Raw genomic sequence first — 57,671 nt, 5'->3', positions numbered from 1 at the left:
CTCCTTCGGCGGCATCAACGCGGCCATGATCGACGCGCTGCCCAATCTCGAAATCATCGCCAATTTCGGCGTCGGCTATGATTCGGTCGATGCCAGCCATGCCGCCAAGYGCGGCGTGATGGTCACCAACACGCCGGACGTGCTGACCGAGGAGGTCGCCGACACCACGATCGGCCTGCTGATCAACACCGTGCGCGAAATGTACGCGGCCGAGAAATGGCTGCGCGACGGCGAGTGGGTAAAGAAGGGCAATTATCCCTTGAGCCGGCTCACCTTGCGTGGCCRCCACGTCGGCATCTTCGGCATGGGCCGCATCGGTCTTGCCGTCGCCCGTCGCCTGGAGGCTTTCGGCCTGCCGATCGCCTATCACAACCGCCGCAAGGTGGAAGGCCTGTCCTACGAATATCACGCCACGCTGAAGGGCCTTGCGGAAGCGGTCGACACGCTGATCTGTATCGCGCCGGGCGGTGCGGCCACGGAAAAGGCCATCAATGCCGAAATCCTCTCGGCGCTTGGCCCAAATGGCGTCTTCGTCAATATCGGCCGCGGCAGCACGGTGGACGAGGCGGCCCTTGCTGCGGCACTCTCCAATGGCACAATCGCTGCTGCCGGGCTGGATGTCTTCGCCGACGAACCGAACGTGCCCAAGGCGCTGCTCGATGCGCCCAACACTTCGCTGCTGCCACATGTCGGATCGGCGTCGGACCACAMCCGCCGCGCCATGGCCGACCTCTGCGTCGACAATCTGGTTTCCTGGTTCGGCGAGCGCAGGCCGCTGACCCCGGTGCCGGAGACGGCCAACGTCAGGCCTCGCGCTTGATCGTCGGCCGCCGCCATATTTGTTAACGCCCGCTTAACACTTTGAAACCATTCTGCATACTTCGTTAAGCATGTTGATCGAAAACCAGGCCGCGGCTTGGAACAACATGTCTGAACCAAAAAGACCAAGAGCGCGATGCGCTTGAGTACGGAGAGGCAAAATGAAGCTGTTAGCAGGATTGGTTGCGTCGGCTGCATTGTTCGGTGGCGCTCAGTTCCTTCACGGCGGCGATGGCCAGAGCGCGGCCACCGAACCCGCCGCCTCAAGCATCTACCGGTTGACGGCCAATGGCGACGAAGCGGCTTGYGCCATCCGGCGCGGCGCCGAAGTGTCCGAGGGCCTGTCGCGGCTCACCGTCGCCGCGGATTGCCGAAAGCTGATGCCCGGCATCGAGCGCGTGAAATTCTGGCGCGAGCTGGCGGACGGCACGGTCGCCTTCAGCGAGAACGRCACTGATCCGATCGTCACTTTCAGCGTGGCCGATGGCGACGGCTACGAATCCTACGCGCCGGCTTCGCCGCTGCTGGCGCTGAACACGGCAACCGACGACTGAAATCCCAGGTTGGGCTATTCCGCCGCCGCGCGTGCGCCGGCTTTCGCCGCCGCGTGCAGGCGCACGGCATCGCCGAACGCCCGGAATATCTTTGCCGAGTTGCTGTCTGACTTCACCCAATATTCGGGGTGCCACTGGACGCCGACCGCGAAGGCGCGGGCATCCTTGACCGAGACGGCCTCGATCGTGCCGTCGGTGGCTACAGCCTCGACCTGCAGTTTCGACCCGAGCCGGTCGATCGCCTGGCGGTGCAGCGAATTGACCTTGATGTCACCGGCGCCGAACACGCCGGCAAGGCAGGTCCCGGGCTTGATCGAAATCGTCTGGTGGATGCCGAAGCGCTCGTCCTGGTTGTCGCTTACCGGCGCGCGGTGATCGAGCGAACCCTCGCGCTCCTGGATCTCTGTGCCCAGCGTCCCGCCCAGCGCCACGTTCAGCTCCTGTATGCCGCGGCAGATGGCAAGCAGCGGCACGCCGCGCTCGATCGCCTTGCGGATCAGCGGCAGTGTGGTGGCGTCGCGCGCCGGATCGTAAGGGCCGTTCGCCTCGCTGGCATCGCCGCCGTAAAGCGAGGGATGCACGTTAGACTTAGATCCCGTGACCATGACGCCGTCGACCGAGGACAGCAGTTCGTCGAGATCGAGCCGGTCGCCGAAGGATGGCACCAGCACCGGGAATACGACGGCGCCTGCGATCGCCGCCTCGATGTATTGCTGCTGCACGGCATGCCAGGTGTAGTTGTCGAACTGGCGGACATCGGTCGAGACGGCGACGARCGGCTGCTGCATTTTGGCTAYGGGTTCCATCGAGAGCTAACGGATTATTCTGCCTGGAAAATAGGCGATCCCAAGCCACTTTGCCATGGCAAGTTTCGCCGCCTCGCATGGGCCAGCACCATCTGCGTTAGACTATAGTTGCAGGCTGCGCCGGAATGGGCGGAACCTCGGTCGCAATGCTGGACTCGACCTGCTGCCTGTGTATGTTTCGTCTTCAACCGATCCGGGCAGCGAGGATGTCCGAATGTCGGCCTGTTGATCCACAAGGGAGGAAACTGCATGGATCGTCGTTCATTCATCYGCAAGGCCGGTGCGTCCGGTGTCGGCGCTGCGGCGGCGGCCGCGGCGCTTGCCACGCCGGCGATAGCTCAATCCAATCCGAAAGTGACGTGGCGGCTGGCATCGTCCTTCCCGAAATCGCTCGACACGATCTATGGCGGTGCGGAGGTCTTCTCAAAAATGCTGTCGGAAGCGACCGACGGCAATTTCCAGGTCCAGGTCTTTGCGTCGGGCGAACTGGTGCCCGGCCTGCAGGCGGCGGACGCCGCCGCTGCCGGTACTGTCGAAGCGGCCCACACGGTGACCTATTACTACTGGGGCAAGGACCCGGCCTGGGCGCTGGGCGCCGCAGTGCCGTTCTCGCTCAACGCGCGCGGCATGAATGCCTGGCACTACCATGGCGGCGGTATCGACCTGTTCAACGAATTCCTGGCCACGCAGGGGCTTTTCGGTCTGCCGGGCGGCAACACGGGCGTGCAGATGGGCGGCTGGTTCCRCAAGGAAATCAACACCGTCGCCGACCTGTCCGGCCTCAAGATGCGCATCGGCGGCTTTGCCGGCAAGGTAATCCAGAAGCTCGGCGTGGTGCCGCAACAGATCGCCGGCGGCGACATCTATCCGGCGCTGGAAAAGGGCACGATCGATGCCRCTGAATGGGTCGGCCCTTATGACGACGAGAAGCTCGGCTTCTACAAGGTCGCGCCCTACTACTACTATCCCGGCTGGTGGGAAGGCGGTCCGACCGTTCACCTGCTCTTCAACAAGGCAAAGTACGAAGAGCTGTCGCCGACCTACAAGTCGCTGGTGCGCACCGCGGCCCAGGCGGCCGACGCCAACATGCTGCAGAAGTACGACTACGTTAATCCGGCCGCGGTGAGGCGGCTGGTGGCGGGTGGCGCCAAGCTGGCGCCTTTCAGCCAGGAAATCATGGCGGCATGCTTCGAAAAGGCCAACGAAGTCTATGCCGAAATGGAAGCCAACAACGCACCGTTCAAGAAGATCTGGGAATCGATCAAGGGCTTCCGCAAGGAGCACTATCTCTGGGCCCAGGTGGCGGAATACAACTACGACACCTTCATGATGGTGCAGCAGCGCAACGGCAAGCTGTAGGAAGCGATTGGCCCCTTCTCCCCGTCACTATACGGGGAGAAGGTCCCGGCAGGGGGATGAGGGGCAACGCCGCCTTCGGTGATTAGCAGTTCACCTGGCTCGAGTGAGAGAGCCGAAGCCTCGGTCTCGCCTTCTCTGTCCCKCGCTGGCGCCGCCCCTCACCTGTTATCGATGGCTTTGCCAATCGCCAACGTTGCAAGGTGAAGGGCTGTACTTCAGCCTCGCCCCGGCACCACCAGCACCTTGACCTCTCCAGGCGCGGGCGGGCTGGCGATCACCTGCGGCGCCTCCTCGAGRCTCACTTCTTTCGAGATCAGCCTGTCGATCCCGATGGCACCCGAGGCAATGAGCTGGGCAGCGCGGCCGTGGGTGTAGGGATTGAGGAAGGAGCCCAGCACCTTCAGTTCGCGGAACAAAAGGTCGAAAGRCTCGACGGCCACCTTCATCCCTTGCGGCACCACGCCGACGATGACGACCGTTCCGCCGGCCCTTGCAATCCGCACCGACTGCTCGACCGTGTCGCGAACCCCGGCGCATTCGAGCACCACGTCGACGCCGCCCGGCACCAGGCCAGCCGGTCCGGCGATGGCCTCGACAGGATCGACGGCGCACGGGTCGACCGTTGCCGTTGCGCCGAGCTCCTCAGCAAGCGCCCGGCGCGAGGCCTGTCTGGTCGAAAGCACGATGGTCGCGGCTCCGGCGAGCTTGGCCAATTGCACCGTAAGCAGGCCGATGACACCGCCGCCGAGCACCACCACCGAAGCGCCGGGCCTGATGCCGGCGAGGTCGACGCCGTGCAGGCAGCAGGCCAGCGGCTCRCAGAAGGCGCCGTGCGTCGGCTTGAGATCGGCGGGAAGCAGGAAGGCTTGCTTCTGCGGCATCACGACATAGTCGGCAAAGCCGCCGTCGCGATGGATGCCTATGGCGCGAAGATTACTGCACAGGTTGACGCGCCCGGCATGGCAATGGCTGCAGCGCCCGCAAGCGATGTTGGGGTCGCCGGTGACGCGGTCGCCGACGGCGACGCCGGACACGGCGTCGCCGACGGCTTCGACGATGCCGCAAAATTCGTGGCCGAGCGTGACCGGCGGCGTGCAGGGAAACTCGCCGTGGAAAAGATGCCGGTCGGTGYCGCAGACGCCGCAGGCCTCGATCCGCACCAGAACATCTTCCGGTCCCGGTGAAGGTTTGTCGACATTGCGAAGGGCGATGCTGCCGATTGCTTCCAGCCGTAGGGCTCTCATGACGCGGTCACCTCAATTGAAACTCGGCGGCTTCGAAAGGTCCGGCGCCGGTGCTGGCGGCTTGGCCGGCGGCGTGCCGCCGAAATTCGGCGGCTGCGACAGATCGGGCGTGCCGGGCGCCGCTGGCGCCGCGCCGCCATTGGCGGGCGCCGAGCCGTTATTGGCCGGCGGCGTGCCGAGCGGCGCCAATCCGGGCATCTGAGGCAGCTTCAGCTCTATCGTGCCGGGTTCGACGACGGCGCCCTTATAGCGCATCACCATCTGCGGGAAGGCGATGGTGAGCCCGATCATGATCACCTGGATGCAGACGAAGGGCACGGCACCCCAGTAGATCTGTCCGGTGGTGACCGGCGCGACCTGCTTGCCGGTGATGCGGTCGAGATAGGGCACGCGCGCCGCAACAGACCTCAGGTAGAACAGCGCGAAGCCGAAAGGTGGGTGCATGAAGCTGGTCTGCATGTTGACGCCGAGCARCACGCCGAACCAGATCAGGTCGATGCCGAGCTTGTCGGCGGCGGGCGCCAGCAGCGGCACGATGATGAAGGCGAGCTCGAAGAAGTCGAGGAAGAAGGCCAGCACAAAGACCAAAAGGTTGACGCCGATCAGGAAACCGGTCTCGCCGCCGGGCAGCGAAGTGAGCAAGTGCTCGACCCAGATGTGGCCGTTGACGCCGTAGAAGGTGAGCGAGAAGACGCGCGCGCCGATCAGGATGAACAGCACGAAGGAGGAGAGCCGCGTTGTCGAGGCCAGTGCCTGCCTGATGACGTCAAATGAAAGCCGCCCCTTCAGCCCTGCCATAATGAGCGCGCCGACGGCGCCCATGGCGCCGCCTTCGGTCGGCGTGGCGATGCCGAGAAAGATGGTGCCAAGCACCAGGAAGATCAGCGCCAGCGGCGGGATCAGCACGATCACCACCTGCTGCGCCAGCTTGGACATCATGTTGATGTGCAGGAACTGGTCGAGGATCGCCACGACGTAGATGACGATCACGCCGACGGCGGCGCCGAGGATGTCGGCATTGTCGCCGTGGGCCGGTTCGAGATAGCGGTAAGCGGCGTAGGAGACTGCGCCAGCGACCAGCAGCGCCACGATCAGCGAGATCACGCCGCGGCCGAGCGTGCGCGCCTCGGCCGGCAGCGCCGGCATCGAGTTCGGCCGGATGATCGACATGGCCAGGATGTAGAGCATGTAGATGCCGGTAAGCACGAGGCCGGGGATCATGGCGCCGGCATACATGTCGCCCACCGAGCGCCCGAGCTGGTCGGCTAGCACGATCAGCACGAGCGAAGGCGGGATGATCTGGGCAAGCGTGCCTGAGGCCGCGATCACGCCAGAGGCCAGCCGCYGGTCATAGCCGTAGCGCAGCATGATCGGCAGCGAAATCAGCCCCATGGCGATGACGGAGGCCGCCACCACRCCGGTCGTGGCGGCAAGCAGCGCGCCGACGAAGATCACCGCATAGGCAAGCCCGCCGCGGATCGGGCCGAACAGCTGGCCGACGGTGTCGAGCAGATCCTCGGCCATGCCCGATCGCTCAAGTACGATGCCCATGAAGGTGAAGAAGGGAATGGCCAGCAGCGTGTCGTTGGACATCACCCTCGTGCCGTAGAAATTGTCCGGCAGCGCATGCAGCAGCGGCCAGGCGAGGTTGATCGACCCGCCGGAATAAGGTGACAGCAGCACGCCGACGAAGAAGAAGAGGAGGCCGTTCGCGGCAAGCGAGAAGGCGACGGGGTAGCCTATCAGCAGGAAGATGATCAGCGAGGCGAACATGATCGGCGCCATSTTCTGCGCGATGAACTCGATCATGAGCGCACCTCGCCGGCCAGCGCCTTGGCTTCCTCGGCAAGTGCCTCGGCCTCGAGCTTGGCCTGGTCATGCGCAGATATGAACGGATTGGGATCGTCCATGTCGCCGCGCATGATGGCGATCTTCTTGATGATCTCGGAGACGCCCTGCAGCGCCAGCAGGAAGAAGCCGATGAGCAGGATGGCCTTGGCCGGCCAGACGATGAGGCCGCCGGCATTGGTCGACATCTCGCCGCTGTGGAACGACAGCGACACGTAAGGCACGAAATAGATCACCATCAGCACCACGAACGGCATCAGGAACAGCAGGTGGCCGAAGAGGTCGATCCAGTGCTGCACCCGGCGCGGGAACATGCCGTAGACGATGTCGATGYGGATATGGTCGTTCTGYTTCAGCGTGTAGGCGGACGCCAGCATGAAGGCGGCRCCGAACAGGTACCATTGCAATTCGAGCCAGGCGTYGGAGGAGGTGTCGAGGACCTTGCGGATGACGGCATTGCCGGCGCTCACCAGGATCGCAAGCAGGATCAGCCACGACACCCATCGGCCGATGAACTCATTGATGCGATCGATCGTCCTGGATAGAGCGAGCAGCCCTGCCATGCATTTTCCTCCCTCGCGCATCGGCCCCGAAAATCGCCGTCGATTTCCGGAAGGCACGATGCCTCTCCAAAGTGCCGGCTGCGCCCGATTCCCCCGTCCGGTRYCGCGCCGCTTGGCCCAACGATATGCAGTGCGTGGTCCGGCAGGTCAACCTGACAAAGCGGCGTTGCGCGCCGATACGTCGCGTCGGGCGGCGAGAAGCGCCGCCTCACCGAACGTCATGCAACCAAAGTCTGATGAAGGTTCAGGCGATCTTGGCCTGGTCGCGGCTTGCGCCGATCAGCACCAGCATGGCGACGAGGAAGAGGTATATCCAGCCTTCGCGCCATTCGATCGGGAAATAGCCGGCCCACAGCGATTCGGCCATGCCGAAGGCCGCGGCGCCGAGAGCCGCCTTGAGCGGCGACAAATAGCCGCCGACCGCTGTCACGAACAGGATCTTGAGGCCGTAGACAAGGCCGGTGCCGAAACTGATGTTGCCGTAATAGAGGCCGGCGAGCACACCGGCAAAAGCCGCGCAGAAGCCGCCATAGAGCACCGCGCGGCGGAACACGGCGCGCACGTCGATGCCGCACATCGCGGCAGCCTTCGGATCGTCGGACACGGCACGCCAGGCGCGGCCGAAGCGCGAATGCGAAAACGTCCAGGCGGCGAGCGCCACCACTGCGATCACCGCCGCGCAGTCCAGAAGCTGGATGACGGTGAGCGTCACCTTGAAGCCGGCATCCTGCGCGAAGACGACGGGCTGGGCGAGCATCGGCGGCAGCCAGAGATCGTGCGTGTCGGCGGCGATGCGGCTCGCCTCCGAGAGGAACAGCAATATGCCTAGCGTCGTCACGACGATGGCGTTGGGCGACCGGTCCGCCAGCCTCTCGAACACGCCCCGAGACAGCACCTGGCTGATCAGCACCGCATAAAGCAGAGCGGCAACGATGCCGAGCGCGACCGATGCGAACAGCGTCAGCCACAGCGCCTGGTAGCCGAAGGCGGCGGTCAGGATCATCGTGTGACCGCAAAAGGCAAACAGCGCGCCATAGGCAAGATTGGTGCGGTGCAGGATGCCGTTGGTCAGCACATAGCCGAAGGCAAGCAGCGCATAGAGCGCGCCCGAATGCAGCCCGTTCAGCACCTGCTGGTAGAAATAGAGCATCGAGCATCCCTGCAGCGCCGCGCGTCCTTTGGGACGCGCAAAGGACGCTGTAGCACTTTGATTTTGCGCATCATCCTTTCCGAACCGAGGTTGAGATYGGCCCCGATTTTCAGGGGCGTGCGCCGGGGCCGGCGATCGACCCCGATGGACAGGGTTGCATTCGCAATCTAACTTGTCAAATACGTTTTATCGGTTAGATTTCTGCCATGACGGTATCCTGGACCCCGCACCGCTTCACTGGCGGCATCCTTGCGCTCGACACGGCAAACACGGTCGTGCTGCGCAACGACCCGGATAAGACCTTCGACCGCTTCGATGATCTGGCCGAGATCGCCCGCTTTGCCGAGGCAGCGAGCGGCTTTCGCGCCGCCGAGCTCGGCGGCCGCCGGCTGGAGGCGCGGGAACCGGCCGAGATCGCCCCGGTCGTGCTTTCGATCCGTGAGGCGACCGACCGCCTGTTTCGCCATGCCATAGCGGAAGGCACCATCGCCACCGGCCATTTGCCGGATTTCCTGACGGCTTGTGCCAAAGGTCTCGCCGGCACTTCCACCGAGATCGGCGCGCCGGGCCAGCCGTTCGGCGATCCGGCGACGCCGATCGCCTTCGAGGCGGCCTTGGCCGTCTCGGCGCTGTCGCTRCTAAGAGACGAAACCGTTGCGAGGCTCAGGATCTGTCCAAACTGCAGCTGGCTCTTCGTCGACCGCAGCCGCAACTCCAGCCGCCTCTGGTGCGACATGGCCGTCTGCGGCAACCGCCAGAAAGCGAACCGCTATTATCGCCGCCGCACGGCGGCCAGGGAGGCCACCAATGCCTAGCAAGTTCCGTTCGATCGCTCTCGGCGCCGCCTTGATCGCTGCGACCGCGCTCGGCGCTTGCCGCGACACCGGCAAGGAGCAGCTCTTCGCCATCTCCGGCAAGCTGTTCGAGTTCAACTACAGGCTCGGCATCGCCACCTACGTCATCACGCTGAGGCCGCTGCGGCCGATGGGCGAGGGACAGGTAGCCGTCGTGAATTTCCAGAATCCGGCCGGCGGCGATCCGCTCGTCGTCAACCAGAAGATCTGGCCGAAGCTTCCGCACATCACCTTGACCAGCCCGCCGCTCACCTGCGTCGTCAAGGACAAGCCCTATTCCGTCAAGATACGCATCGAGGATTCCAGCGGCACGGTGCTCCAGAGCCTCGAGACCACGATGACCTCGACCGAGGACCAGACGATGCTGCCGGACCGGCCGCTGGTGATCGGGCCGAAATACGAGCTCAACCCGGACCTTGCCGGYCATCCCGACGGCAAGCTGCCCGACGCGCAGAAGCCGGACTGCTCGAAAGCTGCCTGACAGGCGGCCACCTCGAAATTTTCGTGCGCCGTGAGGCGTTTAGCGCGATCTTGAAATGCGCCGGCGGCCTCCGGTCGGACCGTTTGTTGCGTCCCGACTGGCCTCTGCGATTTCGTTTGACCTCTCCCGCAAGGGAAGAAAGACTGCGGCGACACACTCCGATGTTGGCCGCTTGATGCGAGCGCCTCTGCAGAGGAAACGCCTGATGACGCTGCATGACGTCGCGCTCGACGACAAGTTCGACCTTGGCAAGGAGCGTGTCTTCCTGTCCGGAGCGCAGGCCGTCATCCGCATGCTTTTGATGCAGCGCGAGCGCGACCGCCGCGCCGGCCTCAACACCGCGGGCTTCGTCTCCGGCTATCGCGGCTCGCCGCTCGGCGGCCTCGACATGCAGCTTTGGAAGGCGAAGAAGCAGCTTGCCCAGGCCGACATCGTCTTCCAGCCGGGCCTCAACGAAGAGCTTGCCGCAACCGCCTGCTGGGGCGCGYAACAGACCGAGCTGCTGGGCGAAGGCACGCATGATGGCGTCTTCGCGGTCTGGTACGGCAAGGGGCCGGGCGTCGACCGCTCCGGCGACGTGTTCCGCCACGCCAACCTCGCCGGTTCGTCGAGAAATGGCGGGGTCCTCGCCCTGATGGGCGACGACCACATGGCCGAATCCTCGACCAATGCGCATGCCACCGAATTCCTCTTCGTCGACACCATGGTGCCGATCCTCAACCCGGCCGGCGTCCAGGAGATCATCGACTACGGCCTTTACGGCTTTGCCATGTCGCGCTTCTCCGGCACCTGGGCGGYGATCAAATGCGTCAAGGACAACATCGAATCGACGGCCTCCGTCGACGCATCGATCGAGCGGCTGAACATCGTCATTCCCGAATTCGACATGCCGGCCGGTGGCCTCAACATCCGCCACGAGATCAACATGCTTGGCCAGGAAGAGCGGCTGCATGAGTACAAGCGCGCCGCGGCCGCCGCCTTCATCCAGGCCAATGGGCTGAACCGCATCGTCTATTCCGGCGGCCGCAATCCGAAGCTCGGCGTCATTACCATCGGCAAGAGTTATCTCGACGTCCGCCAGGCGCTCGAGGATATCGGCATCGACGAAAAGGCGGCCGATCGCATCGGCATCCGCCTGTTCAAGGTCGGCTGCCCCTGGCCGCTCGATTTTCARCACATCGCCGACTTCGCCCGCGGCCTCGACACCATCGTGGTCGTCGAGGAGAAGCGCTCGCTGATCGAGGTGCAGGTGCGCGAGAACCTCTACGGCACTGCCATCCAGCCGGTCATCGTCGGCAAGAAGGACGAGCGCGGCGACTGGCTGTTCCCGGCCAAGGGTGCGCTCGACCCGAACGAGATCGCCATCGCGCTCGGCGAAAGGATCCTGCGCACCATCGGCCCTTCCGAGGAGATCGCGGCGAGGGTGGCGAAGCTGCGCCAGTTCCAGGCGATGCTGGCCGGCACCGTCGACATCGGCTCGCGCACGCCCTTCTTCTGCTCGGGCTGCCCGCACAATTCCTCAACCAAGGTGCCCGAGGGTTCGCTTGCCGCCGCCGGCATCGGCTGCCACTTCATGGCGCTGTGGATGGACAGGAACACCGTCGGCTTCACCGCCATGGGCGGCGAGGGCGCGCAATGGGTCGGCCAGGCGCCTTTCTCCAGGCGCGRCCATATCTTCCAGAATCTCGGCGACGGCACCTATAACCATTCCGGCCTRCTGGCGATCCGCTTCGCGCTGTCGAGCGGCGCCAACATCACCTACAAGGTCCTCTACAACGACGCGGTCGCCATGACCGGCGGCCAGCCGCATGAGGGCGGCCTGACCGTCGACATGATTGCCAGGCAGGTGCGCGCCGAAGGCGTCGACCGCATCGCCGTCGTCACCGACGAGCCGGAAAAATATGCCGGCAAGGCCGATTTTCCGGCCGGCGCCACCATCCATCACCGCGACGACCTTGACCTCGTCCAGCGCGATTTGCGCGAGGTGAAAGGCGTCTCGGTGCTTCTCTACGACCAGACCTGCGCCGCCGAGAAGCGCCGCCGCCGCAAGCGCGGCACTTTCCCCGACCCCGACAGGCGCGTCTTTATCAACGAGCTGGTCTGCGAAGGCTGCGGCGATTGCGGCGTGCAGTCGAACTGCGTTTCGATCCAGCCGGTAGAGACCGAATTCGGGCGCAAGCGCCGGATCGACCAGTCGAGCTGCAACAAGGATTTCTCCTGCCTCAACGGCTTCTGCCCTTCCTTTGTGACGGTGCACGGGGCCAGGGTCAGGAAGGCCGAAGGCATTGCCGGCAAGACCGATCCGCTCGATGGCGTTCCGACGCCCGCCGAATTCGCGCTCGGCGACCAGGGCTGGGCGGCGATCATCGACGGTGTCGGCGGCACCGGCGTCGTCACCATCGGCGCGGTGCTCGGCATGGCCGCCCATCTCGAAGGCAAGGGCTGCGGCATGATCGACATGGCGGGCCTTGCCCAGAAGGGCGGCTCGGTCTTCACCCATGTCCGCATTGCCCCGACGCCAGGGGACATCCACGCCATCCGCGTGTCGGCCGGCAAGGCTGATCTCGTGCTTGGCTGCGACCTCGTCGTCTCCGGCGCCAAGAAAGTGCTCGCRGCGGTGCGCGAGGGGCACACGATGTTCCTCGCCAACACCGCCGAGATCATGCCTGGCGAATTCGCCCGGTCGGCCGACTTCTCGCTGCCGGTCGAACGGCTGAAGAAGGCGATCCGTGCCGCCGCGGGAGACGACAAGGCGCATTTYTTCGACGCCACCCGCACGGCGACCGCTCTGTTCGGCAATTCGCTCGGCGCCAACATGTTCATGCTGGGCTTCGCCTTCCAGCATGGCGGGCTGCCRCTGTCGGCCGAAGCAATTGAAAAGGCTATCGAATTGAATGGTGAGGCGGTGGCGATGAACATCGCGGCGTTCCGCTGGGGYCGTCGCGCAGCGCACCAGCCGGACTTCGTGCGCGGCCTTGTCGGCCAAACGGGCGCGCCGGCGGCCAAGCCCGCCGAATCGCTCGACGACATCGTCGCCCGACGCGTTGCCTTCCTTGCCGCCTACCAGAACGCGGCCTATGGCAAGCGCTATGCCGACAAGGTGGCCGCGCTGCGCGTCGCCGAGGCACACGCGGCCCCTGGTTCGACCGCAGTCGCCGAGGCGGCCGCCAGGAACCTGTTCAAGCTGATGGCGATCAAGGACGAGTATGAGGTGGCGCGGCTTTACACTGACGGCAGTTTCGCAGCCGACCTCGCAAGGCAGTTCCAGAGCTGGGAAAAGCTCGAATTCCATCTTGCGCCGCCGATCCTCGGGCGGCGCGGCAGTGACGGCAAGGCGAGGAAATCCAGCTTCGGCCCCTGGATGATGAAGGCATTTCGCCTGCTCGCCGCAATGAAGGGCCTTCGCGGCACGGCGTTCGACCTGTTCGGCCGGACCGCCGAACGGCGCGCCGAGCGGCAGCTGCTTGCGCAATACGAGGCGGATCTCGACCTGATCGCCGGCGCGCTGGCGCCGGGCAGGATCGAAGCCGCCGCCGCACTCGCCTCCGTGCCGGCTCTCATTCGCGGCTATGGCCATGTCCGGCAGGCCAGCGCCGCAAAGGCAGCGGAGGAGCGCTCCAGGCTGCTCCAGCGGCTGACTCAGGCCACCGCTGTGCCGGTTCTCAGCGCCGCTGAGTGACTGCCGCAGCCTTTGTCCGACGCCGCTCTGCCTGCGTCTCCGGCCTGGCCCGCGAGCCTGGGCCGCTTCTTAAGCCCCCGCTGTTCTAAGCCTTTCTTAAGGCGGTTGTGGCATGACAAGGCCTATCGTTGGGCCGACCATATGGGCAGAACAAAGACCGAAAGCATCCCTGCGGATGTTTACATCCAATTTGTGCGGTCGTTGTTCGACAACGCGCACATGTTGGTGATCGGTGGCGCGTGCTACTGGATCCTCGGGCTCATGATCTATCTGCGCACGCAGAACCTGTTGTTTCTGGCCTTTTCCTTTATTCTGCTGCCGATCAGCCTGCTCCGTTACTTCGCCATTCGCAGCTTCCTGAAGACCGGCGGCGTGATTGCCGATGTCGAGCACGCGCAGCGACTGGAGCGCAACTACATCCTCAAGGGCTGCCTGCAGGGCCTCGGGCTGGGTGYCCTGTGCTTCGTGTCGATCTATGTCTATCCCGACCCCTTTGCCGARCTGGCTGCGATGTCGCTGACCTTGGCAACCCTGGTTACGGTTGTCGCCCGCAACTACGGGTCTCYGCGCATGGTACGCATCTTCTCGGTGACCTTCATCGGTCCGGCGGCCCTGGCGCTGCTGCTGCGATTGGATGCCCCGTCCGTCGTCCTTGGCCTGATGATCTTCCCGATGACCTTCATCACCATCAACAGCGCCGACCATGTCCGCAACGTGCTTTTCTCGGCCGTCATCGGCCACAAGCAGGCAAAGAACGTCACGCGCAAGTTCGACCGCGCGCTCAACACCATGTCGCATGGCCTGGTCATGCTCGGCCCGGACGGTCGCGTCGCGGTCGCCAATGCCGAGGCCGCCCATCTGATGTCGCTGAAATCCGCCGACGCGTTGCTCGGCCGCTCGATCCACGGGCTTCTGATGCGCGGCGTCGCTGGCGGCATGCTGGCGCCGAAGGACTGCCRCTACATCGAGGCGCAACTGACGCGCGCGCTGCGCGAAGGCCGGGATCGTAAGGTTCTGGTTTCGCTCGCCAATGGCCAGCACTATGAATTCTCCGCGCGCGAAGGCAGCCAGGATCTCGGCGTCGTCACCTTCGAGGACGTGACGGCCCGCGTCGAGGCGGAGGAAAAGATCCGTTTCATGGCGCGTTACGACAACCTGACCGGCCTGCCGAACCGCGCCTACTTCCACGAACTGGCCGGCGAAGCCATGGCATCCGGCGACCGCGACAGGCTGTGCGGCTTGGCGGTGCTCGACCTCGATGACTTCAAGAGCGTCAACGACACGCTCGGACATCCGGTCGGCGACGGGTTGATCTATGCCGTGGCCGAGCGGCTGGCGGCGGTCGCCGGGCCGGGCATCAATGTCAGCCGCTTCGGCGGCGACGAGTTCATGATCTATTTCGACCGCATTGAGGACGAGAGCCATCTCGCGAACCTGCTCGACGAAATCTTCGCGGATTTGCAGGGCGAAGTCGACGTTGCCGGCCACGGCCTGCGCATCCAGGCAAGCGGCGGCGCGGTGCTGTCCATGGTCAGGGACACCGATGTCGACGCCATGATCGTCAAGGCCGACCTGGCGCTCTACAAGGCCAAGGAACTCGGCAAGAACAGCTGGCGGCTGTTCGAGGCATCGATGGATGCCGCCTTCCGCAACCGCCAGCTGATGAAGGCCGACCTGYGCAGCGCCGTGCAGGCCAAGGAATTGCGCGTCGTCTATCAGCCGATCGTGTCGATGAGCACCATGCGCATCGCCAGCTGCGAGGCGCTGTGCCGCTGGGATCATCCCGATCTCGGGCCGATTTCACCGAGCGTCTTCATTCCGCTGGCGGAGGAGATGGGCATCATCTCCGAGATCAGTACCTTCGTGCTGCAGGCGGCCTGTGCCGAATGCGCCAAATGGCCGGTGCAGACCAGCGTTTCGATCAACCTCTCAGCCAAGGATTTCCGCAACCGCGACGTCGTGCAGAAGGTGCGCGAGGCCCTGGCCGCATCAGGCCTTGCGCCGCATCGGCTCGAAATCGAGGTCACGGAGACCGCCTTGCTCGACGACAWATCGCTGACGCGCGAGTTGATCGAAGAGCTGAAGACCCTGGGCGTGCGCATCGCGCTGGACGACTTCGGCACCGGCTATTCGAGCCTGAGCTATCTGCACAAGCTGCCGCTCGACAAAATCARGATCGACCGCTCCTTCCTGATCGACGTGACCCAGAGTGCCCAGTCGCTAGACCTGCTGAAGGGCATTGTCGGCTTGACCCGCACATTGGGCCTGGTCGTCACCATCGAAGGGGTCGAGACTTTCGAGCAGCTGAAGATACTGGTGCGTTCGGTCAAACCGGACCTCGTCCAAGGCTTCCTCTTCGGGGCCGCGCTCAGCGCGTCCGGCATCGAGACGATGTCGAACGTCACCTGGCCGTTCGCCGCGGACCTGCGGCTCGCCRCCAAACGGACGGCCAGGTAGCCGCAACTGCGAATTTCGCCAATCGCGATTTGATCATGCGGGTTGTTTAAGCTGTGCATAAAAGAAGCAGCGTCGAAGTTCGCATAGCAAACTCCGTTTGAATATTTGCAGGGAAAGCGACCGGTGTCGTCCGTCAGAATCCGTGCAAGATCAAATATTTGCATTGGGCAGCGGATTCTACCGAAACCTGTGCGGCGCCAGTGTTTTCTCGCCTCTGAATTCGCAGCAACCTTCACAACGAAAGCGAGCTTGGATCAAGACAGCCGGCCTGCTTTCCCGGCTAAACTCTGTCGGCGGAAGCTACCCCGGATATTAAGGTTAACGAACAGTAAATCAGCAATATCGAATTTTCGCCTTGTGTCTCATTTCAACTCGAATAGCCTCATTCCCGAGCGGATACGGGGATTTGAGAATGGATGCTGCGGGGACAGTCGCGCAGGYTGGCGCAGGCGCAAACGCTGGTTCGGCGCTGAACAGGTCGATCATGCAATTGCTGGAGCATGTCGACTATCGTCTCATCACAGGTGGCGAGGACCTGGAGGCGATCTACCGCCTTCGCTATCACTCCTATCTGCGGTCAGGCATGTGCGGGCCGATCRCCAGCGGAATGTTCGAGGACCGCTGGGACAATCTGYCGAATTCCTACCGGTTCGGCGTCTATTTCGACGGCCACCTGGTCAGCACGCTGCGGCTCCATTACATTTCCCGCGAGCATCCCTACTCGCCCTCCGTCGACGCCTATCCGGAAATATTGTCCGAGCGGCTTGCGCGCGGAGAGACCTTCATCGACGGAACCCGTTTCGCAACCGATCCTGACAGCGCGCCGGCGCCGGGTGTCCTGCCTTTCCTGACGCTCAGGCTTGGCATGGTGGCCTCCTCTTACTTCGGCCAGACCGCTGTGCTCACGCCGGTCAAGGTGGAGCACTCCGCTTATTACGCCCGCATCTTCCATGCCGTGCAAAGGACCGAGGGCAAGGTGTTCCCGGGCGTTCTCGCTCCGATCGCCTTGTTCGAAATCCCCTGTGGCGAAAATCTGCGCCAGACGCTCGAACGTTTCCCGTTCTTCAAGTCGACGCCGATGGAACAGCGTCTGATGTTTGCCAATCCGGCCATCAACCGGCTGACGCCCCTGTCCATCATACCGACCGCCAAATACTATTGCGACGCGGCCTGAACGGGCGCGCCTCCGCGCTTTGTGGACCTTTCCAGCCGCTTCGCCGTTATGAAGGTGCGGCGCCGTCACCACCGGTGCTGTCGAAAATCCCGCCCGCAGGCGTTTCGCCCCGGGCTATGTCGGGTTGTGCRCGGGAAGGGTTATCATGAACATTCATGCGATTGCGCTCACGCCCCTGATCTCGCTGATCGCCGGCATACTGATCCTGGTGATGCCTCGCCTGCTCAACTTCATCGTCGCGCTCTACCTGATCGTCGTCGGCCTGATCGGCCTGTTTCCCCACCTTGCCAGCTGAAATCGACGAGCGGTTCCGCTGTCGCGGCGAAGTCGTCCGCCCAATTTCAACTTTCATTTGAGGCTGTTGTCGCGGYCCGTGCGGCAATAGCGCCATTGCTCTTGGTCCGGCTTTTCGCTATGTGCCTCGAAGGCATTTTCGAAGGGGTATTCCTATGGCTGATCACACGCCGACCGGTCCTGTCGAACTGGGCGCGCAGATGGACTATGCCGAGCACGATCGCACCTACAAGGCATTCCTGACGCTTGCCAAGTACGGCTCGCTCGTCTGCGCCGCGATCCTGGTGGCCATGGCATTCGGTTTCTTTGTCGGCGGCTTCTTTTCCGGGGTCATCTTGTTCATCGTGATCACGGCCCTCGGCGCTCTTATTCTGCGGTAGACCTTCCAAAGCCCATTTGCCCGTGACGCCGCCGGCGGGTCCGGCCGACGCCTGGGTGCATCAGGCTCCAGCCGAAAGGATCATGCGGTGGGACAGACGGTATTCATCCCTCGTGAGCTTGACGCCAACGAGCCGCGTGTCGCGGCTTCGCCTGAGACGGTGAAACGGCTGGTGGGCCTGGGCTTCGAGGTGATTATCGAAAAAGGCGCCGGCCTCGGTTCCCGCATCCCCGACCAGGATTTCGCCGCGGTTGGCGGCACGGTCGGAACGGCCGGCGATGCCAAGAAGGCCGATGTGGTGCTCAAAGTGCGCCGGCCGACCGATGCCGAGCTGAAGGGCTACAAGACGGGCGCTGCCGTCATCGCCATCATGGACCCCTACGGCAACGATGCGGCGCTTGCCGCGATGGCCAAGGCCGGCATCACCGCCTTCTCGATGGAATTCATGCCGCGCATCACCCGCGCGCAGGTGATGGACGTGCTCTCCTCGCAGGCCAATCTCGCCGGCTACCAGGCGGTGATTGACGCGGCGGCCGAATATGACCGCGCCCTGCCGATGATGATGACGGCCGCGGGCACCGTGCCGGCGGCCAAGGCCTTCGTTATGGGCGTCGGCGTCGCCGGCCTGCAGGCCATCGCCACCGCCCGGCGCCTGGGCGCCGTCGTCACCGCCACCGACGTGCGTCCGGCGGTGAAGGAGCAGGTGCAGTCGCTCGGCGCGAAATTCCTGGCGGTCGAGGACGAGGAGTTCAAGGCGGCCGAGACCGCCGGCGGCTACGCCAAGGAAATGTCCAAGGAATACCAGGCCAAGCAGGCGGCGCTGACGGCCGAGCACATCGCCAAGCAGGACATTGTCATCACCACGGCGCTGATCCCCGGTCGGCCGGCGCCGAAGCTGGTCTCGGCCGCCATGGTCGCCTCGATGCGGCCGGGTTCGGTGATCGTCGACCTCGCGGTCGAGCGCGGCGGCAATGTCGAAGGCGCGGTGCCCGGCAAGGTCGTGACCACGGAAAACGGCGTCAAGATCGTCGGCCATCTCAACGTGCCGGGCCGCGTCGCGGCGTCGGCCTCGCTGCTCTATGCCAAGAACCTCTACGCCTTCCTCGAGACGATGGTCGACAAGACGACGAAGCAGTTGGCCATCAAGCGCGACGACGARCTGGTCAAGGCAACGATGCTGACCGATGGCGGCCAAGTCGTGCATCCCAATTTCGCCAAGGCGGCCGAGGCGCCGCGCACCGAACCGGCGGYGATCCCGGCCACGACTATTGTCGCCGACGCCAACCCTGCTGCGAAGAAGACAACGGCGAAAAAACCTGCCGCAGCCAARCCGCCCTCATCCAAGCCGAAAGGGACCRCGTGATGGACGCCTTGCAGAAAGCCCTCGACCAGCTCGATCAGGCGACCGCCGCCGTTCGGCTCGCCGTGCAGGACCTGCCCAATGCGCCGGCTGCAGAGGCTGCCGGCAACGCGGCGCACGCGCTCTCAGGCGGCGCCATCGATCCCTTCGTCTTCCGCTTCGCCATCTTCGTGCTGGCGATCTTCGTCGGCTACTACGTCGTCTGGTCGGTGACGCCGGCGCTGCACACGCCGTTGATGGCCGTCACCAACGCCATCTCCTCGGTCATCGTTGTCGGYGCGCTGCTTGCCGTCGGCATCGCGGCTTCGGGTCTTGCCGCGGGCTTCGGCTTCGTCGCCCTGGTGTTGGTCTCGGTCAACATTTTCGGCGGCTTCCTCGTCACCCAGCGCATGCTCGCCATGTACAAGAAGAAGGACAAGTGACGTGACCGTCAATCTCGCTTCCTTCCTCTATCTGATCTCGGGCATCCTGTTCATCCTGGCGCTGCGCGGCCTTTCGCACCCGACCACGAGCCGGCAGGGCAACCTCTACGGCATGATCGGCATGGGCATCGCCATCGCCACCACGCTGGCGCTGGCGCTCCCATCCGCCGGCCGCTTTGGCCTGATCGTGCTGGGTCTCGCCATCGGCGGCGGCGTCGGCGCCTATGTGGCGCGCCGCATCGCCATGACCTCGATGCCGCAGCTGGTCGCCGCCTTCCACAGCCTGGTCGGCTTCGCCGCCGTCATGGTGGCGGCAGCGGCAATCTATGCGCCGGAAAGCTTCGGCATCGGCACGGCGGGCGACATCCACGCCCAGGCGCTCATCGAAATGAGCCTCGGCGTCGCCATCGGCGCCATCACCTTCACCGGCTCGGTCATCGCCTTCCTGAAGCTCGACRGCCGCATGTCCGGCAAGCCGATCATGATCGGCGGCCGCCATCTGATCAACATCGCGCTCGGCGCCGCGTTGGTCGCGCTGATCGTGCTGCTCGTCACCACCGAGTCCAAGCTTGTCTTCTGGCTGATTGTCGCCGCCTCGCTGGTGCTTGGCGTGCTGCTTATTATCCCGATCGGCGGCGCCGACATGCCGGTCGTGGTGTCGATGCTGAACTCCTATTCCGGCTGGGCGGCGGCAGCGCTCGGCTTCACCCTCGGCAACCTGGCGCTAATCATCACCGGCGCGCTGGTCGGCTCGTCTGGTGCGATCCTGTCCTACATCATGTGCAAGGGTATGAACCGGAGTTTTGTCTCCGTCATCCTTGGCGGTTTTGGTGGGGAAACGGCTGCGGCGGCGAGCGACGGCATCGAGCGCACGGTCAAGCAGGGCTCGGCCGACGACGCCGCCTATCTGATGATGAACGCCCAGAAAGTCATCATCGTGCCGGGCTACGGCATGGCGGTCGCCCAGGCGCAGCACGCGCTGCGCGAGATGGCCGACAAGCTCAAGGCCAACGGCGTCGAGGTCAAATACGCCATCCACCCGGTCGCCGGCCGCATGCCTGGCCACATGAACGTGCTCTTGGCCGAAGCCAACGTGCCGTATGACGAGGTATTCGAGCTGGAGGACATCAACTCCGAATTYGCGCAGGCCGACGTTGCCTATGTCATCGGCGCCAACGACGTCACTAACCCGTCCGCGCGCGACGACAAGTCCTCGCCCATCTTCGGCATGCCGATCCTCGACGTCGACAAGGCCCGCACCTGTCTGTTCGTCAAGCGCTCGCTCGGCTCCGGCTATGCCGGCATCGACAACACGCTGTTCTACAAGGACGGCACCATGATGCTGCTCGGCGACGCCAAGAAGATGACCGAGGAAATCGTCAAGGCCATGGACCACTGATCGGCCGCAGCTTCTGCAACAAAAGAGCCCGGCGTCCGCCGGGCTTTTTTGTTGCAGAATGCTGTCGGCCGGATCCCTCTCAGATGTCCAGATTGGCCACCGACAGCGCATTGTCCTGGATGAACTCGCGCCGCGGCTCAACCTCGTCGCCCATCAGCCGCGAGAAGAGCGAGTCGGCATCCGTCGCGTCGGCCACCTTGACCTGCAGCAGCGAGCGCACATTCGGGTCGAGCGTCGTCTCCCAGAGCTGTTCGGCATTCATCTCGCCGAGGCCCTTGTAGCGCTRCATGGTGAGCCCCTTGCGGCCGGCGGCGAACACCGCATTGAGYAGCGCCAGCGGGCCGGAAAGGATCTCCGCGGCGTCCTTGCGGCGCAGCGTCGGCTGCTCGCCATAAACTTCCGCAAGCCTCGGCGCATAGCGGTCGAGCTGGCGTGYGTCGGCCGAATTGATCAGCCCGGCATCGAGCTGGACCGCATCCTTGACGCCGCGCACCGTGCGCTCGAACACATAGCCGCCCGAGCCGTCATTGGAGGTCGAAAGATGCCCGGTCCAGCCGCGCTCCGTCTCCTCCGCGATCATGTCGAGGCGACTAGCGACACGCTCCGCCATGGCGTTGGCTCGGCCGAGATCGGCAAGCACATCGGCGTTGAGCGCGCCGGCGATCGCCGCCTGCTCGACGACGCTGCGGTTGTAGCGCGTGTRCAGCCCGTTGATCAGGTGCCGCACCGCCAGCGCGTCGTTGACGGCCGTGCGCAGATCCGGTCCGGTGCGCACCTCGCCGGAAGCGAGCTCCAGCGACGTCTCTTCCAGCCCGGAGTCGATCAGATATTCCTCATAGGCGTTTTCGTCCTTGAGATACTGGAAGCTCTTTCCGCGCGTCACTTTGTAGAGCGGCGGCTGGGCGATGTAGAGATGGCCGCGCTCGATCAGCTCCGGCATCTGCCGGAAGAAGAAGGTGAGCAGCAGCGTGCGGATGTGGGCGCCGTCGACGTCGGCGTCCGTCATCAGGATGATCTTGTGGTAGCGCAGCTTGTCGGCATTGAACTCGTCCTTGCCGATCGAGGTGCCGAGCGCGGTGATCAGCGTGCCGATCATGTCGGAGCTGAGCATGCGGTCGAAGCGGGCGCGCTCGACATTCAGGATCTTGCCGCGCAGCGRCAGGATCGCCTGGTTCTGGCGCGAGCGCCCGCCCTTGGCCGAGCCGCCGGCGGAGTCRCCCTCGACGATGAAGATTTCCGACTTCGCCGGATCGCGCTCCTGGCAGTCGGCGAGCTTGCCGGGCAGCGAGGTGACGCCGAGCGTGCTCTTGCGCGTGATGTCGCGCGCCTTGCGCGCGGCCTCGCGCGCCGCCGCCGCCTGGATCACCTTCTCGACCACCACCTTGCCTTCCGTCGGATGCTCTTCCAGCCAGATGCCGAGAGCCTCGTTGACCAGGCTTTCCACCACGGGGCGGACCTCGGACGAGACCAGCTTGTCCTTGGTCTGCGAGGAGAATTTCGGATCCGGAACCTTGACCGACAGCACCGCGGTCAGGCCTTCGCGGCAGTCGTCGCCGGTGAGCGTCACCTTTTCCTTCTTGGTCTGGCCGGAAGACTCGCCATAGCCGGTGATCTGCCGGGTCAGCGCCGCACGGAAGCCGGCCAGATGCGTGCCGCCGTCGCGCTGCGGGATGTTGTTGGTGAAGGCCAGCACATTCTCATGGTAGCTGTCGTTCCACCACATCGCCACTTCGACGGTGATGCCGTCGCGCTCGGCGCGGATGGCGACCGGCTTTTCGATCAGCGGCTTCTTCACCCGGTCGAGATATTTGACGAATTCCTCGAGCCCGCCGTCATAGTGCAGCTCGTGGCGCACGAGATCGGCATGGCGGGCATCGGTCAGCACKATGCGCACGCCGGAATTGAGGAAGGCAAGCTCGCGCAGCCGGTGCTCCAGCGTGTTGTAGTCGAACTCGATCATGCTGAAGGTTTCGGCCGACGGGAAGAAGGTTATCTCGCTGCCGCTGCGGCCCTCATAGGTGCCCGCAYGCTTCTCCTGCTCGTAGCTGCCCGTCACCTTCAGCGGCGCGTCGGGATTGCCGTGCGTGAAGCTCATCTCGAAGATTTGGCCGTTGCGCCGGATCTTGAGCTTCARCCATGCCGAAAGCGCGTTGACCACCGATACGCCGACGCCGTGCAGGCCACCGGAAACCTTGTAGGAATTCTGGTCGAATTTGCCGCCGGCATGGAGCTGCGTCATGATGACTTCGGYCGCCGAAACACCCTCGCTTGAGTGGATATCGGTCGGAATCCCGCGGCCATTGTCGATGACCGTCACCGAGCCGTCGGGGTTGAGTGTCACCGAGACGAGGTCGGCGTGCCCGGCCAGCGCCTCGTCGATGGCGTTGTCCACCACCTCATAGACCATGTGATGCAGGCCCGAGCCGTCATCGGTGTCGCCGATATACATGCCCGGCCGCTTGCGGACGGCATCCAACCCCTTCAAAACCTTGATGGAATCGGCGCCGTACTCGGCTTCCACGCCAATGGCGCTTTCGGTCTGGTCGCTCATAAAAACCTGTTTGATTGATGCTGCTGGTCCGGCAGGGGAAAATGGCCCCGAATCGCGCCGTTTTGATGTCCTAGATATAGGCGCAAATAGCGGTTTTTCCAAGGTTTACGGGCATTTTGCCGGCTTGGCGGCAGGGTCTTTCCGAGGCCTCGGCGCGCTGGCTCGGCAAGTGGGCTGGATGCTGATGCATGTTGCCCAAAACTGCGCAGCGGTTTTGGGAGAACGACATGCATCAAAACAAAGGCGCGTTGTCTTCAGCGCGACGCGCCTTTAGGACCAGGCGGTCGCGAAAGCTGCCTCAGAACGCTGCGACGCAGCCGGCCTGGTCGGCATCCGCCTTTACTCCGATGGCAGGCCTGCGCGCAGTGCCTTCAGCGCCTCGCTCCAGCGGAGCAGTTCGTCGAGCATAGTCCTGGCGCCCTGCTGCACATAGTCGCTCGCCTGGTACGCGCCATCCTTGTCGAGCAGCGTCCTGTAGGATGGCAGCGCCACGCCTTCCGGGATCGGCATGACGCCGACGGAGGTGAGCAGCGGCTTGAGCGCCTGCGCCGCGCGCAGGCCGCCCGAGACGCCGCCGTAGCTGAAGATCGCGGCGGGCTTGTATCGCCATTCCTTGAGCAAGTAGTCGACGGCGTTCACGATCGCCGGCGCAACGAAATAGTTGTATTCCGGCGCCACGAAGACGAAGGCATCGGCGGCGTCGACCGCCTTCGACCATGCCTTGGTGTGCTCGTTTTCGTATTTGCGGAGCCTCGGATGGTGCGGCTCGTCGAGCAGCGGCAGCTTGAACGCGGCAATGTCCGTTAAAACCGGTTCGAACCTGCCGTGCTCGCGCGCGAAGCCGTCRAGCCACTCGGCGAAAATCGGTCCGGCACGACCGGGCCTCGTGCTGCCGATGATGATGCTCAACTGATGCTTCACGGGTGGCTCCTCGATTGACGGTATCCGTTGGCGACTAAGGCAACCAATCCTCGGCAACAAGCATGCATTTGCCGGCTGCGTTCACATTCAGGCGAGGCCATTCGCGGTTCTGCCGTTCAGTCACATGGACGCCTGCTTTGCCGGGCGTTACATTTGGCAGCGCCAGCGGAGCATGCTCATGGACACCAAGCCCGCCCCCTTCGTGCCGCCCGCGCCGAAGCCGCGCACCCAGCCGYCCTCGACGCTGGAGATGATGCGCATCGTCTACCGTAACCCGCTCGAGCTGTGGGGCGAACATACCTATAACGAGCCCTGGATCTCGGTGACCGGCATCGGCGGGCCGCTGGTCGTCGCCAACGATCCCGGCCTGATCCGCCATGTACTGGTCGACAACRCCAAGAACTACAAGATGGCGACAGTGCGCCAGCTGATCCTGCGCCCGATCCTGCGCGACGGCCTGCTCACCGCCGAGGGCGAGGTGTGGAGGCGCTCGCGCAAGGCGATGGCGCCGGTGTTCACGCCGCGCCACATCTTCGGCTTCGCCGGACCGATGCTGAAGCGCACGCTGGAATTCGTCACCCGCTACGAGGCCGGCGGCACGACCGACGTCGCCCGTGACATGACGATGCTTACCTATGACATCCTGGCCGAGACGTTGTTTTCCGGCGAGATCGCGGGCGAGCAAGGCAGCTTCGCCAAGCAGGTCGACCACCTGTTCGAGACGATGGGCCGCGTCGATCCGCTCGACCTCTTGCRCGCGCCGGAATGGCTGCCGCGCCTCACCCGCATCCGCGGCCGCAAGACCATGGCCTATTTCCGCAACATCGTTGCCGGCACGGTGAAGATGCGCGAGGAGCGGTTGAAGCGCGACCCCGAAGGCGCGCCGCAGGATTTTCTGACGCTTCTCCTGAGAGCCGAGGGGCCGGACGGCCTCACGCGCGCCGAAGTCGAGGACAACATCATCACCTTCATCGGCGCCGRCCACGAGACGACGGCGCGCGCGCTGGGCTGGACGATCTATTGCCTCGCCGAGGCGCCGTGGGAGCGCGAGAGAATCGAAAAGGAGATCGACGCCGTGCTGGCGAGGGAGCCCGATCCGACGAAGTGGCTCGACGCCATGCCGCTCACCCGCGCCGCCTTCGAGGAGGCRCTGAGGCTCTATCCGCCGGCGCCGTCGATCAACCGCGAGCCGATCGAGCCGGAGACCTGGAACGGTCTCTACATTCCGAAATACGCCGCCGTCCTGGTCATGCCCTGGGTCGTGCACCGCCACCGCAGGCTTTGGGACAGGCCGGACGCCTTCATGCCCGAGCGCTTCCATCCGGGAAACCGCGACAGGATCGACCGCTTCCAGTACCTGCCTTTCGGGGCGGGCCCGCGCGTCTGCATCGGCGCCAGCTTCGCCATGCAGGAGGCGATCATCGCCCTGGCCATCCTGTTGTCGCGCTTCCGCTTCGACGTGACGGCCGAGACCAGGCCGTGGCCCGTGCAGAAGCTGACCACCCAGCCGCAGGGCGGGCTGCCGATGCAGGTTTCACATCGCAATTGAGGGAAATTCTCTCGAATCAGCGCGATTCCGAGTGAAAACCGCTAAACGCTCTTCCTGGAGTTGCTCTACCTGTCAGCGATCGGCCGGCGCTGCTGGAACTGGCCGGCGGCGCGGAACCGCCAGAGATAGCTGGGCAGGATGGTAGCGATCGCCTGCGGCCGGATGCCGAGACCGCCGAGCGTCCTGTCCGCTTTGGCCGCGGCTTCGGAGACGACATTGTGCGCGCGCAGCTGCAGCACCTGGTCCTTGGTCAGCATGGGGTTGGGCAGCAGGCCGAGGATCGAGGCCTGGATGTTCGCCATCCACCACGGCACCGGCACCAGAAGACGCCGGCGATCGATGACGGCGAGCAGTTCTTCCATGCATTCCTTGAAGGTCAGCACCTGCGGGCCGCCGAGCTCGTAGATCTGGCCGCCCTTGACGTTGCCGTCGACCGAGCGCGCCACCGCTTCGGCGACGTCGCCGACATAGACCGGCTGGAATTTCGTCTTTCCGCCGCCGATCAGCGGCAGGACGGGGGAGACGCGCGCCATGCTGGCGAAGCGGTTGAAGAAGCTGTCTTCCGGTCCGAAATTGATCGACGGCCGCAAGATGACGGCATCCGGGATCGTCTCGAACACCGCCTTCTCGCCGAGCGCCTTGGTGCGGGCGTAGTCGGAAGGCGAGTTCAAATCGGCGCCGAGCGCTGAGATGTGGGTGAGGYCGGCGCCGACCGAGCGGGCAGCCTCGGCGACGGCGCGCGCGCCGAACTCGTGCACGGAGCCGAATTTCTGCCGGCCTGTCTCATGCAGGATGGCGACGAGGTTGACGACGTGGTCGGCTCCCTGCACGGCGCGGTCGATCGACCAGCGCACGCGCACATTGGCCTGCACAGGCTGGATCTGGCCGACATTGCCGAGCGGTTGCACATGRCCGGCGAGGTCGGGCCGCCGGCAGGCGACGCGGATGYGGTAGCCGCGCTTGGYGAGCGCCCRCACGACATGACGGCCGACAAAGCCGGACCCGCCGAAGACGACGACGAGCTTGGGGGTCTGCAGGATTTCGGTCATGRCTGGCTCCGGCGCGCATGGTGCTTGGCTAGAGGCGTTCATAGTCGGTTTCGCGCCAAAGGCAAAGGGTGGTCGGAGCCAATCACGCCCTTGTTCGGTCTGCGGCTGCCAGCCCCGATTCATGCCAGAGGGCGCTGCGCCGGAGCGCCAATCGCCCCCCTTGTCGATCAGGCCGAATAGCGCTCGGCGAATTCGGAAATGCGCTGCACCACGTCCCTGGAGACCGTGATGCCGCGAGCTCTCGCCTTCTCCGCGGCCTCGGCCCGGGCGCGGCCGGGGATGTGCACGCCGTAGCGCCGCCGCAGCCGGTCGAGTTGGTCGCGCATGCGCTGTTCGAAATCCGGGTCGAGCAGCTTCGGCTCGACGGCGAGCACGAAGAGCCCGGTGCCCGGGCTGTCCGGCCCGCCGCTGAACCAGGGCGCGTCGAGCGACCAATTGGCGCCGGAAATGCCCGYGGCCAGCACCTCGACCATCAGCGCGATGTTGGCGCCGCGCTGGCCGCCGAAGGCGAGCATAGCGCCCTTCATCGCCGCCGCCRGATCGGTGGTCGGATTGCCGCTGGCATCCAGCGCCCAGCCTTCCGGGATCCTCTTGCCGTCCTCGGCCGCCTTGCGGATGTTGACGAAGGCGGTGGCGCTCGAGGACTGGTCGATCACCAGTTGCGGCCCGTCTGCGGCGGGCGCGGCAAAGGACATCGGATTGGTACAGTAGACCGRCTTGACCGAGCCTGAGCCTGCCAGCACCGCCGGCCCGTTGGTGGCGGCAAAGGAGACCAGGCCCTGTGCGGCCAGCCGTCCCGTGAAATAGCCGAGCGCGCCGCAGGTATAGGCGTTCTTTTGCGAGAAGATGGCGACGCCGAACAGTCTTGCCGCCTTGGCGAGATCATCGATGGTGCGATCAAAGCCAGTATGGGCGAGCCCGCCGCGCGCGTCGGAAAGATAGACGGCGAGCGCCGGGCGGGTGATCACAGGGTCGGCATGGCCGTCGATGCGCCCGGCTTCAATCGCCTCCAGATAGTCGATCAAATGCGACAGCCCGACCGCCGACAGGCYCTCCGCCTCCGCTGCAATGATCGAGGCGGTGAGCGACYGCGCCGCTTCCTCATTGGCGCYGGCCCCCAATGCCGCCATGCGGCAAAGTCCTGTTGCCTGCTCGAGGGTAAGTTGCATCGAAAATGCCTCTAAGCGAATAGCAAATAGGGAATAGCGAGTAGGAAATCCTGCGAATTGCCCGCTATTCGCTACTCCCTATTCGCTATTCGCTAGCCAATCTTGACCGGGATCCGCGCCTCGATCCGGCTGAAGATCAGGACGAGGATGCCGGTGATGGCCATATAGATCAAGGCGAGCAGCAGCAAGGGTTCGTAGGTCAGGTAGGTATCCTGCCGCACCTTGGAGGAGACGGCGAAGATGTCGATGACGCTGATCGTCGCCACCAGCGGCGTCGACTTCAGCTGCAGCACGGTTTCGCCGGTCAGCGTCGGCAGCGCCCGGTAGAAGGCCTGCGGCAGCCAGATGCGGCGGAAGATCTTGAAACGGCTCATGCCGAAGGCACGAGCAGCCTCGAGCTGCCCCTTAGGCACGCCGGCAAAGGCGCCGCGCATCACCTCGCCCTCATAGCCGGCGAAAGACAAGGTCAGCGCCAGCACGCCATAGGGCCAGGCTTGCCTGAGATATGTCCACATCCAGGACTCACGTATCCACGGATACTGCGGAAAAATCGATCCGAGCCCGTAATAGAGCAGCCAGAGCTGCAGGAGCAGCGGCGTTCCGCGGATGATGGTGCAGAAGACCTTTGCAGGCACGGCGAACCAGAACGGCCCGCCGGCCTGCGCCRGGCCGAGCGGCACGGCGAGCAGGAAGCCCAGCGCGCAGGTGACAATGAGAATCCAAAGCGCCCGCCAGATGCCGAGCAGCCCCATTTCCCAATATTGCGGCAGCCAGTCCCAGCGCATGAAGAAGGCCGCGCAGAGGACCAGCGCCAGTGCAACGAGGATCAGCGCGATGCGGTGCGGCTTCAGCCAGAGCGAGGCGCGCGCCGCCATGTTGATGGCAGTCGCATCGGCCGACATCAGCGTGCCTCCTTGACGGAAGGCGTGCCGCGCCGCGACCAGGCTTCGACGCGTCCGATGACTAGGTTGGAGAACAGCGTCAGCGCCAGGTAGAGCRCACCGGCGGCGAGGTAGAAGATCAGATAGGCCTTGGTGACGCCCGCCGCCTGCCGCGTCGCAAGTGTCAGCTCGAAGAAGCCGACGACGGCAAGCAGCGCGGTGTCCTTGGTGGCGATCAGCCAGAGATTGGCAAGGCCCGGAATGGCGAAAGGCAGCATCGCCGGCAGCGTGATGCGCCTCAGCATCAGAAGCGGCGGCATGCCGTAGGCGCGCGCGGCCTCGATCTGGCCTTGCGGGATGGAGAGGATGGCGCCGCGGATCACTTCCGTCGAATAGGCGCCCTGGACGACGCCCAGAACGAAGATGCCGGCCRCCAGCCCGCTGATGTCGACGCGCTGGTAGTCCATCGCCGTCAGCACCTGGTTGATGAGATCGGTGCCGGCATAATAGAGCAAGAGGATCAGCACCAGTTCCGGTACGGCGCGCACCACAGTTGTGTAGACCGCCAGCAGGTCGCGGATCACCGGCCCGCCATAAAGCTTGCCAAAGGCGCCGCCGGTGCCGATCAGCAGGCCAAGGCAGGTGGCGCCGATCGCGATCTCGATCGAATGCAGCAATCCGACGAGCAAGGTGYCGCCCCAGCCGGGCGGCACGGGCGAAAGGAGTTCAATGATGCCGGCCGCAGAGGCCGGAAGAAAGGCGTCGATCAGCTTCGCCCCCGAATTGCTGGCACACCGCTCAAGCAGCCTTCAGCGGCGGCGTGCGTGGCAAGGTCGGGGCATGGGCGCGCCATGCCCCGTGACTCTCATGTGGAAGCGTCAGTTCGACTGCGGTGCGCCGCCGTAGATGTCGAAGTCGAAGTATTTCTTCGAGATCTGGTCATACTTGCCGCTGGCGCGGATCGCCTTGATGCCGGCGTTGATCTTTTCCTTGAGCGCGGTGTCTTCCTTGCGCACGCCGGCGCCGACACCCGGTCCGAGCACTTCGTCGTCCGGTGCCACCATGCCCTTCAGGTCGCAGCAGGCCTTGCCCTGGTCGGTCTTGAGGAACTCGCCGAGCGCGATGGAATCGGCCTGCACCGCGTCGAGACGGCCGGCGGCAAGGTCATTGTTGGCTTCGTCCTGGGTCTGGTATTCCTTGATTTCCTGTGCGCCGGTGAAGTGCTTCTTGGCGTAGACGGCATGTACCGTCGACACCTGGACGCCGATCACCTTGCCCTTGAGGTCGTCCGGCGAGGCGCCGAACTTCTGGTCCTTCGGCCCGATGATCGCCGTCGGCGTGTTGTAATACTTGTCCGAGAAGTCGATGGTCTTCTTGCGTTCGTYGGTGATCGACATCGAGGAGACGATGAGGTCGATCTTCTTGGTGGTCAGCGCCGGAATGATGCCGTCCCAGGCAACCGGCGTGATGACGCAGTCGAGCTTCTCCTCGGCGCAGACGGCATCGATGAAGTCGATCTCCCAGCCGACCCACTTGCCGCTCGCATCCGGCGAGGTGAAGGGCGGATAAGGTTCGGYGGCGACGCCGATCTTGACCTGTTCGGCCTTGGCCACGCCCATCGCGGCGACGCCGAAGAGCAGCGCCGCGGCGAATGTCTTGAGAACAGTCTTCATGTCAGAACTCCCACTTTGTTGTTGTTCCCGGTTTTTTCGCCCCGCTTGACACCGRCCCTAGCCGACGTTGCGGAGGAATTGCTTGAGCCTTTCGGATTTGGGCGCGCCGAACAATTGTTCCGGCGGGCCTTCTTCCTCGACCAGCCCGTTGCAGAGGTAGACGACATGTGTCGCGACCTCGCGGGCGAACTTCATTTCATGCGTTACCAGCACCATGGTGCGCCCCTCGCGCGCCAGGTCGCCGATCACCTTCAACACCTCGCCGACCAGCTCCGGATCCAGCGCCGAGGTAGGCTCGTCGAACAGCATGACGCGCGGATTGATCGCGAGCGCCCGGGCTATTGCCGCGCGTTGCTGCTGGCCGCCCGACAGGTATGCCGGATAGACGTCGCGCTTTTCGGCGAGGCCGACGCGGGCAAGCAGCTTCTCGGCCTGGGCGATCGCCTCGTCGCGCTTTATGCCGAGCACATGCACCGGGACCTCGATGACGTTCTCGATCAGCGTCATGTGGCTCCACAGGTTGAAGTTCTGGAACACCATGCCGAGCCGGGAGCGGATGCGTTCGATCTGCTTGCGGTCGGCGGGAACGGTGTGGCCGAAGCTGTCGGCCTTCAGCTTGATCTCCTCGCCATTGACGCGGATGATGCCGCTCGTCGGGTTTTCCAGGCAGTTGATGCAGCGCAGTAGCGTCGATTTGCCGGAGCCGGAGCCGCCGATGATGGCGATCACCTCGCCGTCGCGCGCCGAAAGCGAAACGCCCTTCAGCACGTGCAGATGRCCGAACTTCTTGTGCAGGTTCTCGACATGGATGGCTTCGGCCGCGCCGCTTCGCGCCTCGCCGGACGGGACTGCGGCAGCTTCCACCGCGCTCACCGGGTGACCTCTAAATGGTCGACGGCAGTTCGTCGAACGTCTATCCGGCTCATCAACATACGCTGTACTGCTCGCTCCAGTCTTCAGCATGGACTCAACAGCGCGAGCCCGTCAATCCCGCTCATTACGGCACTTGCGGCCTTGTTGTGCAAGTGTATAAATAGCCATTCATGAAATTTTCTCGACTTTTTTCAGCTTAAAAGGGCATCGATGAGCGCTTTCGGGTCACAGTCCATGGCGGCGCCGCTGCGGCGCGTGCTGATGCGGTCGGCTGCCAACGCCATGCGCGACGCCGACAGAGYAGCCTGGCACTATGGGCCGGGCTTCAACCCGGCGAAAGCAGCGTTGCAGCACGCGGTCCTTGCCGAACTGGTGGCGGCTTCAGGCGCCGAAATCGAATGGATCGAGGACGAGGCCGACGGACTTTCGGATTCGGTGTTCACGCACGACCCATCGCTGATGACCGACCGCGGCGCGCTGATCCTGTCCATGGGCAAGCCATTGCGCGCCAGGGAACCTTCACTGCATGAGGAAACCTACAGAAGGCTGGGCATTCCGATCCTCGGCCGCATAGAGGCTCCTGGCCAGGTCGAAGGCGGTGATTGTGTATGGGTCGATGCCCGCACGCTGGCGATCGGGCGCGGTGTCCGCTCCAACCAGGAAGGCATCCAGCAGGTTTCCAACCTGCTGACGCCGCTGGGCATTTCCGTCTACGGCTTTGATCTGCCGCTGTGGCAGGGCGAAGAGGCATGCCTGCATCTGACGTCGGTGATCAGCCCGCTGGCCGACGACCTCGCACTGGTCTATTCACCGCTTTTGCCGGCCCCCTTCTACCAGATGCTGAAGGCGCGAGGCATCCGGCTGGTCGAAGGCGACGCCGGAGAGTTCGCCACTTCCAACGGACTCAGCCTGAACGTGCTGCCGACCAGCCCGCGCAACGTCATTGCCGTTGCAGGCTTTCCCAAGACCAAAGCCGCTATGGAAGCCGCCGGCTGCACCGTTGAAATTTTCGAGGCGGATGCGCTCTGYATTGCCTGCGAAGGCGGGCCGACATGCCTGACGCGGCCGATCCTGCGCCAATGAATGCGCCGTCCCGCCGCAAGTTCCGCCGCGAGGGTGAGGAGCGGCGGCGGCAGGATCTGATCGAAGCGACCCTGGACTGCGTGGCGGAACTTGGCCTCCAGGGCGCCACCTTGCGCACCATCGCATTGCGTGCCGGCGTCACCGCCGGGCTGATCCGGCACTATTTCCCCGGCAAGGAAGAATTGCTGCAGGAAGCCTATACAGCGCTGGTCGGCCGCATGACCGAGCAGGCGAAAGCAGCATTGGTCATGGAAGATGCCTCGCCGCGCGAGCGCCTTGCGGCTTTCATCACCGCCAACCTCAACCCGCCGATCATCGACGCGCGGGTGTTTTCGCTCTGGGCCACCTTCCTCGGCCGCGCCAGCGCGGATCCGACCCTGGCTCGTGCTCACCGCGAAGGCTACCTTGGCTTTCGCAACGAGGTGGAAGCGGTTGTGGCTGAAGTGCTCGCCGCCGAACAGCGCAAGCTGGACGCAGGTCAGCTGCGCCATCATGCCATTGCGATCAATGCCATCATCGACGGGCTCTGGATCGAAGGCTGCCTTGCCGGCGAGATGTTCTCGCCCGGCGAATTGGCGGCGATCGGCATCAAGGCTGTCGAGGCCGAACTCGGCCTCGCGCCACTAGAGCAATTCCAGGAAAAGTGAGAAGCGGTTTTCCGTCCGGGATTGCGTAAGAAACAAGGAGATAGGGCGGATCACTGTTTCCGTTAAACAGTGATCCGCTCCAAAGGGGAGAGAACCAATGACCACGCTCGGCGAAGCGCTCATCACCTTGCTCGAGGCACATGGCGTCGACACCGTCTTCGGCATTCCAGGCGTGCACACGGTCGAGCTCTATCGCGGGCTGGCGCGCTCGAAGATACGCCACGTCACGCCGCGCCACGAACAGGGCGCCGGCTTCATGGCCGACGGCTACGCGCGCGCCAGCGGCCGGCCGGGYGTCGCCTTCGTCATCACCGGTCCGGGCCTCACCAACACCATCACCGCCATGGGCCAGGCGCGCGCCGATTCGGTGCCGATGCTGGTGATCTCCGGCGTCAACGCCACCGATACGCTCGGGAAGGGGCTGGGCTTCCTGCATGAACTGCCCGACCAGCGCGGCATGATGGAGAAGGTGGCGCTGTTTTCTGAGCGCGTCACCGAGGCCGATGAATTGCCGGGCGCGCTTGCGCGTGCCTTCGCCCTTTTCGCCTCGTCGCGTCCGGGTCCGGTCCATATCGAGATCCCGACCGACGTCATGGTGAAGCCCGCCGACGCCATTGCCGCTGCCCTCAGCAATGCCGCACCGCCAACTCCGGACGCGGCAGCGATCGCCGAAGCAGCACGGCTTTGCCGGGCCGCCCGGCGCCCGCTGGTCCTCGCCGGCGGCGGCGCCAAGAAGGCCGACGCGGCGCTGAGGCGCTTCGCCGAGGCGCTCGGGGCGCCGGTCGTGGAGACCGCCAATGCGCGCGGCCTGCTGCATGCCCATCCGCTCTGCGTGCCGGCAAGTCCCAGCCTGAAGGCGGTGCGCGCGCTGATGGCCGACGCCGATCTGGTGATCGCCGCCGGCACCGAATTCGGCCCGACCGACTATGACGGCTATGGCGATGGCGGTTTCGTACTGCCGCCGAAGCTGATCCGCATCGACATCGGCGCCGACCAACTCGCTCGCCGGCCGGTGACGGTTGGGATCCAGGCCGACTGCGCCGAGGCGCTTCATGCCCTGCTGGCTGAGATCGGCCCCGCTCATGTCGCTGCGAAGGACGGCGAGGCCCATGCGGCCGCAGCGCGAGAGGCCGCTCGGGCGGAATTAAGGCCCGACTATCTGGCGCAGGTGCGTGCGCTGGAGGTGATCCGCGATGCGCTGCCCGGCGCGATCATCGTCGGCGACTCTACCCAGCCGATCTACGCCGCCAACCTCTATTACGACCATGACCGTCCGGGCGGCTGGTTCAACGCTGCGACGGGCTTCGGCGCGCTGGGCTACGGCCCGCCGGCGGCGATCGGCGCCGCACTTKCCATGCCCGAGGCGCCGGTCGTGTGCCTCACCGGCGACGGCGGCTTCCAGTTCACCTTGCCGGAGCTGGGCGCGGCGCTCGATGCCGAAGCGCCGGTGATCTTCGTCGTCTGGAACAATCGCGGCTATCGCGAGATCGAGACCTCGATGCTCGATGTCGGTGTCGAACCGGTCGGCGTGTCGCCGGCGCCGCCGGATTTCTGCAGGCTCGCCGAGGCCTATGGCATGGAGGCCGAGCGGCTGACCGGCATCGACGGCCTAGCCGAGGCGCTGAAGCGCGCGCGGGCGGCCGGCAAGCCGCGCGTCATCGAGATCAGCGTCGACTGAACGGCGTTCGGGCGGCTGGCATGTTGGCTTGGCCGCGCTGGCGATTTTCCGGGAAATGCTCCCGTTCCAAAGTGGACGAAGTGGCGCGAAGCCCATTCCGCGGCCTGACGCATGCAAATCAGGGACGCCTGCCATGTCGATATTTCAATTGAGTGACAGCGCGAAAGGCGCGACGTTCGATACTGGGGCGGCATAACTATAAAAAAATGACAGGAGCAGTCGAAATATGACGGAAACGCTTAACGGCAGGCATGTCGTGGTGACGGGCGGCACTGGGGCGCTCGGCGGCGCGGTTGTCGGCAGGTTGCTGGAGCAGGGCGCGATCTGCCATGTGCCCAATGCCCATGCCGCGGCTCCGCCGCACTTTCCCTACGCGGCCCACGCCAGCGTCCACCTGGCGCACAATGTAGATCTCTCCGACTCCGCCAAGGTCGAAGCCTTCTATCATCAGGTTCCGGAGCTTTGGGCTTCGATCCACCTCGCCGGCGGTTTCACCATGGCGCCGGTGGAAAAGATCGAATCGGCGGCCTTCGCCGAGATGATGGACACCAACGCCCGCACCGCCTTCCTCTGCAGCCGCGCGGCGGTGCGCTCGATGCTGGCCTCGGGCACGGCCGGCCGCGTCGTCAACGTCACCGCRCGCGCCGGGCTCGATCCCAGGCGCGGATCGGGCATGGTCGCCTATGCCGCCAGCAAGGCGGCGGTGGCCGCCATGACGCTGGCGATGGCCGAGGAGCTGAAGCACAAGGGCATCCTGGTCAACGCCGTGGCGCCGTCGACGCTCGACACGCCGGCAAACCGTGCCGACATGCCGGACGCCGATTTCACCAAATGGGTGAGTTTGGAAGCCGCCGCTGAGGCGATCGCCTATCTTGCTTCGCCCGCCAATCAGGCGATGAGCGGCACGCTGGTGCCTCTTTACGGCCGGGCCTGACACCAACGCAGCGGACAAAGAAAAACCCCGCCGGATCGCTCCGGCGGGGTTTTTTCTTCTGTTGAGCGAAGGGRCTTAAGCAATTCCGGACGGAAAACCGCGTAGCGGTTTTCCTGGAATGCTTTAGTTGCCCTGCTTCTTCAGCGCCGCGCCCAGGATGTCGCCCAGCGAGGCGCCGGAGTCGGTCGAGCCGTACTGGGCGACCGCCTCCTTCTCCTCGGCGATTTCCAGCGCCTTGATCGAGACCTGCAGCTTGCGGGTCTTCTTGTCGAAGGCGATGACGCGGGCGTCGACCTTCTGGCCGACGGTGAAGCGCTCGGGGCGCTGCTYGTCGCGGTCGCGGGAAAGGTCCGAACGCTTGATGAAGGTCTCGAGGCCGCTGTCAACCAGCCGCACTTCCAGACCGCCATCCTTCACCGCGATGACCTCGCAGGTGACAACGGCGTTCTTGCGCAGTTCACCGCTGCTCGCCGCCTCGCCGACCGTGTCACGCGCCAGCTGCTTGATGCCGAGCGAGATGCGCTCCTTCTCGATGTCGACGTCGAGCACCTGCGCCTTGACCATGTCGCCGCGATTGTACTCTTCGATCACCTGCTCGCCCGGACGGGTCCAGTCGAGGTCGGAGAGGTGCACCATGCCGTCCACGTCGCCTTCCAGGCCGATGAACAGGCCGAACTCGGTCTTGTTCTTGACCTCGCCCTCGACCTGGCTGCCGACCGGATGGTTGCGCGCGAAGGCTTCCCAGGGGTTCTCCAGCGTCTGCTTGAGACCGAGCGAGATGCGGCGCTTGGCCGGATCGACCTCGAGCACCACCACGTCGACTTCCTGCGTCGTCGACAGGATCTTGCCGGGGTGCACGTTCTTCTTCGTCCACGACATTTCCGAAACGTGGATGAGGCCCTCGATGYCCGGCTCCAGCTCGACGAACGCGCCRTAGTCGGTGATGTTGGTGACCRTACCCTTGATCTTCTTGCCGATCGGGAACTTGGTGCCGATATCAGACCACGGATCGCTCTCGAGCTGCTTCATGCCGAGCGAGATGCGGTGGGTTTCCTGGTTGATGCGGATGATCTGCACCTTGACCGTCTGCCCGATGTTGAGGATCTCGGTCGGATGGTTGACGCGGCGCCATGCCATGTCGGTGACGTGCAGCAGGCCGTCGATGCCGCCGAGGTCGACGAACGCACCGTAGTCGGTGATGTTCTTGACCACGCCTTCGACCACCTKGCCTTCCTCGAGGTTCTGCACGATCTCCGAACGCTGTTCGGCGCRGCTCTCCTCGAGCACGGTCCGGCGCGACACCACGATGTTGCCGCGGCGGCGATCCATCTTGAGGATCTCGAAAGGCTGCGGATTGTGCATCAGCGGGGTGACGTCGCGGATCGGACGGATGTCGACCTGGCTGCGCGGCAGGAATGCCACGGCGCCGTCGAGATCGACGGTGAAGCCGCCCTTGACCTGGTTGAAGATGACGCCTTCGACGCGCTCACCCTTGGTGAACTTCTCCTCGAGGCGCACCCAGCTCTCCTCGCGGCGGGCCTTCTCGCGCGACAGCATCGCCTCGCCAAGCGCGTTCTCGATGCGCTCGACATAGACCTCGACGGTGTCGCCGACCTTGAGGGAGGAGTCCTTGCCCTTGGCGCCGAATTCCTTCAGCGGCACGCGGCCTTCGACCTTGAGGCCGACGTCGATGATGGCCATGTCCTTTTCGATCGCGGTGATCGTGCCCCGGACAACCTGGCCCTCGCCGGAATGGCCGGCGGTGAAAGATTCTTCGAGCATGCTCGCGAAATCATCGCGAGTGGGATTAGCAGCTGACATTGTTTCTCCTGGAATGCCCCRCAATCATAGCGGAGCGGGCGCCGTGCGTTAGCGTTGCGTGAGCCTGCCGGCGTTCCGGGCTGAAGAGCCCTTGGCCGCCTGAGGCGGCAAAATCCGGCGCATAGAGAATGCTGGCAGGCTGGTTCGTGCCCGATATGGGTATTTTCTTCGCGTCGGACAACCGAAGCGCGAGGAAAAACCCAAGTCAGGGCTTGCTTCTCTTGGCCAGGACGTCGTCGACGATCGTCATGGCCGCCAGAAACGCGGCTTCTATAGCCATTTCGCTGGTATCAAGCAAGTGCGCGTCGGCGGCGGGCTTGAGCGGCGAGTCCGCCCGGCCCATGTCGCGCTCGTCGCGGCGCTCGATGTCGGCGAGGATGGCGGCGAAGTCGGCGCTGCCGCCCATGCTCTCGATCTCGGCCAGCCGGCGCTTGGCCCGCACTTCCGCGCTTGCCGTGACATAGAGTTTGATGTCGGCGTCCGGGCACACGACCGTGCCGATGTCGCGGCCGTCGAGCACCGCGCCCGGCGGGGCCTTGGCGAATTCCCGCTGCTTTTCGACCAGGATGCGCCGCACGGACGGAATGACCGCGACCTTCGAGGCGGCCTCGCCAACCGCATGGGCCGACAGCACTGTCCGGTCGAGATTGGAGAGGTCGACCTCGCGTGCCGCGGTCTCCGCCGCCGAGACATTGTCGAGCTGCAGGCCGAGTTCGATGAGCCTGTGGGCCACGGCGCGATAGGTGAGGCCGGTRTCGAGCAGGTTCAGGCGGTAGTGGTCGGAAAGCCGGCGGGCGAGGGTGCCCTTACCGGCGCCGGCGGGGCCGTCGATGGCGATGGTGAAGGGGCTGCTCATTGGCTCGCCTCGAATGAAAGGCGCAATGAACAAGACGTGCGCCGCGATCCTTCCCACCCCCCTCTGTCCTGCCGGACATCTCCCCCGCAAGGGGGGAGATCAGCCGTCATCGCGGCCTTCGCCAATTGTCCACGTTGCAGGATCGGACGGGGCGCGAAAGCCGCCAATCTCCCCCCTTGCGGGGGAGATGTCCGGCAGGACAGAGGGGGGTGCTGTCCCGCCAACGTCTCAGGCTGGCTCAATCTCATCCGCCCGTCACTCGATCTCCGCGCCCAACCCCCTCATCAGCCCCATGAATTCCGGGAAGCTTGTCGCGATCATGTTGGCGTCGTCGATGGTGACAGGCTTTTCCGTCGCCAGGCCCATCACCAGGAAACTCATGGCGATGCGATGGTCGAGATGGGTCTTGACCTTCGCGTCCTGGCCGTTGGGATGGCCGCCCAGACCCTTGCCCCCGGGCTTGCCGCGCACGGCAAGCGAGGCCTCGCCCTCGGTGCAGTCGACGCCGTTGAGCTTCAGCCCGTTGGCCACCGCCGACAGYCTGTCGGATTCCTTGACGCGCAGCTCTTCGAGGCCCTGCATCAGCGTCTCGCCCTCGGCGAARCTCGCGGCAACCGCCAGCACCGGATATTCGTCGATCATCGACGGCGCCCGTTCCGGCGGCACGGTAACACCTTTCATTTCGGAATATCGCACGCGCAGGTCCGCGACATCCTCGCCGCCGGCATTGCGCGGGTTGAGGATATCGATCCGGCCRCCCATCTCCTGCAAAGTCAAAAGCAGGCCGGTGCGGGTCGGGTTCATCARCACGTTTTCGATCACGATGTCCGAGCCCGGCACGATCAGCGCCGCCACCAGCGGGAACCCGRCCGAGGACGGGTCGCCGGGCACGGCGATCGTCTGTCCCGTGAGCTTGCYCTGGCCTTCGATGAAGATGTGGCGCACGCCCCGCTCGTCGGTCTCGACGCTCAGGTTAGCGCCAAAGCCTTTCAGCATCTTCTCCGTGTGGTCGCGCGTCATCACCGGCTCGATCACGGTAGTGATGCCCGGCGTGTTGAGYCCGGCAAGCAGTACTGCCGATTTCACCTGGGCCGAGGCCATCGGAACGCGATAGGTGATGGGTGCGGCATGCTTCGGGCCGCGCAGCGTGATCGGCATGYGGTCGCCGGGCGCTGCCTTCAGCACCTGCACCCCCATCTGCCGCAGCGGCTCCAGAACGCGGCCCATCGGCCGGCCGGAGAGCGAGGCATCGCCGATGAAGGTCGTCTCCATGTCGTAGGTGCCGACCAGGCCCATAGTGAGCCGCGAGCCGGTGCCGGCATTGCCGAAGTCGAGCGGGCCTTCCGGTTCAAGCAGCGCGCCGTTGCCGGTACCGCGGATYACCCATTCGGCGCCCTTCTTTTCTATATGCGCGCCCATCGCCTTCATCGCCGCGCCGGTGCGCATCACATCCTCGCCTTCGAGCAGGCCGGTGATGCGTGTCTCGCCGGAGGCAAGGCCGCCGAACATGAAGGAGCGGTGCGAGATCGACTTGTCGCCCGGCACCCGCGCCGCACCTGCAAGGGCTGGAGATTTACGGGCCRTGGCCGGCTTCGGGGCGGCAGTGTGAGACATATCGTCATTTCCAAGCAAGATGCCGGCGGACCGGGTCAGTTCGTCATGTTGCGGCGGTCTCGTAACACGGTGCGCCGCAATGGTCATCCCCTCGCACGGAGCTTAAAAAATCCGGCTTTCACGACGCGGCATTTGGCTTTGACAATGCCGTTAGCTGCGGTTAAGGGGACCATTCTTTTTTTGACGAGGCTTGCCGTGGCAAAACCTGAACTTGGCACAAAGCGTGTCGACCCCGAAACGGGTCGGAAATTCTACGACCTCAACAAGGACCCGATCGTCTCGCCCTATACCGGCAAGAGCTATCCGCGCTCCTATTTCGAGGAAGGCAAGATTTCCGCGCTCGAGGAAGACGAGGAAGTCGCCGACAAGGAATTGGACGCCGAGGACGAAGAGGGTGCCGAGCTCGTTTCGCTGGAAGATGCRGACGATGAGACCAAGGGCGGCAGCGACGATCTGCCCGATCTCGGTGACGACGATGATGTCGATCTCGGCGACGATGACGACGACAACACCTTCCTTGCCGACGAGGAGGAAGAGGATGACGACGTCTCCGACATGATCGGCGTCGGCGACGACGAGGACGAGGTCTGATTTTAAGCCTTGGCGCGATCGTTTGCCGGCCATTTTGGCCTGTGACGAAAAAGCGGCTTTTCAAGGCTTGATCTTGACCGAAGGCGGCGCTAGAAGCCGCCAGCACTAAACGACGGCGCGGTTCTCAGGCCGCGCCGGATCTCTTCGCCGGAAACGGCGCCGGCTGACTGCCGGGAGTGGGGCCATAGCTCAGTTGGGAGAGCGCTTGAATGGCATTCAAGAGGTCGTCGGTTCGATTCCGATTGGCTCCACCAAACAGTCCTTCTCTCATCCTCGGTTTCGCGGCGTTCGCGCTTATATCCTGTGAATCGGCTTCCGAGGCACCGCTTCCGCCTCCACCCCAGCCGACTTTGCCTGCGGTTGCGGCGCCTGCTGCCACGGATTCGGCAGTGTTGGACAGAACCGTGGCGCTCACTCCGCCGGGCAAGGGCGTTCCGGCSAGGTATGCCGCGTTTTYAGGCATATGGGCGGGGCGGCTAGATGRCTTGTATGAGGGCAAGCTGGCCGTGCTGACAGTTTCCCCGGGCGGGCAGGTGACTGTCAGCTATGCGTGGGGTGATGTGGCCGACAACAAGCCGGGCATCGCCGACGGCGCCGGCAGGATTGTCGGGAACACGTTGAAGCTCGGGCGCCTTCCGAACGGTGCGGACATCACATTCACGATGCAGTCCGACGGAACGCTGGCTGGTACCTACACGCTTGCTGGCCGCACCTACACCGGCTCGTTCGCCAGGCAATAGGCTGCGAACTCCTCCGAGAGCTGCCCACGATCGCGATGGCGCCACTGCCCCCGACGTGTCGGGCAGGCTCGAATCGGCTATGCCTGCGCCATGCAGGAAACGTCCCTCTATGCCCCGGTGAAGCGGTTCCTCGAGAGCCTCGATTTCACCGTCAAGGGCGAGGTCGGCGGCTGCGATATTGTCGGGCTGCGCGACGGCGAGCCGCCCGTGGTCGTCATCTGCGAGCTCAAGCTGCAGTTCAACCTCGAACTCCTCCTCCAGGGCGTCGATCGCGCGGCGGCTTGCGACGAGGTCTGGCTCGCCGCTCGGCAGTCGGCGCGCGGCAAGGGCCGCGAGCACGACCGCCGCTTCCGTGAGCTCTGCCGCAGGCTCGGCTTTGGTTTGCTGGCGGTCGACGGAAAGGGCAGGGTCGAGCTGCTGCTCAGCCCGGCCGCCGTGCCGCCGCGGCGCGACCCGAGGCGGCGCTCGCGCCTCGTCGAGGAACATCACCGCCGCAAGGGCGATCCCTCCATCGGCGGCARCACGCGACGAAAACCCATCATGACCGCCTATCGGCAGGAAGCTCTCGCCTGCGCCGCCGCCATGGCCGACGGCCCGAAGCGGCCGCGCGATTTGAAAACCCTTTCGCCGCGCGCGGCCGGCAACCTGCTGCACAATTATTACGGCTGGTTCGCCCGGGCCGAGCGCGGCGTTTACGCGCTGACCGAGGCCGGCCTGGCGGCTCTGCAATCACATGGGCTCCTCGACGTTCCGCAGCAGATCGCTCCGTTCCAGGCTGATCAGCTTGCAGTGACGGTTGGCACGTGAGCGGCCGCCTTAGGCGCATCCTTCGGCTCGTTCCAAATCGCTGAAGAAATTCCACCGTGGCGTGGTTGACTCACCTCTTCGTCCATGCAGAAATTGGTTGGACCATTGAACCACTTGGACAGCCGCCGGCGTGACCGATCTTCTCCCGCCCATCCAGAGCACGGCCCGCGACGACGCGGTGCTGAAGGCGTTGGCGGGTTTTGTGAGACAAGAGGCTCTGGGTCCGGGCGAAAAACTGCCGACCGAGCGCATCCTCGCCGAGCGCCTCAAGGTCAGCCGCAACACGGTGCGCGAGGCGTTGACGCGCTGGGAGGGCCTGGGTCTCGTCGAGCGGCGGCAGGGCAGCGGCACTTATCTCAAGGCGGCGGTCTCGCCCGACATGCTGCACATGCCGCTGACATTGGCTGGTGGCAATGATTTCGCCGGCCTGATGCGCACGCTGGAGATCCGCCGCGCGCTGGAGGCCGAGGCCGCCGCGCTCTGCGCCGTGCGCGCCGGCAAGGACGAGATCGCCGAGATCAAGCGCAAGCTCGACATCATGGAGGAAGCCTTCCACACCCGCGCCGGCATGTCGTCGGAGGAGGACTGGGAGTTCCACCAGTCGATCTACCGCGCCTCGGGCAATCCGCTGTTCGAGCAGATCATCAGCGCCATGCATGAGCTGTTCCATCGCTTCTGGGAGCATCCGCTCGGCGTGCGCGATTTCGGCCATGCCAGCTTTCCCTACCACCGCACCATCTTCGACTGCATCGCCGCGCACGACCCGGAGGGGGCCCGTGCTGAGGCGCTGAAGCTTATCGCCACCGTCGAGGACGACCTGAAGCGCGGTGCCGCCAACCTCAAACTTTCGGACCGCAGATGAACGAGCACCCGACCGCTTTCGACCCGGCCTCCCTGGCCAGCGACTATCTCGGCGAAGCGGCCACGCTTCTCGCGCATGACGATCCGTTCCCCGGCTGCGCGGTGGTGCCGCCGATCTACCAGACCTCGCTCTTCACCTTCGACAGCTATGCCGACATGGCCGACACCTTTGCCGGCCGCCGCCGCCAGCCGATCTATTCGYGCGGCGACAATCCGACGGTGATGGAGTTCGAGGCGCGCGTCGCGGCACTGGAAGGTGCCGAAGCCGCACGCGGCTTCTCCAGCGGCATGGCGGCGATCAGCGCCACGGTGCTCGCCTTCGTCGGCGCCGGCGAGCGCATCGTTGCGGTGCGCAACTGCTATGGCGATGCCTACCGGCTGTTCGAGCGCCTGTTTCCGCGCTTGCAAATCAAGGTCGACTATGTCGACGGCTCCGATCCCGATGCCGTGGCGGCGGCCTTGCCCGGCGCCAAGCTGCTCTACCTCGAAAGCCCGACCTCGATGATGTTCGAACTGCAGGACATCGCGCATCTGGCGCGGCTGGCGAAGGAGCAGGVCATCGTCACCACCATCGACAATTCCTGGGCCACGCCGGTGTTCCAGAAGCCGATCTCGCACGGCGTCGATCTCGTGCTGCATTCGGCCTCGAAATATCTCGGCGGCCACAGCGATACCGTCGCCGGCGTGGTGGCGGGCTCGACCGCGCATATCAAGCACATCAACGAGCAGACCTATTCCTCGCTGGGCGGCAAGCTGTCGCCCTTCGAGGGCTGGCTCTTGCTGCGCGGCCTGCGCACGCTGCCGCTGAGACTGCCGCATCACATGAAGAGCGGATTGACTCTTGCCGAGCGGCTCAAGGCGCACGGCAAGGTCGAGCGGGTCAACCACCCCGCCTATTCCAATCATCCCGGCAAGAAGACGCTTGCCGGCTATGCCGGGCTGTTCTCCTTCGAGGTCACTGAGGATGTCGACATCCCGGCTTTCGTCGATGCGCTGAAGCTCTTCCGCATCGGCGTCAGCTGGGGCGGCCATGAAAGCCTGGTCGTGCCGGCAAAGGCCTCGCTCGAACAGACGCCGGGTCTCAATTCGATGGCGCGCTTCGGCGTCAGCCCCCGAACCATCCGCTTCAATGTCGGATTGGAGAACGTCGAGGATCTCTGGGCCGACATCGCCCAGGCCTTCGACAGGTCAAAAAAATAAAGTGTTCAAAATGGGAGTCCTGAACATGAAAAGACTGACAATCATGCTTGYCGCCGCTGCCGGTCTGGCGATCTCAGCCGGAGCCGCGCTGGCAGACACCACCATCAAGATGGTGGAGGTCATCACCAGCCCGCCGCGCACCGAGTTCCTGAAGAAGCAGCTCGCCGAGTTCGAGCAGGCCAATCCCGGCGTCAAGGTCGAGCTCGTTTCGCTGCCCTGGGGCCAGGCCTTCGAGAAATTCCTCACCATGGTCCAGGCCGGCGACACGCCCGATGTCGTCGAGATGCCGGAGCGCTGGATGGGCCTTTATGCCAATAACGGCCAGCTCGAGGATCTTGGGCCATACATGGCCACCTGGCCCGACGCCAAGACGCTGGGCGACCGCGCCAAGCAGTTCGGCTCGACTGTCAACAACACGCAGTTCATGATCCCTTACGGCTACTATGTGAACGCGCTGTTCTGGAACAAGAAGCTGTTCAAGGAAGCCGGCCTCGATCGCCCGCCGGCAAMCCTCGATGAGTTCGTCGAGTTCTCCAAGAAGATCTCCGCCATCCCCGGCAAATATGGCTACTGCCTGCGCGGCGGTCCCGGTGCCTTCAACGGCATGCACATGTTCATGAACATCGCCGACGGAAAGGGCGGCTATTTCACCGACGACGGTGTCTCGACTATCAATGACGAAGGCTCGGTCAAGGGCCTGCAGATGCTGGCCGACATGTATAAGAACGGCCTTGCGYCGAAGGACGCCGTAAGCTGGGGCTTCAACGAAACGGTGACCGGCTTCTATTCCGGCACCTGCGCCATGCTCAACCAGGACCCGGACGCGCTGCTCGGCATCGCCGACAAGATGAGCGCCGACGACTTCGCCGTGGCGCCGCTGCCGGTCGRCCCGAGYGGCAAATCCTACCCGACGCTGGGCTATGCCGGCTGGGCGATGTTCGCCAATTCCCAGCACAAGGAAGAGGCCTGGAAGCTCATGGCGACGCTGCTCTCGCCCAAGGACAATCTGGAATGGGCCAAGGAAGTCGGCGTCATCCCGATCCATAACGGCGCCGACCAGGACGCCCATTTCAAGACCGAGCAGTTCAAGGGCTGGTTCATCGAGCTCAGCGACAGCTCCAAATATGAAATGGTGACGCCGCCGACCCACCTGGAGAACCTCGGCAATTTCGTCGATCAGGTGGCGATCAAGAACTTCCAGGAAGTGCTGCTCGGCCAGAAGCCGGCCAAGCAGGTGGCCGACGAATGGGCAGCGTTCCTGACCAAGGAGCAGCAGGCCTGGCTGGCCAAGAACAAGAAGTGACGCAGGCTTTTCCTTCTCCCCGTTCACGGGGAGAAGGTGTCACGAAGTGACGGATGAGGGGCAGCGCCGTACGTTCGGAAGTTAGCGCCGCCCCTCATCTGCCTGCCGGCATCTTCTCCCCGTTCAACGGGGAGAAGGAACCTGTTGCCGCGCCGGCATCCACCTTTCATCGCGAGCACCGTATGACCTACGCAGTGTCCGAAATCCGATCCGTTGCCCGGCCGAAAAGGAAGCGGCTGAGCAAGGCCGCGATCGAGCCGTGGCTCTATCTTTCGCCGGCTATCGTCCTGCTGGTCCTGGTGCTTCTGGTGCCGCTGATTATCGGCATCAGCTATTCCTTCCGCAAATTCTCCGCCTTCAAGTCGGAATATGTCGGCCTCGCCCAGTACCAGGCGATGCTTTCCGACACCGTGCTCAGCCAGGCGCTGATCAACACGCTGTGGTGGACGGTCGCCAGCCTGTTCTTCCAGTTCTTCCTGGGCTTGGGTCTCGCGCTGCTGCTCGACAAGCCGTTCTACGGGCGCAGGATCGTGCAGGCGGTGGTGTTCCTGCCCTGGGCGGTGCCGTCCTTTCTCTCGGGCCTGACCTGGGCCTGGCTGTTCAACCCGATCATCGGTCCGCTGCCGCACTGGCTGTTCGCGCTCGGGCTGAAGGCCGAGCCGACCAACGTGCTTTCCGATCCGGCCACCGCCATGTGGGGGCCGATCGTCGCCAACATCTGGTTCGGCATTCCCTTCTTCGCCATCACGCTGCTGGCGGCGCTGAAGTCGATCCCGTCCGAGCTGCATGAGGCCGYGGCTATCGACGGCRCTTCGCCCTGGCAGCGCTTCACCAAGGTGACCCTGCCGTTCCTGGCGCCCACCATCGTCATCACCGTCATGTTGCGCACCATTTGGATAGCCACCTTCGCCGACCTGATCTTCGTCATGACCGAGGGTGGACCGGCGGGCTCCACCAGCACGGTCCCGGTCTACATCTATGTCAGCGCCTTCAAGTCGCTGGACAAGGGTTATGCCTCGGCGGTCGCGGTGCTGCTGCTGGTCCTGCTCATTGCCYACGCCGTTGGCCTGATCGCCATCCGCCGCACGCTTGTGAGGCATGTCTGATGATCGCCGGACGCTCCACCTCTTCGCGCATCGCGGGCGGCCTCGGCCTTTACGCTGCAATAGCCGCCTACGTCGTCTTCGCGCTGTTCCCGATCTTCTGGACGCTGAAGATCTCGGTGACGCCGGAGCGGCTTCTCTATTCAGAAGGCATCACCTTCTGGCCTTCGGAGATGACGCTCAAGAACTTCGCCACCGTGCTGGAGGCTTCCGACTTCCCACGCTATTTCCTGAACAGCGTCATCGTCTCGGTGTCGACGGCAGCGCTCGTGACCGTGATCGCCACGCTTGCCGGCTATGCGATGTCGCGCTTCACCTTCCGCGGAAAGGCAACGCTGGCCATCCTGCTCCTGCTCACCCAGACCTTCCCGCTGGTCATGGTCATCCCGCCGATCTACCGCATCATGGGCCAGCTTGGCCTCACCAACAGCCTGATCGGCCTGATCATCATCTACACCGCCTTCAACACCGCCTTTGCCACCTTCCTCATGCAGTCCTTCTTCGACGGCATTCCGAAGGACCTTGAGGAGGCGGCGATGATCGACGGCTGCACGCGCGCTCAGGCCATGCGCAGGGTCATCGTGCCGCTCACTCTGCCCGGCATGGGCGCGACGCTGGGCTTCGTCTTCACCGCCGCGTGGAGCGAATTGCTGTTCGCGCTGATGCTGATCTCCAGCGACGCGCAGAAGACCTTCGCCGTCGGCCTGCTCACCTTCATCGGCAAGTTCGCCGTCGACTGGGGGCAGATGATGGCGGCCTCCATCCTGGCGCTGATCCCGGTCTGCGTCTTCTTCGCCTTCCTGCAACGCTATCTCGTCACCGGCMTCACCGCCGGCGCGGTCAAAGGATAAAAGATGGCTTCCGTCACGCTGCAACATGTCGAGAAGGACTACGGCGCGCTGCGCATCCTGCACGGCGTCGATCTCGAGATCGCCGACGGCGAGTTCGTCGTCCTGGTCGGGCCGTCCGGCTGCGGCAAGTCCACGCTCCTGCGCATGATCGCCGGCCTGGAGGAGGTCACCGGCGGCGAGATCCGCATCGGCGAGCGCCTGGTCAACGATGTCGCGCCCAAGGATCGCGACATCGCCATGGTGTTCCAGTCCTACGCGCTCTACCCGCATATGGACGTCTCCTCCAACATGGGCTTCAGCCTGATGCTGAGGAAGGCCGAGAAGACGGCGATCGACTCGCGGGTCGGCGCCGCCGCCAAGCGGCTCGGGCTGGACAGTTTCCTCGGTCGCCTGCCGCGCCAGCTTTCCGGCGGCCAGCGCCAGCGCGTCGCCATGGGCCGCGCCATTGTGCGCGATCCGAAGGTGTTCCTGTTCGACGAGCCGCTCAGCAATCTGGACGCAAAGCTGCGCGTCCACATGCRCGCCGAGATCAAGGCGCTGCACCAGCAGCTCAAGACCACGTCGGTCTATGTCACGCACGACCAGGTCGAGGCCATGACCATGGCTGACCRCATCGTCGTCATGCATGACGGCCATGTGCAGCAGGTCGGCCATCCGCTGGAGCTTTACGACCGGCCGGCCAACACATTTGTCGCCGGGTTCATCGGCTCGCCGGRCATGAATTTCCTGCCGGCGAAGGTCGCCGGGGGCGGCAAGATGGACGCCGTGCTCGCCGACGGCCAGAAGCTGAGGCTGCCGGACGGCCTGCCGCTCAAGGACGGCGACGCGCTCACCGTCGGCCTGCGGCCGGAACACATCCGGCTGGCAGACGACGGCGCGCTCGAGGCGGAGGTCGAAGTCGTCGAGCCGCTGGGGCTCTCGACGCAGTTCTATGTCAGGCTGGCGAAACAGCAGGTCTGCGTCTTCGTCATGGGCCGCAGCAATGTCAGGCCGGGCGATACCGTCCGGCTGTCAGCCGATCCGGCGTCGCTGCATCTGTTTGAGCCGGAAAGCGGCAACCGGATCGGGTAGCACTCCAGGAAAAGTGTGCGGCGGTTCCCCGTCCGGAATTGCGTGAAGAACAGAAAGCAGTTCAGCGTTCTATCTATCGCCGAACTGCGTCAGTCCATCGGTGCTAGGCCCGGAGCCCTAAGTTAAAATCGTCCCTCATTGATTCGCTTCGACGGGAAACGGCATGAGCAGGGCCCTCGGCACATTCGCATTGGTCACGGTGTTGAGCGCCCTGCTGATGGCGCTATCGCTGGCTGTCGCCAGGCATGGCTACCCTTACGGCGCCTTCGGCATGAAACGCCTCGACGGTATTGCCGACRCGGGGTCCTTCCTCGCCATCGCGGCCATTTATTTCTTCGGCGCGCTGTTGATGATGATCCTGCCGATCCGCGCCGCCGGCGTCGTGCTCACCCATGCCGCCGACGCGATCTTCTGGGCGACGATCGCGCTGTTCGCCACCATCGTCGRCTCGCTTCTCGCCCGCTGGGCCTTCGGCCAGCATGAGGTGCTCTGGACGCTCGTCAACTGGCGCTTTCTCTTCGTGGCAGCAATCGTCGCCGCCCATCTCACCATGAACGAGCTGCGTCRCAACATCCTGCTCAGAAGCCTGTTCTTCGTCATCTTCGCCGCGGCGGCGCTGGCCTGCCTGTTCTGGTCGTTTTCCGTCTGAGCCACGGTCGTCAAATTCTCGGTCGTGACAGCTGGTCGCGGGCCGGTCGATGGACTTCCAGTGCCGCGCGCCTAGCTTTATCGAAAGGTCTCAAGTAGACCTTTTGGCAGACGATGCTATATCAATTGTCTGACAAATAACCGCTTCAGCCAATCTCGAAGGAAATAAGATGACCGTGCTCCGCAAGAACCTGATCGACGGCGAGTGGCTGGGCGAGGCCGGCTCGCRCAACATCAACCCGTCGAACACCAACGACGTGGTCGGCGAATACGCTTCGGCTGGACCRGAGGAGGCCAAGCAGGCCATCGCGGCCGCCAAGGCAGCCTTTCCGGCCTGGTCGCGCTCCGGGCCGCTGGCCCGCCATGCGGTGCTGAAGAAGGCCTCGGACGAGATCATGGCGCGCAAGGACGAGATCGGCCGCGCGCTGGCGCGCGAGGAAGGCAAGACGCTGGCCGAAGGCGTCGGCGAAACCATCCGTGCAGCGCAGATCTTCGATTTCTTCGCCGGCGAGACACTGCGCCTGTCGGGCGAGATGGTGCCGAGCGTCAGGCCTGGCGTGGGCGTCGAGATGACCCGTGAGGCGGTCGGTGTCGTCGGCATCATCACGCCATGGAACTTCCCGATCGCCATTCCCGCCTGGAAGATCGCCCCGGCGCTCGCCTACGGCAACACCATCGTCTTCAAGCCGGCGGAACTGGTCCCTGAAAGCGCCTGGACCATCGTCGACATCCTGCATCGCGCCGGCCTGCCCAAGGGCGTTCTCAATCTCGTCATGGGCAAGGGCTCGGTCGTCGGCCAGGCCATGCTCGACAGCCCCGACATCAACGCCATCTCCTTCACCGGCTCGGTCGGTACGGGAAAGCGCGTCGCCGCGGCAAGCGTCGAGCATATGCGCAAATTCCAGCTCGAGATGGGCGGCAAGAATCCGCTCGTGGTTCTCGACRACGCCGATCTGGCCGTTGCTGTCGACTGCGCGATCAACGGCGCCTATTTCTCGACCGGCCAGCGCTGCACCGCGTCCTCGCGCCTGATCGTCACCGATGGCATCCACGACCGCTTCGTCGATGCGGTGAAGGAGCGCCTGGACAAGCTCGTCATCGGCGACGCGCTCGATGCCAAGACGCAGATCGGCCCGGTTGTCGACCAGACCCAGTTGAAGCAGGACGAGGACTATATCGCCATCGGYCGCCAGGAGGGTGCCGAGCTRGCCTTCGGCGGCGAGCGGCTGGAGCGCGAGACGCCCGGCTTTTATCTCAGGCCCGCGCTGTTCCTCGGCGCCACCAACGCCATGCRCATCTCGCGCGAGGAAATCTTCGGCCCGGTCGCCAACGTCATCCGCGTGAAGGATTATGACGAGGCGCTGTCCGTCGCCAACGACACGCCGTTCGGCCTGACCTCCGGCATCTGCACGACGAGCCTGAAGCACGCCACCCATTTCAAGCGCAATTCCGAAGCCGGYATGGTGATGGTCAACCTGCCGACGGCGGGCGTCGACTTCCACGTGCCGTTCGGCGGCCGCAAGGGCTCAAGCTATGGTCCGCGCGAGCAGGGTCGCTACGCCATGGAGTTCTACACCACGGTGAAGACGGCTTATACATTCGCCGGCTAACGGGTGGCAGCATGACGTCCAGCTTTGCCGGAATGACCTGGCTCAACCCGCCGCCGCACCATGAGTTCGGCGACGGGACGCTCCATGCTCGCACCGGCAAGGAGACCGATTTCTGGCGTGAGACCTTTTACGGTTTCTGGCGCGACAATGGCCATTTCCTCCATCGCCCGGTCGCGGGCGACTTCAGCGCCGAGGTTACGGTCAAAGGCGACTACAGGGTGCTTTACGACCAGGCCGGTCTGATGCTGCGCCTGAGCGAGACGCATTGGATCAAGGCCGGTATCGAATACACGGACGGGCTTGCCTATTTCTCGGTCGTTGTCACCAACGACACCTCCGACTGGTCGCTGGTCAGCATTCCTGCCGACCCGAACGGCGTCCGCATCCGCCTKACCCGCCACGCCGAGGCGATCCGGGTCCAGTACCTCGATACCGCTGACGGCCATTGGAAGCCGGTACGGCTGGCCTATTTCCCGACCTCGAAGGTCGTCGATGTCGGGGTAATGTGCTGCTCGCCGCAGCGCGAGGGCTTCGAGGTGACCTTCTCCGGCTTTACCGTCGGTCCGCCGATTTCCAGGGAACTGCATGACTGATCCCGACGCGGCCGGAGTCCGCCAAGGACGGAAGCGGCGACCGCTGTATTGATGCGGCGGGCTTCAGCACGCCGCATCGGAACTTGCCGCTTCTCCTTCGCCGCTGACCGCGTATGCTCACCACGGGACGTGGACGATTTCCAGCCTGGGCAATCCGATCGGCCTGATGCCGAGATCGTTGGCCATCGCGCCGAAACCCTCGGTCTCGATCAGCTCGCGATAAGGGATTTCGGGAAAGCGCAGGCCGCCGCGATGCAAGGCGGCGTCGACCAGAAGCATTGTGCCGCCGACGCCGTCCAGACCGACGCTTTTTAGGTGGCGCACGTCACTCAGGTGCAGCCTCTCCGGTGTATCCCGGGGAGGTTGATGGAGGCCATCGCGAACATGGCGGTAGTAGCTGTGGTCCTTCTTGTGCCCCACGGTCACGAAACTGTTGAGGTCGAAGCTGTCGCCGCCCGGGACCTTCACGCAATGCGGCACCACGATGYGGTGCCCGGTTGCGATCAGGCGAGCGGCTATATCGCTGGGATAGCGCCAGACATCGATATCGATCCATAGCGCCCAGTCGTCATCTTCGGCCAGCCCCTGATCGATCAGATGGTTGCGCACCTTGGCGATCCCGCTGCGTCTGGCCCGCTGCAGGTGGCGATTTGCCCGTCCGTCCCGATCAAGGCGCGTGCCGAGCGGCCTCTGCAGCAGCTCAATCCCTCGATACTCCTTGTCGAGTTCCGCGGCTGCGGCATGCARCCGTTCCCAACTGCCGTCGGTGCTGTCGCCCTCRCAAAAGACCAGCTTGATCTTGTCCTTTGGATAGTCGAGCTGCCGCAGGGCGACGAAAAACGGCTCGATATGCTGTGCCGCATCGCGCAGCGGCACGAGGATGGCGAGGTTGCCCCCTGACGGCGGCGGCGCCGCGACGGCCGCTTGGCGGACGCTTTGCCGGGCGCTTTCCTCGTCAAGAACCGTCCCACGCGTCATGCGGTGCCGGGCCTGGTAGAACAGCTTGCGCAGCTTGTGCCGCAAGCGCGGTGATTTCTCGGGCGTCCACCAGGTGCCGGCCCAGTGATGGATCGACAAGGTCGTGCCGCCGCTGCCGCCCTGCTGGCCGGCTGAGTCGACGGGCGAGAACAATTCAGCCGGATGGATCGCGAAGGCCGATTGGTCCCGGTAGCCGAGTTGCGCGGAGGTGAGCACGCAGGGCCCCGTCGCGTCGATCGCTTGTTTGGCGCGGACCAGCCCCGGCAGGAACGATATCAGATGCAGCCAGAACGGATGTCCGGGCGGGCTGGCCATTGTCCCGTTGAACAAAAGGTAGGGTAGCCCGCGAAAGTCCGCCTGCACGCGCGCATGCGTTTCCGGCTCCTTGCAGAACACGACACGGCTCTCGTCGAGGATAGGATCGRAGGGCRYCACGCATTCGCAATCGATATCGGCATAGACGCCGCCGAAATGGTGGAGCAGCAGGTAACGCCCGGCGTCGGCACGCAGCACGCCCTGGTCGTAGCTGCAGAAAACCGGCAGGAAGTCCGGATAGTGCCTGGCGACGAACTCGAGCAGCGTTCGGTCATTCCAGAACATCATCGTCCAGTCCGGATGGTGCCGCCTCCAGCTCTCCATATAGCCTTTGAAACGGGCCGGGATGCTATCGGTCTTCCAGGTCTGGTGCAGTATCTTCGGAATCATCCGCGGCTCACGGCTTGGGGTCGGCCATAGTTGGCGTCAACGGGTCGGCGCCGTCCAGCCCCAGCCCATGGCTCACGGCGTCGCGGATCGCCTCTGGCCCGAAGCGGGACCAGGCTGTGTCATAGGCGCGGGCGCGCAGGTGGTCCATGCGCGCCCGGTCGGAACAGAGCCTGACCGCCAGTTCGGCCAAACCATCATCGCTGTCGGAGCGCAGAAAGTCGTCATTTTCGACAAGATCAAGTCCTTCTGCGGCAAGCGGCGTGGCAATGACGGGAACCCCCCAGGCCATCGCCTCGAGGATCTTGATCCGCGTGCCGCCGCCCATCGCAAGCGGGATGATGGTGAGATGTGCAGCCGACAACAGCGGTCCGACATCATCCGGGTCCTTGATCAGGCTGACCCCCTCCAGTTCTGCCAGGGCGTAAGCGGCCAGCCCGGGCGAGCGGCCGGCAACAACGAGTTTCGCTGCGGGCAGTCTCTCGCGGACGCGCGGGAAGATGGTGCGGGCCAATCRCTCGGCGGCGTCGAGGTTTGGCGCGTAGCCCAGATGGCCAACATAAAGGATGAGCGGAAAGTCGTCGGCCGCGGCCGGCAGCTGGGGCAGCGACTTCGGCAACCGGGCAGCGCGCGGGATGCCGTTCGGCACGACGTCGACCGGTGTCGCTGGCCGGACAAACGCTTTCAGCCGCTCGCGGTCCAGCTTCGAGCAGACCCAGATCCTGTCGACGATGGCAGCCGCCTTTCTCTCGAGCGGCCTGACGCCGGCAGAAAACGGTCGCCAGCGCTTACTGCGCGGCAACTGGGCGGCGAGGTCCGATTCGACATTGTGCATGTCGAGAATGAGTTGCGGGGCCATCCGCCGCAAAGGCGAGAGAAGCTTGAACAGCGCAACACCTTCGACGACGATCGTATCCGGGCGAAAGTCCTGCACGAGCGCCTTGAGGCGCACCAAAGTGGGGCGCGGGATCCGGTGCTCACCTCTGGACCGCCACCAGCCGAGCGACGGCGCGTGCTTGTCGGACTCGCCGCTTAGCTGGACCAGGTGTATGTCGAGGCCGTCAGGTCGGGCTTCGTCGGCGCCAGGCATGAGCGAGGCCAGGCATACCGGCCCGAACGCGGCGGCTGCCGTGGCATTGCCGAAATTCCTGAGGTCAGCGCCGGAGGTCGGCGGAAAGGGCGGGTCGTGGCAGACAATCAGAGTACGCAGCAAGCCTATCCAACCTCGCTTTAGCCGTCTGGCGGCATTGTCGAACCGCCTCTCGGGCCGCCTACGCCAGCGCCCGGCGATCTTCCTTAGCCTGGCACTTCCGTCAAGCCGTTGAGGTTGCCGATGTTCAACACCCAAGCCGCCATCCAGGCAGTCGGCCGGCCGCGTGAGCCCTGCGCCGCCGCCCCATTCCGGCCTTTTCGCCATGCAACAATTCTTCCGATGGCCGCCCCTTTTCCCGGTGACAACATTTCCGGTTGAGCCATTGGCGATAGGGCGATAGATTATGCTGCAGTGCACAACGAGTTCCGGCCTGGCCGAACAAGGGCTTGCGCCGGCGCCGAGAGCAATTCCAGGAAGCGCGCAATAGCTTCCGTCCGGAATTGCGCAAAGACAACTGGTTGGAGCGGTTCTGCGAGCCTACCGCACACTGAACCGCTCCAAGGGCTCATCGGACAAAAATCCGGCATGAAGATTCCGAAATCCATTCTGCTCGGTCCGGAGGGAAACAAGGCCTACGGCGCCTTTGCGGTGGCGGTTTCGGTCTTTGCCTTTGCCTATTCGACCAATTTCGGCCAGATCCTGATTCTTGCCTATTATGCAGTTTGGCTGCCGCTGCTCTTTGTCGACTACCGGCGCTTCACCCGCAACCTCTCCAGCGCCTGGTTGCCGCTGCTCTTCGCCGCCTATGTCTGCTTTTCGGTGTTCTGGTCGCAAGCCGCCGGCATCAGCGCGCGGGCGGCTGTGCAATATTCCTCGCACATCGTCTGCGCCTATGTCGCGGCGCGCACCATCAGCGTCCGGACGCTGGTGCTGGGCTCGCTGATCGGCATCTTCTTCGTTCTGCTCTATTCTCTGAAAGTCAACGCTTACGCGCTCGWCACGATCGACGGCACCTTCAATTTCGTCGGCGCCTTCGCCTCCAAGAACCAGGTCGGCTTCTTCTCTTCGCTCGGCATCTTTTTCTCCCTCATCTTCCTGGTGTTTTACCGGCGCAACTGGCTGAGCTTCTTCTGGACCGCGCCGATCATCCTTTTGTCCGGATACATGCTGGCGATCGCCCATTCGGCGACATCCGTCGCGTCGCTGCCGGCGGTGCTCGGCATCGTGGCGCTGCTCACCATGAGCAAGGTCCTGTCCCGCCGCTACCGCAGCGTGCTGTTTGTTGTCGGCGCCGGCGCTCTGGTCGCCGGCGTGGTCGCGGCGCTGAACCTCGGCCTGCTGGACTTCGTGCTCGGCCTTTTCGGCAAGGATTCGACGCTGACCGGCCGCACCTATYTCTGGGAGCAGGGCTGGGAGGCGGCGCAGCAGCACCCGCTGCTCGGCTACGGCTATGCCGCCTACTGGGTGYAGGGCTTCGCTGATCCGGAACGGCTGTGGGCGGAGTTCTACATCACGACCCGCACCGGCTTCCATTTCCACAACACCTATATCGAGGCCCTGGTCGAGATCGGCTTCGTCGGCGTCACCATGCTGGCGCTCGTCATCCTGCGCGCTTTCTACGGCCATGTATCGAAGGTGGTGTTCGGCAACTGGAATGCCGATTCGGTGGTGCTTGCCGGCGTCGTCGGGCTGATGCTGATCCGCTCCTTCTTCGAGGTGGAGATCCTCGGCCCCTATTTCATGGCCTCCTTCATCGTCTACTACGGCCTGTTCACCTTGAAGCCGCTGCCGGTTGCCCGGCGGCGCCGGGTTACCGTTCCGGTCGAGGACGACAAGCCTGAGAAGGGCCGCATGCCGGCCCCGGTCTGATCCACCGCAGCAATTCCRGCAGAAGCACCGGGCGGTTCCGCCGGCGGCAAAGGTCGTCGCGACGAACGGGCTGAGGCGCCCCCTTTGGGCGACATGCCTCGTCAGGCTACGGCCCGCGAGCGCTGCATCTGCCGCAGCAGGAAGCGGCGTACCGGCTCGTCATAGATGCGGGTGGCGATATCGGCGATGACGATGACCGCAACGGCCATAGCGATGCCGAACCAGGGATGGTGCGCGAATGGATCGATCGACACCGCCTTGCCGGCGCCGGCGATGATCATCAGCATCGGTGTGTGGATGATATAGATCGGGTAGGAAATCCGCCCCAGCCAGCCATAGAAGCCTGCCAGCCGCGGAGCGGTCGGCGCCAGGGCACCGGTCACCACCATGATCGGGAAGACGATGGCGATGGAGGCGAGGTCATAGGCGACGCGCCCGGCATTATTCGCAGGCGCGATGGCGAAGACCACCAGCGTGAGCAGGATCGCGGCCTCGACCCACCAGCCGCGCGCCAGAAAGCCGAGGCTGCCCTGGTAGGTGGTCATCGACCGGCACAGTAGCACGCCCAGGAAAAACGAARACGACACGCGCGRCAGCCCRCTGACGATGGTCTTGCCGGTCATGCCGAAGTCGAGTGTACCGGCCGCCACCGAGGCGACAACCAGAAGGACGAGGCTGACAGCGATCGCCGCCGTCAGCACGCGCCTCGACAGCAGGAAGAAGGCGGCAACATAGGCGATGTTGACGACAAGCTCGAAGAACAGCGACCACGAAGCGGGGTTGAGCGGGAAGATCGTATGGTAGGCGTCGCCGACCAGCGGGACGAAGAGCATGCCTGTGGTCAGCAGCGTGCCGATCTCGGCCACCGGCATGTGTTCGGCCGGCATCAGCCGGTTCCTGATCAGCAGATAAAAGCAACCGAGCAGCGTGCCGGCGAGGTAGAGCGGATAGAGGCGTATCAGCCGGATGGCCAGGAACGAGCCGAAACCCATGCCGCTCTCGATCTTGCGGTCATAGGCGTGGGCGATGACGAAGCCGCTGAGCAGGAAGAAGAGGTCGACCGCGAGATAGCTCGACGGCAGCACCTTGCCGTCGGCAAGGAACGGCGAGAAGTGATAGAGCATCACGCTGATCGCCGCCACGCCRCGGATGGCGTCGAGGTTGAGGTAGACGTGACGCGGGGTAGCGGGCTGCATTCTATGCCTTCAAGCGGTCCAAACAGATTGCCCGCCCGCACCGTGGCGCGAACGAGCCTGGCTTGTCCCTCCCGCCTCCTTCACGCCGGCCCCGTCGAAACGAGGCCCGGGCGCGTGGAGACCTACTGGCTGGCCGTCGGCTGGCCGCCGACCATCGGCGCCAGCTTCACCTTGATGACATCRCCCGGCAGCACCGGCRTGTCTTCCTTCGCTTCGATCTCCCTCGTTTTGCCGTCAGCGACGCGCACCAGCGAATAGAGGAGCCCCGGTTCCTGGCTGCTTGTGATGGCGGCCGCCATCGCGGGATCCGAGGC

General features: G+C 64.4%; 52 protein-coding genes and 1 tRNA gene (2 of these 53 cut by a window edge). 33 read left to right on the top strand and 20 right to left on the bottom strand.

Translation table 11 applies throughout. The annotated features are described in order from the left end of the window. Positions 1-820: the 3' portion of a 2-hydroxyacid dehydrogenase gene (locus tag ORS3428_RS02960; protein WP_071094363.1), read on the top strand. Its footprint begins 164 nt before the window's first position; the window shows 820 of its 984 coding nt (coding positions 165-984); its start codon lies beyond the left edge, outside the window; its stop codon occupies positions 818-820. Between the two features lie 160 nt (positions 821-980). Continuing rightward, positions 981-1,373 carry a hypothetical protein gene (locus ORS3428_RS02955; RefSeq protein WP_071094361.1) on the top strand — a complete coding sequence of 131 codons (393 nt, stop codon included), beginning with the start codon at positions 981-983 and terminating at the stop codon, positions 1,371-1,373. Between the two features lie 14 nt (positions 1,374-1,387). Here the strand turns inward: ORS3428_RS02955 and ORS3428_RS02950 are convergent, their stop codons facing one another. Then, positions 1,388-2,161: a gamma-glutamyl-gamma-aminobutyrate hydrolase family protein gene (locus tag ORS3428_RS02950; protein WP_071094562.1), complete on the bottom strand. Its 774-nt coding sequence runs from the start codon at positions 2,159-2,161 to the stop codon at positions 1,388-1,390. 267 nt (positions 2,162-2,428) lie between these two features. On the opposite strand from ORS3428_RS02950, the gene ORS3428_RS02945 reads away from it, so the two are divergent. Beyond that, the gene (locus ORS3428_RS02945) at positions 2,429-3,538 is read left to right on the top strand and encodes a TRAP transporter substrate-binding protein (RefSeq protein WP_071094359.1); all 1,110 of its coding nucleotides are present in this window, start codon (positions 2,429-2,431) and stop codon (positions 3,536-3,538) included. Positions 3,539-3,753: 215 nt separating this feature from the next. Here the strand turns inward: ORS3428_RS02945 and ORS3428_RS02940 are convergent, their stop codons facing one another. From ORS3428_RS02940 to ORS3428_RS02925, 4 genes are all read right to left on the bottom strand, one after another. Continuing rightward, entirely contained in the window at positions 3,754-4,782 is a 1,029-nt protein-coding gene (locus ORS3428_RS02940; RefSeq protein ID WP_071094357.1) for a zinc-dependent alcohol dehydrogenase family protein, read from the bottom strand. A 12-nt stretch (positions 4,783-4,794) separates the two neighbouring features. Beyond that, complete coding sequence (locus ORS3428_RS02935; protein ID WP_071094355.1) at positions 4,795-6,591, bottom strand: TRAP transporter large permease; 1,797 nt, start codon at positions 6,589-6,591, stop codon at positions 4,795-4,797. After that, a complete protein-coding gene (locus tag ORS3428_RS02930) occupies positions 6,588-7,193 on the bottom strand; it encodes a TRAP transporter small permease subunit (RefSeq protein WP_071094353.1) in 606 nt (201 codons plus the stop codon). Before ORS3428_RS02930 ends, ORS3428_RS02935 begins: the two co-directional genes overlap by 4 nt. A gap of 244 nt (positions 7,194-7,437) precedes the next feature. Continuing rightward, a complete protein-coding gene (locus ORS3428_RS02925) occupies positions 7,438-8,343 on the bottom strand; it encodes a branched-chain amino acid ABC transporter permease (protein ID WP_071094351.1) in 906 nt (301 codons plus the stop codon). Between the two features lie 206 nt (positions 8,344-8,549). Here ORS3428_RS02925 and ORS3428_RS02920 point away from each other — a divergent pair, with 206 nt between their 5' ends. The 10 genes from ORS3428_RS02920 (at position 8,550) to ORS3428_RS02875 (ending at position 20,842) form a co-directional block, all read left to right on the top strand. After that, positions 8,550-9,158, top strand: coding sequence for a CGNR zinc finger domain-containing protein (locus ORS3428_RS02920; protein ID WP_071094349.1), 609 nt, complete (start codon positions 8,550-8,552; stop codon positions 9,156-9,158). Then, on the top strand, positions 9,151-9,678 hold the full coding sequence (locus ORS3428_RS02915; RefSeq protein ID WP_071094347.1) for a hypothetical protein: 528 nt from the start codon (positions 9,151-9,153) through the stop codon (positions 9,676-9,678). Before ORS3428_RS02920 ends, ORS3428_RS02915 begins: the two co-directional genes overlap by 8 nt. A gap of 175 nt (positions 9,679-9,853) precedes the next feature. Further along, entirely contained in the window at positions 9,854-13,357 is a 3,504-nt protein-coding gene (locus tag ORS3428_RS02910) for an indolepyruvate ferredoxin oxidoreductase family protein (protein WP_083354966.1), read from the top strand. A 141-nt stretch (positions 13,358-13,498) separates the two neighbouring features. Next, positions 13,499-15,814, top strand: coding sequence for a putative bifunctional diguanylate cyclase/phosphodiesterase (locus ORS3428_RS02905; RefSeq protein WP_071094560.1), 2,316 nt, complete (start codon positions 13,499-13,501; stop codon positions 15,812-15,814). Positions 15,815-16,298: 484 nt separating this feature from the next. Then, complete coding sequence (locus tag ORS3428_RS02900; protein WP_244507835.1) at positions 16,299-16,988, top strand: N-acyl amino acid synthase FeeM domain-containing protein; 690 nt, start codon at positions 16,299-16,301, stop codon at positions 16,986-16,988. A gap of 145 nt (positions 16,989-17,133) precedes the next feature. Beyond that, positions 17,134-17,283 carry a DUF3096 domain-containing protein gene (locus tag ORS3428_RS02895; RefSeq protein WP_071094340.1) on the top strand — a complete coding sequence of 50 codons (150 nt, stop codon included), beginning with the start codon at positions 17,134-17,136 and terminating at the stop codon, positions 17,281-17,283. Positions 17,284-17,437: 154 nt separating this feature from the next. Next, positions 17,438-17,662, top strand: a complete 225-nt coding sequence (locus ORS3428_RS02890) for an aa3-type cytochrome c oxidase subunit IV (protein WP_071094339.1) — start codon at positions 17,438-17,440, stop codon at positions 17,660-17,662. Between the two features lie 87 nt (positions 17,663-17,749). Further along, the gene (locus ORS3428_RS02885; protein ID WP_071094337.1) at positions 17,750-19,024 is read left to right on the top strand and encodes a Re/Si-specific NAD(P)(+) transhydrogenase subunit alpha; all 1,275 of its coding nucleotides are present in this window, start codon (positions 17,750-17,752) and stop codon (positions 19,022-19,024) included. Then, the gene (locus ORS3428_RS02880; RefSeq protein WP_071094335.1) at positions 19,024-19,443 is read left to right on the top strand and encodes an NAD(P) transhydrogenase subunit alpha; all 420 of its coding nucleotides are present in this window, start codon (positions 19,024-19,026) and stop codon (positions 19,441-19,443) included. The genes ORS3428_RS02885 and ORS3428_RS02880 overlap by 1 nt, the downstream gene beginning before the upstream one ends. Before the next feature lies 1 nt (position 19,444). Further along, positions 19,445-20,842, top strand: a complete 1,398-nt coding sequence (locus tag ORS3428_RS02875) for an NAD(P)(+) transhydrogenase (Re/Si-specific) subunit beta (protein WP_071094333.1) — start codon at positions 19,445-19,447, stop codon at positions 20,840-20,842. A 79-nt stretch (positions 20,843-20,921) separates the two neighbouring features. Here ORS3428_RS02875 and gyrB read toward each other — a convergent pair whose 3' ends face one another. Further along, positions 20,922-23,393 carry a DNA topoisomerase (ATP-hydrolyzing) subunit B gene (gyrB, locus tag ORS3428_RS02870; RefSeq protein ID WP_071094331.1) on the bottom strand — a complete coding sequence of 824 codons (2,472 nt, stop codon included), beginning with the start codon at positions 23,391-23,393 and terminating at the stop codon, positions 20,922-20,924. On the opposite strand from gyrB, the gene ORS3428_RS32915 reads away from it, so the two are divergent. Beyond that, positions 23,368-23,667, top strand: coding sequence for a hypothetical protein (locus ORS3428_RS32915; protein ID WP_131802831.1), 300 nt, complete (start codon positions 23,368-23,370; stop codon positions 23,665-23,667). The genes gyrB and ORS3428_RS32915 overlap by 26 nt on opposite strands. A 65-nt stretch (positions 23,668-23,732) precedes the next feature. Here ORS3428_RS32915 and ORS3428_RS02865 read toward each other — a convergent pair whose 3' ends face one another. After that, positions 23,733-24,314, bottom strand: a complete 582-nt coding sequence (locus ORS3428_RS02865; protein ID WP_071094329.1) for an NADPH-dependent FMN reductase — start codon at positions 24,312-24,314, stop codon at positions 23,733-23,735. Between the two features lie 178 nt (positions 24,315-24,492). Here ORS3428_RS02865 and ORS3428_RS02860 point away from each other — a divergent pair, with 178 nt between their 5' ends. Then, positions 24,493-25,863 carry a cytochrome P450 gene (locus ORS3428_RS02860; protein ID WP_071094558.1) on the top strand — a complete coding sequence of 457 codons (1,371 nt, stop codon included), beginning with the start codon at positions 24,493-24,495 and terminating at the stop codon, positions 25,861-25,863. A 65-nt stretch (positions 25,864-25,928) separates the two neighbouring features. On the opposite strand, the gene ORS3428_RS02855 is transcribed toward ORS3428_RS02860, so the two are convergent. From ORS3428_RS02855 to ORS3428_RS02830, 6 genes are all read right to left on the bottom strand, one after another. After that, complete coding sequence (locus ORS3428_RS02855) at positions 25,929-26,912, bottom strand: complex I NDUFA9 subunit family protein (RefSeq protein WP_071094327.1); 984 nt, start codon at positions 26,910-26,912, stop codon at positions 25,929-25,931. A 167-nt stretch (positions 26,913-27,079) separates the two neighbouring features. Next, positions 27,080-28,081: an Ldh family oxidoreductase gene (locus ORS3428_RS02850; protein WP_071094325.1), complete on the bottom strand. Its 1,002-nt coding sequence runs from the start codon at positions 28,079-28,081 to the stop codon at positions 27,080-27,082. Between the two features lie 92 nt (positions 28,082-28,173). Next, entirely contained in the window at positions 28,174-28,983 is an 810-nt protein-coding gene (locus ORS3428_RS02845) for an ABC transporter permease (RefSeq protein ID WP_071094324.1), read from the bottom strand. Next, entirely contained in the window at positions 28,983-29,696 is a 714-nt protein-coding gene (locus ORS3428_RS02840; protein ID WP_244507837.1) for an ABC transporter permease, read from the bottom strand. The genes ORS3428_RS02845 and ORS3428_RS02840 overlap by 1 nt, the downstream gene beginning before the upstream one ends. 144 nt (positions 29,697-29,840) lie before the next feature. Continuing rightward, the gene (locus ORS3428_RS02835) at positions 29,841-30,635 is read right to left on the bottom strand and encodes a transporter substrate-binding domain-containing protein (RefSeq protein WP_071094320.1); all 795 of its coding nucleotides are present in this window, start codon (positions 30,633-30,635) and stop codon (positions 29,841-29,843) included. A 57-nt stretch (positions 30,636-30,692) separates the two neighbouring features. Further along, positions 30,693-31,508, bottom strand: coding sequence for an ABC transporter ATP-binding protein (locus tag ORS3428_RS02830; RefSeq protein WP_071094318.1), 816 nt, complete (start codon positions 31,506-31,508; stop codon positions 30,693-30,695). A 210-nt stretch (positions 31,509-31,718) separates the two neighbouring features. Between ORS3428_RS02830 and ORS3428_RS02825 the strand changes: the two genes are divergently transcribed. The 4 genes from ORS3428_RS02825 to ORS3428_RS02810 all read left to right on the top strand — a co-directional run bounded on the left by ORS3428_RS02825 (position 31,719) and on the right by ORS3428_RS02810 (position 35,850). Further along, positions 31,719-32,591, top strand: coding sequence for a dimethylarginine dimethylaminohydrolase family protein (locus tag ORS3428_RS02825; protein ID WP_071094316.1), 873 nt, complete (start codon positions 31,719-31,721; stop codon positions 32,589-32,591). Then, positions 32,561-33,238, top strand: coding sequence for a TetR family transcriptional regulator C-terminal domain-containing protein (locus ORS3428_RS02820; RefSeq protein ID WP_083354964.1), 678 nt, complete (start codon positions 32,561-32,563; stop codon positions 33,236-33,238). The genes ORS3428_RS02825 and ORS3428_RS02820 overlap by 31 nt, the downstream gene beginning before the upstream one ends. 97 nt (positions 33,239-33,335) lie before the next feature. After that, the gene (locus ORS3428_RS02815) at positions 33,336-34,916 is read left to right on the top strand and encodes a 5-guanidino-2-oxopentanoate decarboxylase (RefSeq protein WP_071094314.1); all 1,581 of its coding nucleotides are present in this window, start codon (positions 33,336-33,338) and stop codon (positions 34,914-34,916) included. Positions 34,917-35,142: 226 nt separating this feature from the next. Next, the gene (locus tag ORS3428_RS02810) at positions 35,143-35,850 is read left to right on the top strand and encodes an SDR family NAD(P)-dependent oxidoreductase (protein ID WP_071094312.1); all 708 of its coding nucleotides are present in this window, start codon (positions 35,143-35,145) and stop codon (positions 35,848-35,850) included. 123 nt (positions 35,851-35,973) lie between these two features. Here the strand turns inward: ORS3428_RS02810 and rpsA are convergent, their stop codons facing one another. From rpsA to aroA, 3 genes are all read right to left on the bottom strand, one after another. Further along, positions 35,974-37,671 (bottom strand): 30S ribosomal protein S1, encoded by a 1,698-nt coding sequence (gene rpsA, locus ORS3428_RS02805; RefSeq protein ID WP_071094310.1) that lies wholly within the window; start codon positions 37,669-37,671, stop codon positions 35,974-35,976. Positions 37,672-37,876: 205 nt separating this feature from the next. Continuing rightward, the gene (gene cmk, locus ORS3428_RS02800; RefSeq protein WP_071094308.1) at positions 37,877-38,527 is read right to left on the bottom strand and encodes a (d)CMP kinase; all 651 of its coding nucleotides are present in this window, start codon (positions 38,525-38,527) and stop codon (positions 37,877-37,879) included. A 255-nt stretch (positions 38,528-38,782) separates the two neighbouring features. After that, positions 38,783-40,141 carry a 3-phosphoshikimate 1-carboxyvinyltransferase gene (gene aroA / locus ORS3428_RS02795; RefSeq protein WP_071094554.1) on the bottom strand — a complete coding sequence of 453 codons (1,359 nt, stop codon included), beginning with the start codon at positions 40,139-40,141 and terminating at the stop codon, positions 38,783-38,785. A 195-nt stretch (positions 40,142-40,336) separates the two neighbouring features. On the opposite strand from aroA, the gene ORS3428_RS02790 reads away from it, so the two are divergent. The 13 genes from ORS3428_RS02790 to ORS3428_RS02730 all read left to right on the top strand — a co-directional run bounded on the left by ORS3428_RS02790 (position 40,337) and on the right by ORS3428_RS02730 (position 51,519). Beyond that, positions 40,337-40,732 (top strand): TIGR02300 family protein, encoded by a 396-nt coding sequence (locus tag ORS3428_RS02790; RefSeq protein WP_071094552.1) that lies wholly within the window; start codon positions 40,337-40,339, stop codon positions 40,730-40,732. A gap of 178 nt (positions 40,733-40,910) precedes the next feature. Then, positions 40,911-40,986 (top strand) — tRNA-Ala (locus tag ORS3428_RS02785). A 252-nt stretch (positions 40,987-41,238) separates the two neighbouring features. Beyond that, on the top strand, positions 41,239-41,472 hold the full coding sequence (locus ORS3428_RS02780; protein WP_244507834.1) for a hypothetical protein: 234 nt from the start codon (positions 41,239-41,241) through the stop codon (positions 41,470-41,472). A 90-nt stretch (positions 41,473-41,562) separates the two neighbouring features. Further along, positions 41,563-42,279: a DUF2161 domain-containing phosphodiesterase gene (locus tag ORS3428_RS02775; protein ID WP_071094304.1), complete on the top strand. Its 717-nt coding sequence runs from the start codon at positions 41,563-41,565 to the stop codon at positions 42,277-42,279. A gap of 130 nt (positions 42,280-42,409) precedes the next feature. Continuing rightward, positions 42,410-43,141, top strand: coding sequence for a FadR/GntR family transcriptional regulator (locus ORS3428_RS02770; RefSeq protein ID WP_071094302.1), 732 nt, complete (start codon positions 42,410-42,412; stop codon positions 43,139-43,141). Continuing rightward, positions 43,138-44,340 carry a PLP-dependent transferase gene (locus ORS3428_RS02765; RefSeq protein ID WP_071094300.1) on the top strand — a complete coding sequence of 401 codons (1,203 nt, stop codon included), beginning with the start codon at positions 43,138-43,140 and terminating at the stop codon, positions 44,338-44,340. The genes ORS3428_RS02770 and ORS3428_RS02765 overlap by 4 nt, the downstream gene beginning before the upstream one ends. Before the next feature lie 25 nt (positions 44,341-44,365). Next, on the top strand, positions 44,366-45,643 hold the full coding sequence (locus tag ORS3428_RS02760) for an ABC transporter substrate-binding protein (protein ID WP_071094551.1): 1,278 nt from the start codon (positions 44,366-44,368) through the stop codon (positions 45,641-45,643). Between the two features lie 182 nt (positions 45,644-45,825). Further along, positions 45,826-46,749, top strand: coding sequence for a carbohydrate ABC transporter permease (locus ORS3428_RS02755; protein WP_071094298.1), 924 nt, complete (start codon positions 45,826-45,828; stop codon positions 46,747-46,749). Beyond that, entirely contained in the window at positions 46,749-47,597 is an 849-nt protein-coding gene (locus tag ORS3428_RS02750; RefSeq protein ID WP_071094295.1) for a carbohydrate ABC transporter permease, read from the top strand. The genes ORS3428_RS02755 and ORS3428_RS02750 overlap by 1 nt, the downstream gene beginning before the upstream one ends. A 3-nt stretch (positions 47,598-47,600) precedes the next feature. Next, positions 47,601-48,668: an ABC transporter ATP-binding protein gene (locus tag ORS3428_RS02745; protein WP_071094293.1), complete on the top strand. Its 1,068-nt coding sequence runs from the start codon at positions 47,601-47,603 to the stop codon at positions 48,666-48,668. A gap of 163 nt (positions 48,669-48,831) precedes the next feature. After that, the gene (locus tag ORS3428_RS02740; RefSeq protein ID WP_071094291.1) at positions 48,832-49,317 is read left to right on the top strand and encodes a hypothetical protein; all 486 of its coding nucleotides are present in this window, start codon (positions 48,832-48,834) and stop codon (positions 49,315-49,317) included. Between the two features lie 169 nt (positions 49,318-49,486). Continuing rightward, the gene (locus ORS3428_RS02735) at positions 49,487-50,926 is read left to right on the top strand and encodes an aldehyde dehydrogenase family protein (RefSeq protein ID WP_071094289.1); all 1,440 of its coding nucleotides are present in this window, start codon (positions 49,487-49,489) and stop codon (positions 50,924-50,926) included. Between the two features lie 11 nt (positions 50,927-50,937). Then, positions 50,938-51,519, top strand: a complete 582-nt coding sequence (locus ORS3428_RS02730; protein ID WP_071094287.1) for a DUF1349 domain-containing protein — start codon at positions 50,938-50,940, stop codon at positions 51,517-51,519. 117 nt (positions 51,520-51,636) lie between these two features. Here the strand turns inward: ORS3428_RS02730 and ORS3428_RS02725 are convergent, their stop codons facing one another. Beyond that, positions 51,637-53,202 (bottom strand): glycosyltransferase, encoded by a 1,566-nt coding sequence (locus tag ORS3428_RS02725; protein WP_071094285.1) that lies wholly within the window; start codon positions 53,200-53,202, stop codon positions 51,637-51,639. 7 nt (positions 53,203-53,209) lie between these two features. Further along, entirely contained in the window at positions 53,210-54,289 is a 1,080-nt protein-coding gene (locus tag ORS3428_RS02720) for a glycosyltransferase family 4 protein (protein WP_244507833.1), read from the bottom strand. A gap of 588 nt (positions 54,290-54,877) precedes the next feature. On the opposite strand from ORS3428_RS02720, the gene ORS3428_RS02715 reads away from it, so the two are divergent. Next, a complete protein-coding gene (locus ORS3428_RS02715) occupies positions 54,878-56,161 on the top strand; it encodes an O-antigen ligase family protein (RefSeq protein WP_071094284.1) in 1,284 nt (427 codons plus the stop codon). Positions 56,162-56,262: 101 nt separating this feature from the next. Here ORS3428_RS02715 and ORS3428_RS02710 read toward each other — a convergent pair whose 3' ends face one another. Continuing rightward, a complete protein-coding gene (locus tag ORS3428_RS02710) occupies positions 56,263-57,357 on the bottom strand; it encodes an acyltransferase family protein (protein ID WP_071094282.1) in 1,095 nt (364 codons plus the stop codon). A 122-nt stretch (positions 57,358-57,479) separates the two neighbouring features. Further along, positions 57,480-57,671, bottom strand: partial view of a polysaccharide biosynthesis/export family protein gene (locus tag ORS3428_RS02705; protein WP_083354968.1) — the final stretch only. Its footprint extends 1,017 nt past the window's final position; only the last 192 of its 1,209 coding nucleotides appear in the window; its start codon lies off the right edge, out of view; its stop codon occupies positions 57,480-57,482.

The sequence above is a fragment of the Mesorhizobium sp. ORS 3428 genome, from assembly GCF_001854785.1.
Lineage (GTDB): Bacteria > Pseudomonadota > Alphaproteobacteria > Rhizobiales > Rhizobiaceae > Mesorhizobium.
This window is presented reverse-complemented; position numbering and strand designations above follow the sequence as displayed.

Coding starts and splice junctions, on each gene's coding strand:
- ORS3428_RS02925 (WP_071094351.1), bottom strand. CDS start 8,343: ATGCTCTATTTCTACCAGCAGGTGCTGAACGGGCTGCATTCGGGCGCG.
- ORS3428_RS02895 (WP_071094340.1), top strand. CDS start 17,134: ATGAACATTCATGCGATTGCGCTCACGCCCCTGATCTCGCTGATCGCC.
- ORS3428_RS02890 (WP_071094339.1), top strand. CDS start 17,438: ATGGCTGATCACACGCCGACCGGTCCTGTCGAACTGGGCGCGCAGATG.
- ORS3428_RS32915 (WP_131802831.1), top strand. CDS start 23,368: ATGGCGCTTTCGGTCTGGTCGCTCATAAAAACCTGTTTGATTGATGCT.
- ORS3428_RS02820 (WP_083354964.1), top strand. CDS start 32,561: ATGCCTGACGCGGCCGATCCTGCGCCAATGAATGCGCCGTCCCGCCGC.